This is a genomic window from Campylobacter sp. CNRCH_2015_0338h, assembly GCF_025772785.1.
Taxonomy (GTDB): domain Bacteria; phylum Campylobacterota; class Campylobacteria; order Campylobacterales; family Campylobacteraceae; genus Campylobacter_D.
In genome coordinates, this window is the sequence record NZ_JAKMST010000005.1 from 55627 (window position 1) to 112693 (window position 57067).

The window sequence follows — 57067 nt, forward strand, 5'->3', positions numbered from 1 at the left end:
CCATCGTTAGCTTTTTTAGCAGCGATGACTTTTTTCATTACATGGTCATCAACAAAAGGACCTTTTTTTAGTGACCTAGCCATCTTATTTTCCTTTTCTTCTTGAAATTATTAGCTTATCGCTAGCTTTTTTACGGCGAGTTTTAGCACCTTTAGTTGGTTTACCCCATGGAGTAACTGGATGACGGCCTGAATTTTTCTTACCTTCACCCCCACCGTGCGGGTGATCAACTGGATTCATCGCAGAACCTCTTGTTTGAGGACGAATACCTCTATGGCGATTTCTACCAGCTTTACCGATAGTCACGTTTGACCATTCTTCATTACCAACTTCACCGATACTTGCCATACATTCAGCTAAAACTTGTCTCATTTCACCGCTTGCAAGTCTTAAGATAACGTATTTTTCTTCTTTACCCATTAATTGAGCATAAGCACCCGCTGAACGGATCATTTGACCGCCTTTGCCTGGTTTTAACTCGATATTGTGTACGATAGTACCCACTGGAATATTTCTTAATTTCATTGCATTACCTGGTTTAATGTCAAGTCCACTTTCAGCAGCACAAATAACATCACCAACGCTTAAACCTTTTGGTTGTAAGATGTATCTTTTTTCACCATCTCTATAAGAGATTAATGCAATACGACAATTTCTGTATGGATCATACTCGATTGCTTCAACTTTACCTTCAATACCAAATTTTCTTCTTTTAAAATCTATAATTCTGTAAAGTTTTTTAGCACCTGCTTCTTTATGACGGCTTGTGATTCTACCATTATTGTTACGACCTGCATGAGCTGGAAGTTTTACAAGTAATGAACGTACACTAGCTTTTGCTGTGATATCATCAGAGCTTACACCTGTGATATATCTTCTACTTGGAGTATATGGTTTATAAGTTTTAATTGCCATCTTATGCCTCCGAACTTTCTAAGCTCACACCTTCTGGTAGCTTAACATAGAATTTTTTAAAGCTATTTCTTTGACCTTCACGACCTCTAAAACGCTTTACTTTTCCATCCATTTTTAAAGAATTAATTCTTACTGGAGTTACACCAAAATATTCTCTTAAAACTTCTTTTAGACCATTTTTAGTCATTTTTGGAGAAGTTTGAATAACTACAACACCTTGCTCTTGAAGGTTTAAGCTTTTTTCAGTGTAAAGTATTGTTTTTATATCAGTAATATCTGCCATTTTAACCCTCTTTTACGATAGATTCAAGCGCTGCTTTTTCAATGATAACAGCATTAAATACAGATACTAAATAAGCATTTACTTCGCTAATATCAACTACATAGCAATTTGCTAAGTTTCTAAAAGCAAGAAGTGTTTTTTCATCTAGTAAATCTTTTACAATTAAAGCATCTTTTAAACCAAGCTTTTTAATAACTGCATTTGCATCTTTTGTTTTACCGCTTTCAATGCTTAAACTATCTACTGAGAATAATGCATTGTTTTGTGCTTTATCAGCCAATGCTCTTTCAAGCGCTAAGCGTTTTTGTTTTTTATTAACTTTTTGGAAATAGTTACGATTGTTTGTAGGACCAAATGCCACAGCACCACCAACCCAAACATTCGTTCTTGTTGAACCTGCTCTTGCACCACCACGACCTTTTTGTCTCCATGGTTTTTTACCACCACCGCTTACATCGCTTCTACCTTTAGTATGAGCTGTGTTTGCTCTAAGGCTAGCAAGATAAGATTTTACATATAAATAAAGGTTGTGAGGATTAACTTCTGCATATTTTGCTGGAAGATCGAGTTCACTAGCTTTTTCAAATTTATCATTTAAAACAGTTACTTTACTCATTTTGCAATCCTTATTTTACCCATAGCACCATTAAATCCTGGTACCGCACCTTTTACTACTAAGATGCCATTTTCTTCATCAAATGAAACTACTTCATTTTTAACAGTAACTTTTACATTACCATAATGACCTGCCATTTTCATACCTGGTTGAACACGACCTGGCCATTCGCGGTTACCGATTGATCCGTGACGTCTGTGGAATCTTGAACCGTGACTTGCAGGACCTCCGGCAAATCCGTGTCTTTTAACAACCCCACTATAACCTCTACCTTTAGAATTAAAGCTTACTTTTAAAATAGAAGCTTCTTTTAAAGGATTAAGATCAATATCGCCTGCTTCTGTGTTTGCTACTTCTAAAGAAGCAAATCTATTATATTCAGCTGAAAGATTGTATTTTTTTTGCTGACCTGCAATGCATTTATTATTTGCTTTGCCTTTTACATAAGCAACCAAAGCTTTTCCATTTTCTACTTCACATACTTTAGTTTGAACAAGTTTAAGTAAGGTTACAGGAATGCTTGGTGTGCTGATTGTTCTACTCATACCAATTTTTTCTACAATGTATTCCATATTCTATCCTTATTTACCCATAGCTCTTACTTCAACATTGACCTCTGGAGCCAAGTCAAGCTTAGTGAGTGAATCTACTGTATCTGGAGTAGCTGCTACAATATCAAGCATACGAGCATGAATTCTCATCTCAAATTGTTCGCGTGAATCTTTATTGATGTGTGGAGATTTCAAAACTGTATATCTTTTGATTTTTGTAGGCATTGGCACTGGACCTCTGATGTCAGCACCCGTTCTTTTAACAGCTTCTACAATTGCTGCAACTGTGCGATCTAGAACTCTGTGGTCATAAGCTTTTAGCTTAAGCCTGATTCTTTCCATATTTTTTCCTTTGTAAAGAACTCGTTAGACCCATAAGAATCTAACCACCATATAAAATGATGTTGAGATTATATAAAAACATACTTTGCTATGTCAAGAAATTTATACATTTTTTTTAATTATTTTCCTTTTAAAAAGGATAAAAATTAAATTTTATAAAATTTATCAGATTTTTTATGCATTAAGAAAATCTAAGAAAAAATATAGTATGATTTCAAAATCTAAAGGGGCATTAGCTCAGCTGGGAGAGCACAACGCTGGCAGCGTTGGGGTCAGCGGTTCGAACCCGCTATGCTCCACCATTTAGTATAAAGAAATCTATGAAATCACTACAATTTTTTTACGATAATTACCCAAAATTTCAAAAATTTGATGAAAGAAAAATTCAAATCCAAACCCATAAAAACATCATCATAAAAGGTGGTTTTGCAAGTGGTAAGAAAAATTTGATTTTAAATTTTTTGTCTTTATATAAAGCAGAAAATATACTCTTTATTGATTGTGATGATTTAAAATTTCAAGCAAGTGCTTTAATAAATTTAAATTCGTTTTTAACTTATAATCCACAGATTAAATTTTTAGCACTTTGTAACTTTACTCATGATTTTGACTTTGCTAGTTTAAAACACCTTAATTTACAAATCATAATAAGCGTTTGTGATAGTAATTTTTGCTTAGATCAGTTTGAAGAACTTCATTTAGATTATTTAGACTTTGAAGAATTTTTAAGCCTAAACAAAAAATATGCTGATACCAAAACCATGGTAAGTTATTTTTTACACACAGGACGCAATGTGATTTTAAATCACAACTTTAACACAAACTCATCATACTTAAAAAGCTTTTATACCCCATTAGAGCTTACTATACTCAAACAAATTGCCTTAGAACTTGGGAGTGAATTTAGCGTTAATGAGTTATTAAAAACTCTAAAAAACAGTATAAAAATTTCCAAAGATACCTTATATAAAAGCATAGAAAAACTAGAATCAAACTACACTTTGTATTTTGTAAAAAATCTTGAAAAGAATTTAAAAAAAGTATATTTTTGGGACTTTTCACTAAAAAATTCTCTAAGCATACAAAAAGACTTTAGCGCTTTGTTTGAAAATTTAATTTTAAGTGAGTTGTTTAAATTTAAACAAGAAATTTTTTATACTAAGCATTTTGATTTTTACTTACCAAGTCTTAAAAATGCATTTTTATGCTCACCCTTTAAAGATAAAGATTTACTTAGCTTAAAAGTCAAAAAAATCCTTAGTAAAAATCAACTTGCACTTTCGACTATTTATATCATCACGCTTTCACAAAGAGATGAGTTTTTCGTTGAAGGGGTGCGCGTGATGATTTTACCTTTTGATGAGTGGGCTTTGGGTAATTAATCTAACTCATCAAGCTTATATTGCTCGATGATAGATAAAATAAGCTTAGTGTAATTACTTTTAATCTCTGAATATTTTTCTAAGTGGCTTGCCGCTTCTTTACCATCAAGTTTTTCATTTTGATTTATAGCATCCCACCGCCAAGCTCTAAATTCCTTATAAGCATCGTGGCGATTTAAATTAAGCAAGTACGAATCCACACTTTCTTGCAAGCTATCAAATATACGAATTTTGTGAGTTTTACCCTCGCCTCTTTCCTTTGGCACTAAACCTTTTTCACCCCAAGTCCATTCTCCAAATAAATTATTTGCCTCTTTAGCAAAACGACTTGTACCAGTTGCACTTTCAATAATAGCTTGAGCTATGGCTAAAGACTTTGGCACCTTTTGGATACGCATTTGATATTCTTTGTGATCGTATAAATTTTTAACACGGTATTTTTCCTTCAAAGACCATAGTTTTTGCACAGCATTAGTATTTAGCTTTCTAAAATTATTCTTTATAGCTTCTTTAAAGAAAAATTCTATAAATTCTTTTTCCTTTTCTATCTCTTTAAAAGAAACATCCAATAAAGCATTAATTTTTTTGATAAAAACCTCACGCTTTTCTTTTATACTTAAAGCATAATATTGCTCATCAAAACCTGCTATAAATTCAGCTTTTAAAAATAAAACACTACTAAGTAAAATTATAATCAGCTTCAAAACAGCACTTTACCTTTCCTCTAAAAAATATTTGATCCTCTTCTAATCTAAAATACAAACTTTCATTACTTTTTGGCTTTACCAAAATATCATCTTTTACCTCTTGATTTAAATACGCTAGATAAAAACAAGCCCCCATACCCGTACCACAAGCTAAAGTCTCATCTTCTACTCCACGTTCATAAGTTCTAACTCTTATAAATTCATCATCTTCTACTTTGGCAAAGTTAACATTTGCATTGTATCTTTTACGCACTTCTTTGCATAAATTTACATCAAATTCGTTTAAATCATCAACAAAGGTTACTATATGCGGAACACCAGTATTACAGCCTTGCCAAATTCTACCTTTATACTCAAAAGCTTCTTTAATATCCTTTACCCCGCTAAGTTTGATTTCAACTATATCATCATCAACAAAAGATTTTATAAGTCCTGCGCCGGTTAAGAAATTTAAATATTGAGACTTTTTTAAATAATGATGAGCAAAATGAGCTGCTGCGCGTGAGCCATTACCGCACATACTTGCCTTACTCCCATCACAATTATAAAATTCCCATTCAAAATCATATCTATCATGAGGCACAACTACTATAAGCCCATCAGCACCTATGCCTTCATAACGATTACAAAGAATTTTAGCCAATTCGCTACGATCTTTTTTTTCACTATCTGCAAACACCACAAAATCATTCCCGCTAGCACAGTACTTGTAAAATTTCATTTTTCAACCTTTAAAGTGTGTTTTAAAAAATTTAGCACATTTTTCTCAAAATTTTCATAACCTGAGGTATTTTTTATCACAAAATCTGCTTTTTTTAGTTTTTCTTCTATATCAAGTTGTAAATTAATTCTTTTTAAGGCTTCGTTTTTATCTAAATTATCTCTTTGCATTAATCTTTGAAGCAAAAGTTCTTTTGGAGCATAAATTAATATACTTTTTCCTAAATTTTGATAGTGATTATTTTCAAAAAATAAAGGCAGTTCTATAAAAAAAGCCTTGTTTTTTTTATCTAAAATTTGAGCTTTTTGTAAAATAACTTCTTTGATTTTAGGATGTAAAAAATCTTCTAGCTTTTTTTTAGCATTTAAGTCGTTAAATACAATAGTTCCAAGTTTTTTTCTATCTATTTTTCCTGCTATGATTAAATCATCGTTATCAAAAAGCTTAGCTATGGAATTTGCATTTTCATTTAAAAGCTCATGAGCTATCACATCTGCGCTTAAAGTATCAAAACCCAAATTTTGAACTATTTTTATAAAGCTTGACTTTCCACCCGCTATACTTGAAGTTACAAAATAAGCATTTTGCATAATTTAGCCTTAAAACATTTTTAGTTAAAATACCTTTTAAATTCTTAAAGGAAGATAAATGAATATAAGCTATGAAGATGCGGGCGTAAGTATAGACAATGGCAATGCTTTTGTAGAAGCAATCAAGCCTTTAGTAAAAGAAACTTTTAATGAAAATGTTTTAGGTGGCATAGGCTCTTTTTCGGGTGCTTTTGCTATGCCAAGTGGTTTTAAAAATCCTGTTATGCTAGCAGCAACTGATGGAGTGGGCACGAAGTTGCGCCTTGCTATTGATAGTCAAAAATTTGACACTATAGGTGAGGACTTAGTAGCAATGTGCGTGAATGATTTAATTTGTAATTTTGCTACGCCTTTGTTTTTTTTAGACTATTATGCAACTGCAAAATTAGATGTAGAAGTAGCTAAAAAAGTCGTAGCAGGGATTACTAATGGTTGTAAAAAAGCAAATTGTGCCTTAATAGGCGGAGAAACTGCCGAAATGCCTGGAATGTATCATAGCAATGATTTTGACTTAGCAGGTTTTTCAGTGGGTATGGCCGAAAAAGATGAAATCGATAGAAGAAATTTTGTAAAAAATGGAGATATTTTACTAGCTCTACCTAGTAGCGGGCTTCATTCTAATGGATATTCTTTAGCTAGAAAAGTATTATTTGAAGCACAAAAGCTTAAGTTTGATGATAAAATAGAGGGTAAAAATTTAATCGATATTTTACTTGAACCTACAAGAATTTACGTAAAAGACTTTTTAAAATTAAAACCATTCATCAATGCACTAGCTCATATAACAGGTGGTGGATTGGTGGAAAATTTACCTAGAGTTTTCCCAAGAGGAATAGGCGCAATCATCAAAAAACATCATCTAAAAACTCCTGAAATTTTTTACCAAATAGGCCAAAGTGTAGAAGAGGCTGAAATGTATAGAAGCTTTAATATGGGTGTGGGTTTAGTTATGGTGGTAGATCCATCTAATGTAGGAAAAGTTTTAGAAAGCTCGGACGCTTATGTAATAGGCGAAGTTGTATTAAATGAAAGGGTTGTTTTAGAGTGATAGCTTAAAAGCTATCACTCTAAATTTATGCAAAATACCAAGCTATTAGGATATTTAAAGCCATTCCTATAAGCAACATAGGAGTAGATCTTTTAACAATGGCTATAGGATCTAATTTTGCAAAGCCTGCTAAGGCTAAAATTCCACCCGATATTGGCGAGGCAGCACGCCCCAAACAAGAAGCAATCTCAAGTGGCAAAGCTAGTGAGATAGGATTAATCCCTAGTTTTTGAGCAATATCTGGAGCAAGTCTTCCAAAAGCATTAAAAGCAGCAATCCCACTACCCATAATCACACTTGCAAAATACACAATAAAGCTTAAAACTATAATAGTAAGCAACACAGCAGAAGCTCCCATAGAAGAAACTGCTAAGGCTAAATGTTCTATACCTTTTAACGCTTTAATACCTTCTGCAAAAATAGAAGCTGCAATGATAATACAAACAACACTTACAAAAATTTCTGCCATAGCTTTTAGTATCACCATCAAATCATCTGCAAGTTTTTTTGCATCTTTATGTCTAACATACTCTAAAATAAAAACCAAACTTATACTTAAAAAATTGGCACTCACCACATCTAGCTTCACTTTATATCCATATAAATTTGCAAAATAAGCACCAAATAAAAACACTATAGGAAGCCAAGGCAAGAAAATATAAAATAAAGGACAATTTGGGTTTTTTATTTCCATATGTTCGATATTATCCACAACGCCTTTTGCTAAGTCTTTTTTATCCATATAACTATAATAAAACGGAATAAGCAAAGCTATCACAACAACATAAGCTATAACAGGATAAATTTGGTATTCAAAAAACATAGCAACAACATTTTCAATGCCTACCATGTCTGCTAAATTTATAGAATTTCCATCTTTAGGACCATAATCAAGTGCAATTAATGACAAAACCGATACAGCAGTGATAGGACGAATTCCTATGGCGATTAAAACAGGATAAATCGAAGCAAGCAATAAAAGTAACAATCCTGTGTAACTTGAAATAACTATTTTTAAAGCCATACCCACTACAAAAGTTCCACTTAAAACTAGGTATTTATTTTTAATCTTGCCTAGTGGTTTATTTGCTACAAAAGCTAACTTTGCCGAAGCATTAATGTGCTTCATATAAGCTGCAAAACCTGCAACAGACATTATAATAAGCCCCACACCAGCTAAATTAGTTTTAAAAGTTTGAGTTACAAAGCCAAAGACATCAAAAACAGGATTTCCTAAGCTTTGTTTTAGCACAGACTCACCAGTTGCTAAAGAAATGATGATTAAGATAATAATACCTGAGAGAAAAAAAGTAAAGATAGGATTGTATTTTTTAAGAATAAAATAGGCTACTAAAAATACACAAAATAAAGTAGCCACGACAGAAAGAAAAACCTCCATAAAACCTCCTAATTTTTGTATTTAGTCTATTTTACGGGGTTTTTCTTAAAAAAACTTGATTATTTTACAGGGTGAAGTTCGTTTGCATAGAAGCTTACTGAGTTCATGCCTTCTTTAATAGCCCATTCATAAGCTTTTGCTACAAATTCCCAGTTAATGTGCGCGTAGAATTTTTCTAAATACGCAGGGCGCACATTGCGGTGATCTACATAGTAAGCATGCTCCCATACATCAACTACTAAAAGCGGAACTTTACCTTCAGTGATAGGTGTAGCAGCATTGCTTGTAGCTACTAGTTCTAATTTTTGATTTTGAGTGTTATAAACTAACCAAAACCAACCAGAACCAAATACCCCTGTAGCTCCTTTGATAAATTCTTCTTTTAAATTTTCCATAGAGCCAAAGTCTTTTTCAACTGCTGCTTTAAACTCAGCACTCAAAGAACAGCCACAGCCACAGCATGTTTTTGGCTTAATGCAATCAAAATAAAAGTCATGATTATACACTTGAGCAGCGTTGTTAAAAACTCCACCATTTGAATTTTGTATGATATAAACTAAATCTTTTCCTGCAAATTCAGTATCTTTGATAAGATTGTTTAGGTTATTTACATAAGTTTGGTGGTGTTTGCCATGATGAAATGCAAAAGTTTCTGCACTTAAAAAGTCTCCAAAAGCGTCTGCTTCATAAGGTAGTTTTCTTAATTCAAACATATTGTTCTCCTTTTTTAAATTTTATAACATTCTAACATAGTTAAATTAAAAAAGACTAAATGAGTCTTTATTTTTCAAAAAGTATTACTTTGCCTTGCTCTAAGCTTTTTGCTACATCGATAATGCGTTGATTTTTACTACCTTTAAATTTTAAAGATAAGTCTTTTTGCTCTAAAATAAACTTCCCATCTATCAAAACATCAGCTAAGATAAGTAATTCTTTTTTTGATTTTTCTTCTAATAGCTCTTCATAAGTAAAGCCTGTATATATGGTAAGATCAAGTCCTAAAGCCTTAATGTGTTTTGCTAGAATACTTATTTTTTTTGCTTGCATAAAAGGCTCTCCACCACTAAAAGTAACACCTTGAAGCAAAGGATTTTTACAAATCTCATTATACAAACTTGCTAAATCTTGCAAATATCCTTTGTTAAAATCGTGCGTTTGTGGGTTATGACAGCCTTTGCAATGATGAGGGCAACCTTGAGTAAAAATCACATAACGCAAACCATAGCCATCGACTATGGATTCTTTTATAACACCAGCTAATCTAAGAAAAATCGTGTTTAATTCTTGCATGAACTTCAGCTTTTTTAGCGTCATTAAAACGATCAAGCGTTCCTACTAAATAGCCTGTGATTCTTCTTATGCGTTCGAATTTAATATCATCTTCTTTTCTATGGCACTTTGGACAAAACTCATCTATCACACCACTGTAACCACACACTGGATCCCTATCTAGCGGGAAATTAATCGAGCCATAGCCTATATTGCTTTCTTTCATACATTTTATAATGCGTTCAAAACTTTCTAAATTCTTACTCACATCGCCGTTTAATTCTACATAAGTAATATGCCCGCCATTATTTAGCTCATGATATGGAGCTTCTATTTGAATTTTTTCATATATGCTAATAGGAAAATCTACAGGAATATGAAAAGAATTGGTATAAAAATCTTTATCGGTTATGCCTTTTAAAATGCCGTATTTTTTTTGATCTAGTTTTAAAAATCTTCCACTTAAACCCTCAGCTGGAGTAGCTATGAGTGAAAAATTAAGCTTATCTTTGAGTGCTTTTTCATCGACAAATTCACGCATAGAACGCACTATTTGTAAGCCAAGCTCCCTTGCTTCTTGGCTTTGTCCATGATGAGAACCTATCAAAGCTATTAAACTCTCACAAAGTCCTATATAACCTATAGCCAAAGTTCCATGTGCGATAACTTTTTCTACGCTATCATTTTCTTTTAAAGTATCTGAATCTATCCAAATTCCCTCGCCCATTAAAAATGGGAAATTTTTAACCTTTTTTAGACTTTGAATTTTATATCTATGAAGTAATTGCTCATACACAAGCTCTAATTTTTCTTTTAAAAGTGAGTAAAAAAGCTCTAAATTTCCTTTAGCTTCTATAGCTAAACGCACAAGATTTATACTGGTAAAGCTTAAATTTCCTCTGCCACTTGTGATTTCTTTACTCTCATCATAAACATTTGCCATAACCCTAGTTCTACAACCCATATAAGCTACTTCGCTGTTGTAATCACCCTTTTTATAGTATTTTGCGTTAAAACTTGCATCTAAAAAGCTAAAATTTGGAAAAAGTCTTTTAGAAGCACATTCTATGGCAAGCTTAAAAAGCTTGTAGTTTGGGTCTTTTTCATTATAGTTAATACCTTCTTTTACTTTAAAAATTTGCACAGGGAAAATTGGCGTTTCGCCATTTCCTAATCCTTTCATCGTGGCTTTGAGTAAATTTTCTATTACCATTTGCCCTTCAAAAGATGTATCGGTGCCATAATTTAGCGTGCTAAAAGGCACTTGGGCTCCTGCTCTTGAGTTCATAGTATTAAGATTATGCACTAAAGCTTCCATAGCTTGAAAAGTCGCATCTTGGGTTTGCTTTAATGCTCTTTTATAAGCATAAGCATTTGCTTGTTTTAAAAAATTCTCATCACTATTTAAATCAAGCCTTAAAAGCTCTTTGAAGCATTCTTTTTCGCTTGAAGCTTGAAAATTAGCATTTTTAAAGCATTGCTCATCTAAATTTTGTTCTAATCTTATTTCAAAAAAAGCAATTAGGGCTTTTTTATACTCTTTTTGAAAAGTCTTTGCCACACCTTTTGCCATAGCAAAATCAAAATTGGGTATAGACTGGCCTCCATGCATTTCATTTTGATTAGCCTGCAAGGCAATGCAAGCTAAAGAAGCGTAAGATCTGATATCATTTGGCTCACGCAAGCTTCCATGTCCTGTGCTAAAGCCATTTTCAAAAAGCTTTAATAAGTCTATTTGACAGCAAGTTTGTGTTAGCATATAAAAGTCTTTATCGTGTATGTGTATATCGCCGTTTTTGTGTGCATTTGCGATATGTTTTGGCAAAATACACTCATCTACATAGTATTTTGCACCTTCTGAGCCATATTTTAACATCATACCCATAGCGCTATCTGAATTAATATTTGCATTTTCTCTTTTTAAGTCAGCTTCTTTAGAATCTTTAAAAGTTAAATCATCATACAAACTTAGCAAATCATAGCTACCATTGCGAATTTGTGCTCTTTTTTGACGGTATAAAATATAAGATTTTGCAGTATTGACTAAGGCATTTTTGATTAAAACTTCTTCAACTTTATCTTGAATTTGTTCTACTTGTATGTGTTTTTCATCCAGTAAAGCTACAACCTCATCGCAAAGTTTATCTAAAAAATCATTATTTAATTTTTCATCTGTGGAATTTATATTGGCTTTAAAAATAGCATTTTTGATTTTAAAAATATCAAATGCAACTTGGCTTTTATCTCTTTTTATAATAAATTTTATTCTCATGGAAATTTTCCTAAAAAATAATCTTTAAGCACTATAAAATAGTACTTTTAAAAGATAAGTTTAGTACAAAAACTTGATGAAAAACTTAAAGAAATAAAAGAAAAATTCACACAAAAAATGTGTGAATTTGATTATTTTAACTCCACACCTTTTACAGCATAAAGTTTATCAATACCACGATTTCCAAACATTTTATCAGTATTACAATCTCTTTGGATATTCCACTCATCTAGCTCGTGGTGAAAATTTTTACAATTATGGAAAAGATAGGCCATGGTAATTACATTTTGCACATCCCAGCTTGCCACATTATGCTCATACGCATGGCAGTTTTCAAAACAATGTGCCATTCTGATTACATTAGAGGTTTTCCAGTGCAATAAAGAATGATTAAATTTAACACAATTAAAAAACATATAAGACATATCTTTTAAATTTTGTGTATTCCACTTTGATAAGTCTTTGTTGAAATTTTTGCAGTTAAAAAACATACTTGCCATATTTTCGACATTTGAAACATCCCAGCGTGATAAGTCTGCATTAAAACTTTCACAACAATAAAACATATAAGACATATCTTTAGCCTTAGATACATCCCAACGCTCAATACCCAAAAAATCTTTTCTAGTAGAACAATAAAAAACGAATGAAAAATCTTCTATCAAAGAAACATCAATATCTCTTAGAGAAATTCTTTCATTATGCACCAAATTCATCAACTCATTTTTGTTTTTAACTTTATACATTTTGTCCCTCCTTTTTGTATATTTTAAAAAACAAGTGTGAAGTCAATATAAATTTAATGAAATTAAACAAAAGATTTGGAATATTAATAATTATTAATTTAAAATTAACTTAATATAAATATATATTTACAAAATAATAAATAATTATAAATAAATAGATGAATTTTGATAAAAAATGAAAAAAATAATACTGTGGAGAAAAATATAGAGTGGTGACCCATACGAGACTCGAACTCGTGTTACCGCCGTGAAAGGGCGATGTCCTAACCGCTAGACGAATGGGCCAACTTGCAATTTGAAGACAAAATTATAGCAATTTTTACTTAATAATTATTTAAGACATCAAAAAATGCCTTAAATATCTATTTCTATCCCTACAGGAGCATGATCTGAACCAAAAATATCATCTCTTATAAAGGCATTTTTGAGCTTATCTTTTAAGCCATTAGAAATGAAAAAATAATCAATCCTCCAGCCTACATTTCTTTCTCTTGCTTTCATTCTATAGCTCCACCACGAATACTTTTCTTTAATATCACCATTTATATGTCTAAAAGTATCTATAAAGCCTAATTTTAATAAATCATCTATCCAAGCACGCTCAATCGGCAAAAAGCCTGAAGTTTTTTCATTAGCTTTTGGATGAGTTAAGTCTATCTCACGATGAGCAGTATTTACATCTCCACATATTATGATTTCTTTTCCTTCTTTTAAAAGCTTATCTAAATACACTAAAAAATCATTATAAAATTTCATTTTAAAGTTTAAACGCTCTTCATCTTTTTGACCATTTGGAAAGTAGATATTAAACAAAACTACATTTTTAAAGCTATGTTCTAAAACCCTACCCTCATCATCATCAAAAAATTCACATTTTTTGACTTCACTATCAAAATTACACAAACTCATTACACCAGAATACCCTGCTCTTTTAGCACTATTTGAATACATATGTTTAAAAGGATATTCATAAATTCTTTTTGGAAATTTATCCTCGTGTGCTTTAATTTCTTGAAAACCTATAAAATCAATTTCTTCTTTTTCAATCCAATCCAGTGCGTTTTTATCACAAATTGCCCTTAGGCCATTTACATTCCATGATAATAATTTCATAAAATACCTTTATCAATCTTCTTTTGTTGCTATTTTATATGTGATTTATTAATTTTATTCAAATAGACTAAGTTTTTATTTTATTCCAAAGGAAAAAAATGCACCTAAAACTTTCATGGACAAAATTTACCCTTCTTAATGCGGTTTTCATCATGGCGTTTAATTTCCCGTTGTTTGAGTTTGTATATGAAAAGATAGATCAAAACACTATGCTTTTTAGTGTGTTTTTTGGAATTTATTTTTTCTTGGTTTTGGGCGTTTTATCTTTGATATATTTTCCCTATATCACCAAAATTTTAAGCATATTTTTACTTAGTACTTGTGCTATTTGTAGTTATTTTGTTAGCAATTATGGGGTTTTAATCGATGATCATATGATACAAAATGTCGTTGAAACAGACAATAGGGAATTTTTTTCTTATTTTAATTTTTCCTTTGCTTTGTATATTTTAACCTTTGTGATTTTTCCTAGTTTGCTTGTGATTTTTACTAAGATTGATTATCAAAGATATTTTTTCAAAAAAAGTGTATTATTTTTAATTTCTTTGGTGTTTTGCTTTGCTTTAGTAGCTCTTAGTTCAAAAACACTTTTGCCTTTTTTAAGATCACACAATATCGTTAGAATGTATAATTTGCCATTTTATCCAATATACTCAAGCATAGAATTTACAAAGAAAAAGCTAGCAGGTAAAAAAGAACTAACTATCATTTCAAATGATGCAAGTTTAAAAGATATCAATACAACTAAGCTTATGATTTTAGTCATAGGTGAAACTGCTAGAGCGAGTAATTATTCTTTAGGTGGATATAGTACAAATGATACGAATTTTTATACCAAAAATGAGCTAAATTTAGTGTATTTTAACGATGTAAGCTCATGTGGAACGGCTACTGCAAGAAGTTTGCCTTGTATGTTTTCAAGACACAAAAGAGTAAATTTTGAAGATGGATTATACGAAGAAAATGTTTTAGATATCTTGCAAAAGGTTGGAATACAAAGTATTTGGTTTGGTAATAATTCAGGGGGTTGTAAAGGAAATTGCGATCGTATAAAACACAAACTCATTGCAAAAGACTACGATGAGAGCTTACTTGAACTTGTAAAGCAAGAACTTGAAAATGCAAATTCAAATAAAATCATCGTTGTACATTTGCAAGGCTCACATGGGCCAACTTACTATAAACGCTATCCAAATGCATTTAAAAAATTTATGCCAACATGTGATACAAACAAGCTAAATACCTGCTCACACGAACAAATCATCAACACCTATGATAATACTTTACTTTATACAGACTTTATTATAAAAAGCCTTATAGATATGCTTAAGCAAAATCCTACCAAAGAAGCTTCTTTGCTTTATTTATCAGATCATGGAGAAAGTTTAGGTGAAAATGGAATTTATCTTCATGGTATGCCTTATTTAATAGCACCAAAAGATCAAAAACATATACCGATGATATTTTGGAGCAAAGATAATAAATTAAGCCAAGATTTACAAAGCAAAAAAGACTATAAACTTTCTCAAGACAATCTTTTTTCAAGCTTACTGGGGTATTTTGGTGTAAATAGCAAAGAATATGAGGCAAATTATGATATATTTAGCAAAAATTTAAAGGAAAATCCTTAATGAAGCCGAAATATTCTTTATTTAAAAATGCAAGCTATGCCTTTAGCGGAATTAAATTTTTACTCCAAGATGAAATGGCTTTTAGGATAGAATTTGCCATTATTTTACCTTTGATTTTTGCAAGCTTATTTTTGCCTGTGAGTTTTTTAGAGCATTTTGTGCTTGTATTTGTTTTGGTGCTAATTTTAATCGTAGAAGCACTAAATTCTGCCATAGAAGCTTGTGTGGATCTTTGTACGAGCGAATTTCACATCTTAGCTAAAAAGGCAAAAGATTGTGCGAGCGCTGGGGTGTTTTTTAGCGTGGTTTTAGCTATAATTACTTGGAGTTTTATTCTTTTTGATTTGGTTAGAGAATGGATGATAAAGTAAAAATACTATGTGAAAAAATATTTGGTAAAAAACGCTTTGAAATTTTAGAATTTTTAGCCCTTCATGCTAATGAAGATGGCTTTGTCTTTGCAAACATAGAAGAACTTTCTAAACAACTAAACATCAGCAAACCAACCATCATTTCTACTTTTAAATTTTTAGAAGAAAAAGCTTTGCTTGAAAAACTCAAAAACGGCTTATATAAACTCAAATAGGAGATAAAATGACACTTAAAAACCCTTTGGATATGCATTTACATTTACGCGATGAAAGCATGCTTGAACTTGTAGCTCCATTTAGCGCAAAAGACTTTAAAGCAGGGGTTATCATGCCAAATTTAATCACCCCACTTACTGAAACAAACGCATTAAAAGCTTACAAAGAACGTATTTTAAAAGCATGCAAAAATGAAGATTTTACGCCTTTAATGACTTTATTTTTTAAAGACTATGATGAGCAATTTTTAGAAAAAATCAAAGATGAGCTTTTTGCCATAAAACTTTATCCTGCAGGTATCACTACCAACTCAGATAATGGAATTTCAAGCTTTGATATAGAAAAGTTAAAACCCACATTAAATGCTATGAGTGAGCTTGGACTGCCTTTGCTAGTGCATGGAGAAACAAATGATTTTGTAATGGATAGAGAAGCAAATTTTGCTAAAATCTATGAAAAATTAGCTAAAAACTTTCCAAAATTAAAAATCGTAATGGAGCATATTACCACTAAAGTTTTGTGTGATTTGTTAAAAGATTATGAAAATTTATACGCAACTATCACTTTACACCATTTGATGATAACGCTTGATGATGTAGTGGGTGGCAAGATGGATCCACATTTATTTTGCAAGCCTATTGCAAAACGCTATGAAGACAAAGATGCTTTATGTGAGCTTGCTTTTAGCGGTTATGAAAAGGCTATGTTTGGAAGCGATAGCGCACCTCATCCATTACACACTAAAGAATGCTGTGGGTGCGCAGCTGGAGTATTTAGTGCGCCAGTGATTTTACCTGTGTTGGCTGAACTTTTTAAAAAACACTCAAATGAAGCAAATTTACAAAAATTTATTTCAGATAATGCTTGTAAAATTCATAATCTTGAATTTGAAAAAGATAAAATCATCACTTTAGAAAAACAAGAATGGCAAGTAGCACAAAAATACGGCGATGTAGTGCCATTTATGGCAGGAAAAACTTTAAATTTCAAGGTTATTTAGCCTTGAAATTTAATTAATAATCAGAAGTTTTATCTTAGCTTCTATAATCTCTTCTACCTCATCTTTTACAAAACTTTCTAACTCTTGTTTATTTGCATTAACACCATTCATACTCAAATGCCACAAAGCATTTTCTATCGCACTTTCTTTATCTCTTTTTACCACTCTAGTTTCATTAAAAATTTCACTCTCATAAGGGATATTTTGCGCATTTAAAAAACCTTGCAAATCCTCTTCGTAAAAACCTTTAAAATGCGTGTTAAAACGCTCGAATATAGGATCTAAAAAGCTACTTTTACGCCTACTTGCCCAGCCTAAATACACTTTTTTAGAAGCTAAGCTTAAAAAAGCTTGATAGTCTTTTTCATTTTGCAAAGCAGGAGACATACTTAAAAAGACTAAGTCAAATTTTGTATTATTGTTTTTATAAAAGTTTTCAAAGTCTAAATTTAGGGTTTTTACATTTGATATGGCATGAGTTTTTGCATCTTCTTGTAAAATTTCAAGCATGGCACTAGAGCTATCTACGCCCAAAACACTTTTTGCTTTTTGTGCTAAATGCAAAGTCCAAACACCACTCCCACAGCCTATATCTACCACGCTTTTATCTTGTAAAGATCCAAGTCTTGAGAAAGTAGCTTTTTGAATTTCGTTTAAACTAGGATTATACCTTGCGTAGCTTTTTGCTTTTTTATTCCATAAATTCATCTTCACTCCTTATTTTTTCTAATATAGTATAATATTTTTTTGTTTTTAGAAAGGAAAATTATGCGTGTATTGTTTTTGTGTTTGATTTCATTTTTAAGTATATATGCCAAAGATTTGGTAAGTGTTAGTATAGCTCCACAAGCTTACTTTGTAAAGCAAATTGCCAAAGATACTTTAGATATTAATATAGTCATACCACCTAATGCAAATGAGCATACTTTCGAATTTAAACCAAGTGGTATTTTAAAACTTGAAAAAAGCGATATTTACTTCACAGCAAATTTAGAATTTGAAAAAATTTGGATTTTAAAACTTAAAGATAATCTCAAAAATACCAAAATCATCTCTACTCAAAATGGTATTGATTTTATACCTTTGCAAGAGCATGCACATGAAGGACACCATCATCATGGAGATGACCCTCACACATGGCTTGATCCACTTTTAGCAAAAACTCATGCTAAAAATATCACTTTAGCACTTATAGAACAATACCCGCAAAATAAAGCATTTTATGAGCAAAATTTAGAAAATTTCTTAAAAGAAATGGATGCATTAAATTTACAAATACAAGCTTTATTTAAAAATGCAAAAAACAAGCACTTTTTAGTCTATCATCCATCTTGGGGGTATTTTGCCAAAAGATATCATCTAAGTCAAATTCCTGTTGAAATAGAAGGCAAAGAACCTAAGCCAAAAGACTTAGCCAAGCTTGCAAAACTCATACAAAAAGAGCAAATCAAAGCTATTTTCGTGCCAAAAGGTGCTAATAACAATACCATTAAAGCTATGGCGAGTAATTATAATCTTAAAATCATAGAACTTGATCATTTGCCAAATGATTATAAAAATGAGCTTTTAAAAGATGCAAAAAATATAGCAAGCGTTTTACAATGATAAAAATCAATATTAAAAATTTAAACTTTTCATATAATCAAGATGAGGTTTTAAAAAATATCAACCTAAACTATGAAAGCAAAGACTTTTTAGCCATAGTAGGGCCAAATGGCGGGGGTAAATCTACACTTTTAAAACTCATACTAGGCTTACTAAATAGCCATAAAAACATAAACTTTGAAAACTTAAGTTTAAAAGATATAGGTTATGTCCCACAAAATACTTTAGCTAATCCAAACTTTCCAGTGCGCGTGCTAGAAGTGGTGATGATGGGAAGGGTGGATAAAAAATTCTTTGGTTTTTATACCAAAAAAGATCAAGAGCAAGCCTTGCTAGCCTTAGAAAAAGTAGGTATGAAAAATTTTTGGGATAAAAAAATCAACGAACTAAGCGGAGGTCAAAGACAAAGAGTTTACATCGCAAGAGCTCTAGCAAGTGAATGCAAGCTTTTGATCCTTGATGAGCCTACTGCAAGTATAGATACCAAAGGCTCGGTGCAGATTTTTGAGCTTTTGAAAAAATTACACGAAAATGGGGTTGGTGTGATAGTAATATGCCATGATTTAAATGTAAGCTTAGCTTATGCAAATAAAATCGCGTATTTAAATAAAGAATTATTCTTGCATGAAAACACCCCTGAAAAAAAGGCGCATTTACTAGCGCATTTAAGCCAAAATCATACGCATTTTTGTGATGTGGAGCTTAGCTTGGAGCAGTGTTGCTGCGGAGGAAAAAACCATGCTTGAACTTTTATCTAGCTCTTTTATACAAAATGCTTTTTTGGCTGCATTTTTAACTAGCATTGCTTGTGGGATTATGGGGACTTTGATCATGATCAACCGCTTAAGCTCTATGGCAGGAGGCATTACGCATGGGGCTTTTGGGGGTATAGGTATAGCATTTTATTTTGGTTTGCCAGTGCTTGTTAGCACGAGTTTATTTACTCTTTTTTTAGCCTTGCTTGTAGCATTTTTAGTGCAAAAATATCCTTTTAGAAGTGACAATATAGTCGGTGTTATATGGGCTTTTGGAATGGCTGTTGGTATCATACTCATAGACTTAACCCCTGGGTATAATGGTGATTTAATGGGGTATTTATTTGGTAGTATTTTGTCTGTACCTACGCAAGATATAGTTTTATTTGCAGTGATTGATGTGATTTTTATCATTTTAGTATTGCTTTTTTACCGCCAATTTGAAATTCTAAGTTTTGATAAAGAATTTGCAAGCTTAAGAGGGGTTAAAACCAATCTTTTTCACTATCTTTTAATCGCGATGATGGCTTTTTGTATCGTTATAAGTATCAAAGTAGTAGGACTTATACTTGTGATAGCTTTGCTTAGCATACCTGCATTTATCGCTGAGAGTTTTTCTAAAAAGCTTGGACAAATGATGATCATCTCTACGCTTTTGAGCATAAGTTTTTGCGTGATAGGGCTTTTTGTAAGTTTTTATTACAATCTTGCAAGTGGAGCTTGTATCATAGCAAGTGCTTGTATAGCTTTTGTGCTTTATCTTTGTTTTAGTGCTTTTTTAAAGAAAAGTTGAAATTTACTTTTACTTTAAAATGCTATTTTCATGTACTCTTAAAAAACTAGCAAATTTTGGCTTGCCATTTTTGTTTAAGCCATTGTATTTAAAAGTGATGATAGCACCAATTGGTGGAGGGTTTAAGCGATCGCTTTCTTTAAAACCTGAACCTATCTTAAAACTTACTTTTTTACCCTCAATCACTGCTTCACAAAGCAAAGATCCCATTTTGCCTTCAAATTTTCCCTTACCTTCAAAATGCTTTTTCACAACACATTCTGTATCATCAAAAGGTTTTAGTTTGTAAGCATTGTTTGATCTTTTCTTTTCACAAGGTGCGTTGTTTGATCTTATAATCACGCCCTCGCCTTTTTTAGAAATGATATCTTGGTAAAATTGCTTTAAATGATTTTTATCTTTAATGCGAATTTGTGGGATGATTTTTATAAAATCATTTGGATTTTTAGCCAAAAACTTTTTTAAAACTTCTAATCTTGCTTCTAAAGTACAAGGATCAAGCTTAAATTCCTCGCAAGCATTTGGCACATCAAAGACATTATAACTTACTTTTTGCCAAAGCTTTTCATCAGGATTTTCTTGGCGTATTAAAGATGAAATTTCTTCAAAAGAAGCTCTTTTTATCCAAAGTTCTCCATCTAACTCAAATTTAGGAAAATTTTTTGCGAAAAATGAAGGAAGTTTTATAACATTTCCTGCTCTTGTTCGCATAGACTTACCACTCCAAAGTCCTCTTACGCCATCGAGTTTTTCGCTCATGAGATAATGGCTTAAATTTATATCTTTAAATGATTTTTCATCATAAACTTTAAAAAGTAAAATATCTTTTGCAAAAAAAGGATTTAAAAAGAGAGTAAAGAGAAAAACAAGGCTTATAAAAAGCCTTGCAGTAAGATTAAAGTGCTTTTTTAGCAGCATCTGCTATTTTAGCAAAAGCAGCTGCGTCATTCATCGCTAAATCAGCTAAGATTTTTCTATCAAGCTCAATGCCTGCTTTTTTAAGACCATTTATAAATCTTGAATAACTAATATCATTTAGTCTGCAAGCTGCATTGATACGTACTATCCAAAGACGACGGAAATCACGTTTTTTGCGGCGTCTATCACGATACGCATAAACCAAACTTCTTTCTAATTGTTCTTTAGCTTTTCTAAAGTGTTTGCGGCGACCACTATAAAAACCACGCGCAAGTTTTAAAACTTTTTTATGTCTGCGGCGTCTTACAACACCTGTTTTTACTCTTGCCATATTTATCCTTTCACAAATTGGCGTTCGTTAAACGAATCTTGCCCTTTAAAATAAGGGGAGTTTGAATGACTTTCGTCAAAAACTAAATTTAAGCGAGCTTAAATTCCTAACATTTTCTCAACCGCTTTAACATTGGTTAAGTGAACATACTTAGAAGTGCGAAGATCACGCATTCTTTTAGCAGGTTTTTTAGTCAAAATATGGCTTCTATAAGCAGCGCCCCTTTTGATTTTATTTTTACCTACTTTGAAGCGTTTAACAGCACTTTTAACGCTTTTCATTTTTGGCATGTGTATCCTTTGGATCAATTTTTTCATAAAAGAAAGCTATCATTTTACTATAACTATGCTTTAGAAAAATTAAATTTTTATATGACACAACCTGTCACAAGGGTTAAATATAATTTATTCAATATTTCACAAATAAGGAGAAAAAATGCTACCTTTAATATTAGGTGGAGTAGCTTTAGCTGCAACTGGATATGGCATAAAAAATGGTACGATAAAGCTAAAGAGAATGATGTTTTCAAAAACAACAATAAAAGTTTTAGCATGCAAGATAATAAAAAAACATACACTGCAAGTGATTTTTACAAACCTAACTCAATATTCAACGAAAAGCAGGATACTCTAAACAATAACAAATCAAAAGAAGATGAAGAAATAGCTATGAAAATGGAAGCTGTGTTTGGAAAGCAATTTTAGTAATATACACTAAAGACTATCTATCATAGCAACAAATAATCACATTAAAAGGAGTTGTAAATGGCGGTTGTAATTGGCATTATAGTCATGATAGCTACTGCTATATGGGCTATTGTCTGCGGAGCCTTTTGGGCTTTATTTATATTTGTAGTGTGGTGCGTTATTTTACCAAGTTTATTTTTTATAGAAAAATACGAACTTATAAATGTAGTGGTTTCTTACGTGCTAATTTTAGCTGGTGTAATGATACTTACAAGGATAATTAAAAGTAAACAATACTAAAAAACCTTGACAATACGGGGGGGGGGTATTGATATAATTGACATAAAAAATAATAAGGAGGGTTAAATAATATTAAAACATAATTTTCCTTGCACTTCATGTGGAGCATGCTGTAAAAATATTAATGGCATTGAAGAGTTGAAACACTTTAATATAAATGGTGTTTGCATTAATTTACAAGAAGATAACTCTTGTAAAATTTACAACGAAAGACCCTTAGTATGCAGAGTGGAAGATTTTTACAATAAATATTTTAAAGACACTATGAGTAAAAAGGATTTTTATAACGAAAATATAAAAATATGTAATTTATTGCAAGATAAATTGAAGCTAGATAAAAAATACAAAATAAATTTAATAACAAAGGAGATTTAAAATGGCAGTTCCATTTATTTTAGGCGGAATAGCTTTAGCAACGGGTATATTTGGTGCTAAAAAAGCATACGATGGTTATCAAGATAAGTGTGCAGCAGAAGAGTTAGATAATGATGCTAAAGCTATTTTTAATTATGCAAAAGAAAATTTAGATGTAGCTAGAAAAAATGCTGAACAAGCTTTGGAAAATTTAGGGCATGCAAAGCTACATATTCATCAAAATTCTTTCAAAGAGTTTATTGATATTTTTTCTAAACTTAAAAATGTAGAAAGTAGTGATTTTTCTAAAGATGATTTAAAATTTAATATTAATGAATTTATAGAATTTACCAAAGAAAGTGTAATTGACTTTACAAAATTAGCAGCAGGTGGGATAGCATCTCTTGGTGCTGGGGCTTTAGCTGGTCTTGGAGCTTATGGTAGTGTTGGATTACTTGCAAGCGCTTCTACTGGAACTTTGATTTCTACACTAAGTGGTGCAGCAGCTACTAATGCTACTTTAGCATGGCTTGGAGGAGGTAGCCTAGCTGCAGGTGGATTTGGAATGGCTGGTGGAATGGCTGTTTTAGGTGGTATAGTAGCTGCACCTGTTTTAGCAGTTGGAGGATTTTTATATTCTAAAGTTGGAGAGCAAGCTTTGGACGAAGCAAAAAGTAATCTACATAAAGCAAAAGCAGCAGCAAGTGAAATGGATACTGCAAGAATTGCTACAACAGCAATCGGTTCTATTGTAAATGAATCTCTTATAGCTATACAAAATTTAGATGGAATTTTAATTAAAGAATTACAAACTTTTAAATTAATGATTATAAGAGAAAATGATTATTCTAAATTTACTAATGGTGAAAAAGCATATACTCAATTTATTGTCAATTTAGTGAAAGCAATTAGTGGTATTTGTAAGGTAAATGTACTAACTGAAGATGGCATAGTAAATAAAGAATTTAAAAAAGCTGTCCAAATAGCACAAAATTTAAATAAAGAAATACAAACTATTTAAAAGCGGAATTTCCGCTTTTAAAATAAGGAAGATATCATGAATACTGTATCATTGTTTGATGAATTACTAGAAGAACTAGGGACACAAAGTTTAGCAAGATTACCCATCAATATATTTAATATCAACTCATATGAAGCCTATATGGAAAGTGTAAAACTTACAACAAATATGCAAAAAGCTACGCAACAACATGGCAACAACCCAAATGGTTTTGGTCAATTTTATGAAACACTAGAAGTTGGTAAAGAAAACATCAGCAACGCATATAATAAAAATAAAAATAGAAGCTTCACAACAGATGAGCTTGCCGAAATAAGCAAAGTCTTCAAAGAGGAAAATATTGATCTATACAAAAAAGAGACAATTTTGGCAAATTATAGCGATGAAGAAATTAAAAATTTGACAAACAATGTCAATCTAGACAACTTAACCAAAACAAATCATACTATAGTAGATACCGTAACTTTAAACGAAAAAGGCGAAATAGCTAAAACAGAACAATTAAAAGCTGTTAATGATAGTATATTTGGAAAAGAATATAATAGATATTTTGAAGCGATTAAAAATGGAAATTTAGACTATATTAAAACTGATAAAGAAACTTACGAAAGGGCGCAAAAAGAGATAGAAAAATTAGAAAGCACTATAGAAAAAGCATCCGAAGAAGAAAAAGAGTCTTTAAAAAAAGAACTTGAGACAAAGAAAGAGATTTTTAATCATTTAAAGAAAAACGAACCTACAAACCATACAGACAAAGATAAGGCCTTAAAAGAAGTATATATTATTCAAGCAAAACAAGCTGCCATAAATGTTTTTCAAACTGGAGCTAGTGATGCTGGTGTTGTTGTTCTTAGTACATTTGCAAGCGGTGTTATAGCTGAACTTAAAAGCGAATTTATAAAAAAAGAACATGAGGATTTTGAAGTAAGATTTAAGCGTTTGTTATCAAGAGTAATTGAAAGCGGGAAAGATGCTTTTATAAGAGGAGCTAGCTATGGTATTATAGATGTTATTGTTGGAATTGCTTCGCAATATTTTAAAAGAATTGGTGGGCACTTAAAAGCTTTGTGGAAAAATTTAAGAAGTAGTTTAAAATCTATATGGAATGCAATATATGCTTATATAACTGGTAAAATTAAAAGTTTTGATGAACTTATAAAAGTGATATTAAAATCTTTGTTTTCAGCTATCATGACTATATTTGCAATTGCCTTAGAAGAACAAATTTGTCAAGCATTAGGTGGAAGTCAATTAGCTCAAATTTTATCCATAGGAATATCCATTCTCATTTGTTCATTAGCTGTGATTTTATTTTATAAAACTGTTGAAATAACAATAAATAGCTTTGTTGCAATTTTTGCTAAGGCGAATTTAGCTAAAGCAAGAAGAGAAGAAGTTGAAATGGTTTTTGATAAAATCATGCCTAAAATGATAGAAAACCAAGAATCTTTGGAAATTTTCATAGATGATTATATGCGTGATTTAAAAAATACTAGCAATATGAGTTTTCAAGAATTACAAACCGCCTTAAATAACAGTAACTATACACAAGCAAATCAATCTATTATAAACCTTGCAGAAAAATTTGGTGTTGATGATTTATTTAAAACACGAAAAGAATTTGATGATTTTATGTTTAGCAATGAAAATTTAAAAATATAAAAGGAATAAAATGGGATTTTTAGATACTTTAAAATCTATAGCAATTAGTGCAAAATGTAGAATTGGGTGGCACGGAGGAACTTACAGCAATGAAGAAGGAAAACCTCAATGCTATCTTTCAAAAACATGCCCTGACTGTAATGAATATATCAGTAAATACAATCACAACTTTGCAGAAAGAGTTATAACAGATCCGTACTCTTGCAGAGGTTATGAAGAATGTATTTATTGTCAGCACAGAGAATTTGGAACATATCACAAATTTGAAAAAGTAAGAAAAAATGAAAGGTGTCAGATAATAGAAAAATGCTCTCAATGTGGAAAAGAACGCTTAGGCGATATACAGCATTCTTGGGTACAAATTCCTTTTACAAATAAAGATGTTTCTATTAATGGAAAAAGAAAATGTAGAGATTGCTGATATATTGAACAATAAACCATGCTAAACAAACTGCCTCAACTTTTTTCATTGCTTTTTAGCTATAAATCAAACATCTTTGATATCATCTCAAAGCCAAAGCAAGCTTATACTTACACTAAGCTTGCTTTAGAACTAAAAGAGCTTTATGAAAAAGAAAATGACAAAACCGAAGCTGCTTTTATCATCCTAGATAGAGTACTTAAATTTAAAAAAGAAAATCCTGATGATTTTGATGATTTTTTAAAGCTTATTCAAGAGCTTTTAGCCACTTATGAAAACGATCCAAAAACAATCAAACAAAACATCAAAGATTTGCTAAAATAAATAAAATAAAAAGGTTGTATATGGAAAAAGACAAGCTTTCTACGCGTTTAGTTTCTATACTGCAGTGTTTAAACAATGGCGAGCGTTTTAGCTTAGAAGAGCTTGCGCAAGAATTTAATGTCAGTATTCGCACTATACAAAGAGACTTGCATGAACGCCTTGCTTTTATCCCTATAAAAACAGAAAATGGAAAGTATTTTTTAAAGGCTATGTTTTAGGAAAATTAAGCTTTAAAGATATACAAAATTTTGCTATTTTAAGCGGTATAGGTAGGCTTTATCCTAGTTTAGATAAAGAGTTTTTAAACGACTTGCTTAATGAAAAAATCAATAAAGCCTTTTTAGTCAAAACCCAAAGCTATGAAACACTCGATAGAGAAATTTTTGAAGAACTAAGCGTAGCTATCATAGCAAAACACTCCATTAGCTTTCACTACAAAGAAAAACACAGAAAAGCTAATCCATACAAACTCATCAATATTGACAACATATGGTATCTTTTAGCAGATGAAAACGATACTTTAAAAACCTTTACTTTTTCTAAAATCACACAACTAAGAGTGGAAAAGAAAGAAATTTTTACCCCAAAAGAAGAGTTTTTAAAACAAATTCAAAAAGATCAAAGTAATTGGATTAGCAAAGAAAACAAAGAAGCTATTTTAAAGCTTGATAAAAAAGCTAAAGAATATTTCTTAAGAAAAAATGGCCTTACTAAATACGAATTTATAGATGAGGATGAGAATTTCATTTATATCAAGGCATTTTATACCTATGATGATGAGCTTTTAAATTTAATAAGATATTGGATACCATATATTAAAATAAACAAACCTATTGCTTTAAAAGAAAAGCTTTTTGAGCAATTAAATACATACATGCAAGATTAGCGTTTTTTTAATACATAGAGTTGTTCTTGTATATGCATAGAGCGTTTAGAAAGGTTTCTACTAGCTCTAAAGGCATTATACTTTTGCTCAAGCACAAAGCATTCTCCAAGACTTTGAAGTCTTTTTATGAAATTTTCTTTTTTTACAAAACCCTCACAATTATAAGAAAGCAATACAATCTTAGCTTTTAAATCATTTATCAAATCAAACAAAGCATCTTCAGCTTTTTTCTCTTTGTTAAAAGCACTGCGGTTCCAGTCTTTTGGTATGCCAGAAACCTTTGAAATTTCCTTTGGCTTTTTATAATTAGCGATTAAATTTAACATAAAATAATTTGATCCATAAGGGTGTTGATTATAAGGTGGGTCTAAATACGCTACATCAAAGCTATCAAGCTCTTTAGCTAAAATATTTGCATCTTTTTGAAAAACCTCATATTTACAAGTAAAATTTGAAAAAATAGGCATTTTTAAAGCTATATCACCCTTTATACGACTAAGCGCATTTGCTCCATTTCCTCCAAATTTTCCCACTCCATTTTTATCTTTATAAAAGCCTTTAAAAACCCCGCTTGTATTTGCATGCACACTTGCTTCATAGATAAGCGGTGCGATGAAGTATTTTTGTATATTACTTGGCAGGCTTGAAATTTTTTCTCGCATAGAGTCTAAATACATCGCATTTTTAAGCGTGTAAAAAACTCTTTCATCTTTTTGGATATGTTCATCATCATTTGGCGCATAAAGCTTACTTATAAAGCCTTTTTTGAGTTTTAAATCAGAAATTAAAAAAGCATAATATTTTTGTAATTCTTGTAAAAAATGTGCATTTTGATTGCTTAAATAACACTCATTGATGATTTTAGAATAATCTTCCAAATCATTTGCCATGATAAAACTCGCATAAGGCCTCACAAAACGCGAAACTACACCTGAACCGCTAAATACATCACAAAAACTAAATTTATCTTTTTTAAGCTCATTTTGTGCGAATTTAAAGCCTTGATTTAAAAACTCAAGCAAGGATCTTTTATTACCAAGATAAGTTATGATTTGTTCTTTTAAAAATTGTGGATTTTCTTCTAGCATAAGTTTAAAATACAAGCCTTAGAAAGGCTTGTGATTATTTTTTCTTTTTAGGAGTTACTAGCATATTTACATAGCGTCCTTCGAGTAAAGGCTCTTTGTCTCTATCTGCTATATCTTCAACCATTTGCCAAATTTTTTCAAGCAACGCCACCCCTGCTTCAGGAGAGCCCATCTCACGACCTTTTAAAAACACTCTAAATTTAACATGCTTGCCTTGCTCTAAAAACTCACTTGCATGTTTGACCTTATAATTAATGTCATTTTGAGCGATTTTCACAGAAAGTTTGATTTCTTTTATATCAATAACTTTTTGTTTTTTCTTTGCTTCTTTTTGTTTCTTTTCTTGTTGATAACGGAATTTTCCATAATCCATTATCTTACATACAGGTGGTTTGGCTTCGGGGGCTATCATCACCAAATCAAGCCCTAGTCTATTTGCTATATCTAGCGCTTCATCACTACTAATAATGCCATAAACCTTGCCATCATCACCTATACATCTGATTTCATCTGCTTGAATTTCTTCATTTAGCAATACTTCTTTTTCTTTACTCAAAAGCGTACCTCACTTAATTTCTCCTTTGTTAGGGTTATAAATTCATCTAAAGTCATTGTTTTTTGTTCTTTTGCTCTTCTATCTCTTAAAGCCACACTTTTGTTTGCTACTTCTTCATCACCTAAAACAAGTATCATAGGCACATGTGCTTTTTCAGCGGTGCGGATTTTTTTATTTAAGCTTTCATTTTTATTATACACTTCACTATCAATGCCAAGTTCTAAAAGTTTTCTTGCTATTTCTTTTGCATAATCATGATGATTTTGTGAAATAGGCACTATAGCTACTTGAGTTGGTGCTATAAAAAATGGCAACTCACCCGCACAATGCTCTACTAAAATTCCTATAAATCTTTCAAAAGAACCCAAAATAGCACGGTGAAGCATTACAGGTTGTTTTTTCTCATTATCTGCATCTGTGTATTCGAGTTTAAAACGGCTTGGTAAGTTAAAATCTACTTGTATAGTTCCACACTGCCATTTTCTTTTTAGCGCATCGGTAATTTTAATATCGATTTTTGGACCATAGAAAGCTCCACCGCCCTCATCAATGCCATATTTTAAACCTTGCTCATCTAAAGCTTCTTTTAAAGCCTTTGTAGCTATATCCCAAATTTCATCATCGCCTATTGCTTTTGCTGGGCGTGTTGAAATTTCCATTTCATAATCAAATTCAAAAGCCTTCATCAAAGTATCAACAAAGCTTAAAATCTCTAAAACTTGTTCTTTTATCTGACTTGGCATACAAAAAATATGCGCATCATCTTGAGTGAATTCTCTTACCCTAAAAAGCCCGTGTAAAACTCCACTTTTTTCATGGCGGTGTACCACACCATATTCAAAAAATTTCAAAGGTAAATCACGATAGCTTCTAACATCACTTTGATAAATTTTAATATGCCCTACACAATTCATCGGCTTAATGCCATATTCTTGCTCATCAATTTGCGTAAAATACATATTTTCTTTATAGTTTGCATAATGCCCACTAATTTTCCACGCATCAGCTTTTAAAAGTTCAGGCCCACGTACAGGCTCATAACCTCTTAATCTATGTGCTTTATATAGCAAATGCTCTAATTTACTTCTTAATTTTGCACCATTGCTAAGCCATATAGGAAGCCCACCGCCTATTTCATCATCAAAGGCAAAAAGCTTCATTTCATTACCAAGTTTTCTATGATCTCTTTTTTTAGCTTCTTCAATGATTTTTAAGTATTCATTTAAACTTTCTTTATCTGCAAAAGCAGTACCATAAATTCTTGTGAGCATTTCTCTTTTTTCATCACCACCCAAATACGCACCAGCTACACGAGTAAGCTTGAAAAATCTTAAATATCTAGTATTTGGCACATGAGGTCCACGGCATAAATCTTCAAATTCGCCTTGCTTATAAATACTTACTTTTCCATCAGGAATTCTTAGTAAAACTTCTTGTTTTAAATCATCATTAGCAAATTTTTCTTTAACCTCAGTCTTTGAAAGTTCGTATTTTATGATGTCTAGCTTTGCTTCTGCTAGTTCTTTCATTTTCTTTTCGATTTTGCTTAAGTCTTCTTCTGAAATCTTGCTATCAACTCTAAAATCATAATAAAACCCATCTTCTATCACAGGTCCTACGAAAAATTTAGCCTCTGGATATAGACTTTTAATCGCTTGAGCCATTAAATGCGCACAAGAGTGACGGATAACTTCTAAACTTTCTTTAGAATTATCAAAATAAATCGGAGTTAAATTCGTGTCATTGTTAAAACTTTGAGTATCTACCAAAGTTTCATTATTTGCATATGCAATTATATCTTTTGTCATTTCTACCCTTAACACTCACTAACCTTGTGAGCTTAAATTAAAATATAAGACTAATTTTAGCTATGAAAAACTTAAACTTTTTTTAAATAAAGGATATTTTTATATTTCAAACACCCGTTCTTGATATATCTAAAACACCACTCATAAAAAGGTATAAAAATACAAAACCTAAAATTATCCTATAAATTCCAAAAGGTATAAAGTTTATCTTGCTAATTAATTTTAAAAATATTTTAATTACCACAAAAGCCACTATAAAAGCTGTTACAAAACCTATGGCTAAAGGAATGAAATTATTCATATTGCTTAAAACTTGTGGTTCTTTATAAATGCTATAAGCTGTTGCAATAATCATGGTAGGAATTGCAAGTAAAAATGAAAATTCAGAAGCCACTTTACGATCAAGCCCAAGCAATAAGCCACCTATAATACTTGCTCCACTTCTTGAAGTACCTGGTATGATAGCAAGAGCTTGAGTTAAACCTATCAAAAAAGCTTGTTTATAACTTACCTCATCTAAAGAATGTATATCATAGTCTTTTTTTCTATGTTTAAGCTCTATGATGATAAAAACAATCCCACCAATGATTAACATAGTAGCCACGGTATAGCCATTAAATATCTCTTTTAAAAACTTATATGCTATAAAACCCACTCCACCTGCAGGCAAAAAGCCCACAGCAAGTTTTAACCAAATATCAAGTTTTTGAGTTAGTTTATCTTTGAAAATAAAAATCACCGCTAGTATAGAACCAAGTTGAATAATGATAAAAAAACTTCTCCAGAAATCATCTATGTTTAAACCCAAAATTTCAGCACCCAAGATCATATGCCCTGTAGATGAAACAGGTAAAAATTCTGTCAAACCTTCGATAATCCCTAAAATCAAAGCATAATAATAATCTAAATTCATTTTTTAAGTACTCTTCTTGCAAAAATTAGCATAATCGCTACAAAAACTACAAAACCTATAATCCCATCGTCTTTAAATGAAGTTGCAATAGCAAGTGGATCTTCAGCCCCACCTCTACTAATAGAAAGCACAGTTAAACCAGCTATTAGCACTCCAAATAAACTCTCACCTACTATCAAACCAGAGGCAAATAAGGTTCCTTTTTGCTCATGCTCTTGAATGAGTTCTTTTTTATGTGCATTTTTAGCATATCTTTGCTCTAAACGCTTTTTGATTAAATACGCTAATAATCCACCTATAAACAAAGGCATATTAACAGCAGGTGGTAAATATATACCTATACCCACAGCTAAAGGCGGCAAAGACATGTTTTTCTTTCTTAATAAACGATCGACGATAATTATACCAACGCCCACAAAAGCTCCCGCTATAATATAACTCCAATCGATATTAGCGTTAAAAATGCCTTGTGCTATAGTACTCATCAAATTTGCTTGTGGTGCAGCAAGTGCATTTGCCTCATCCATTCCTTCTCTTGGCATTGCACCCACAAAACCATAAGCTTGGTATAATAAATTTAAAACAGGAGCGATAGCTAAAGCTCCAAACACACAACCTATAATCAAAGAAACTTGCTGCTTCCAAGGAGTTGCGCCCACTAAATAGCCAGTTTTTAAATCTTGTAAATTATCGTTAGAAATAGCAGCAGTTGCTAAAATAACACTAGTAGTAAAAATAGCAAAAGCGATGGCAAATTTAGACATTAAAGGATCGCTAAATAAATCTACTTGATAACCCAAAAGTAAAATAATCAAAGAAGAAATCATAATCCCAATAAGCCCTATACCCGAAATAGGAGAAGATGATGAACCCACCAAACCTGCCATATATCCACAAGCAGAAGCTACAAAAAAGCCTATGAAAATAGCTACTAAAGTTCCTACTAAGGCAAAAAGAATTTGATAGCCACTTGCTAAATTTGAATCAGCCACAAAAGCGTAAAATGAGACAAACAAACCTATACACATAAGTACAAATAAACCTAGCATAGCTTTTAAAGATAAATCCATATCTTTAGGATCTTGTGAAAGATTTAACGAGGTTTTTTTAAGCATATTTTTCATGCCATCATATACAGGTTTTGCAAGTTCTATTAAAGTCCATAATGCTGCTATGGCAATAGCTCCTGTGCCTATTAAACGTACTTTTTGAGCCCAAATTTGATTAGCTATATCAAGTGCACTTAAACTCGCGTCAAAACTTTCTTTAGCAGAAAAATATGGCACAAAAACCATCCAAGCAAGTACCATACCCGCAAGCAATGCAACACCTCCAGCTATACCTACTAAGTATCCAGCACCCAAAAGTGCCACTGAATAACCCATAGAAAAGCCAAAAGTCATTTTTTGCCAAATAAATGCAAAACTACTTCCACTTGAAAGTAGTTTAAAACCACTTGAAAAAAGACTTATCACAGAAGCAAGAGCCACACCGAGTGTGATTTCTTTTAAGCCTACTTTTCCTTTTTTATCGGCTTGATCTTTATTAGCTACTTTTAAAATTTCAGCAGCAGCTCTTCCTTCAGGATAAGCTAATTTACTCTCTACCACCATAGCTCTACGCAAAGGTATGGTAAAAAGCACGCCCAATCCACCCCCACAAAGACAGAGCATAAAAGTAAGCCAAAGTGGAAATTCAAACCAATATCCACACATAAAAAGACCTGGTATAACAAAAATCACAGCCGAAAGCGTACCTGCGGCTGAAACTTGAGTTTGAACCATATTATTTTCTAAAATATTAGAGTCTTTAAAGATTTTTAAAACGGCCATTGCAATCACAACAGCAGGAATAGAAGTAGAAAAAGTAAGACCAACTTTAAGCCCCAAATATACATTTGAGGCAGTAAAAATAATCGTTAAAATACTTCCTAGTATTATACCCCTAAGCGTAAGCTCCGGTAGTGAATTTTTTGTATACATTTTGCTTCTCCATTTTTATTGACAACCTTCACATTCTATAGTTCTATCAACCACATCATCATTTACTTTTTGACTATCAGGGCTTTCGCTTCTTAGATAATAAGTTGATTTAACACCTAATTCCCAAGCAAGTTGATAAATTTCATTTAAATATCCACCGCTTGCCTTATCTAAAGAAACAAAGATATTTAATGATTGACCTTGATCAATCCATTTACCACGAATCGCTGCTGCTTTTACTAAGATTTTTTGATCAAGCTCATAAGCAGGAGTATAATACTGCCAAGTATTAGCACTTAGATTTGGCACCACGGTTGGTATCATACCGCTTAAGTTTTGCTCAAACCATTTTCTTTTATATACAGGTTCAATTGTTTGAGTAGTACCTACTAAAATAGAAATAGAAGAAGTTGGTGCTATAGCCATTAAATAACCATTTCTTATACCATCTCTTTTTAGTTTTTCTCTTAATTTTTCCCAATCACACTCGCTTTGATCAAACAAACCTTCACTTGCGGTAAGTTTTTTAGCATTTTCGTTTGCTACATCAATTGGCACTATACCTTTACTCCAGTTTGATCCTTCAAAGTCAGGATAACTTCCTTTTTCTAAAGCTAAATTTGAGCTAGCTAAAATCGCCTCATAGCTAATCATCTCCATAATACGATCAATTTTTTCAAAATGCTCATTAGAACCCCAATAAATTTGAGCTTCAGCCACCATTTGCGCTTCACCCATTACACCAAGTCCTATAGCACGTGATTTTAAGTTGGTATTTTTAACCTTTACATGAGGATAAAAATTTAAATCAATCACATTATCAAGCATTCTTATCGCCGTTGGTACTACTCTTTGGATATCTTCTTTGGTGTTGATTTTACTTAAATTTATACTTGCAAGATTACAAACTGCAGTTTTTCCTTCGTTTTTGTATTTTTCTACTATATAGACTTTTTTACCATTAATACTATCTAAAGTAGAAACTTTTTTAGCAAGCTTTTTATATCCTCCATCTATTGTAAGCTCTTCATCCTCATCTAAATGAAGTTCTGTTTTATCATCAAATACGATTTTGATTTGATAATAATTTGGTTCTGTATTTTGAAAAATTTCTGTACATAAATTTGAACTTCTTATAATTCCTGCATGGGAATTTGGATTTGTTCTATTTGCACTATCTTTAAAACATAAAAACGGCAAGCCACTTTCAAAATAAGATAAAAGTATTTTTTTCCAAAGCTCTTTAGCATCAACAATTTCTTTGACTATGCTTTCATCTTTTTCAAATTCTTCATATTTTTTCTCAAATTCTTCACCGTATAAATCACACAAACTTGCTGTATCAGCAGGATCAAAAAGCGTCCATTTGTCATTTGCTCTTACTCTTTTCATGAACAAATCATTAATCCACAAAGCAGGGAAAAGCTCATGCGCTCTTCTTCTTTCTTCGCCTGAGTTTTTACGCAAATCTAAAAAGTCATTAATATCCATATGCCAAGGTTCAATATATACAGCAATTGCACCTTTTCTAGTACCAAGTTGATCAACAGCTACTGCTATATCATTGGTGATTTTTAAAAATGGTATGATCCCACCTGCTGCATTTTTATGCCCATCTATACTTCCACCCATAGCACGCACCTTAGACCAATCCCAGCCTATACCACCACCAAATTTAGATAAAAGTGCCATTTCTTGATAAGAATCAAAAATCCCTTCTATATTATCAGGTGTGCTTCCTATATAACATGAACTTAATTGATGTCTTGTGGTTCTTGCATTTGAAAGGGTTGGGGTTGCAAGCATTACTTCAAAAGTTGAGATTAAATCATAAAATTTCTTAGCCCAAGTTTGAGAATCTAACTCATTTTGCGCTAAAAACATCGCAATAGCCATAAACATTTGCTGTGGTAATTCTATAGGCATGCCTTTAGAATCTTTAATCAAATATCTATCATACAAAGTTTTTATACCAAGATAAGTAAATTGTAAATCGCGCTCTGGCTTGATATAAGCATTAAGATCATCTAAATCATATTTTTCTTTTAAACCAATTAAAATCCTACCTTCTTTTTCACCTTTTTCAAGGTATTCTCTTAAATGTTTATAACCACTATAACCACTTACTTTTTTATACAAATCATATAAAAATAATCTTGCAGCAACAAAGGTCCAATTAGGTCTATCAATATCTATTTTATCTACTGCTGTTTTTATAAGAGTTTGTTGGATTTCTTCTGTTGTTATGCCATCACGAAATTGAATTTTTGCATCTACTTCAAGCTCACTTTGGCTAACATTTTCTAAATTTGCCACCGCATCGGTGGTATATTTTTTAATCTTAGAAACATCTAATTCTTCAGTTCTACCATTTCTTTTTAATACTTTCACTCACAACCCCTAGTTTATTATTTAAAAGTTCTTGCAAATATTTTGTCTACATTTTTTGTGTAGTAGTTATAGTCAAAGCAATTTCTAATATCTGCTTCACTTAAAGACTTTTTCAAATCCTCATCAGCTAATAAAGCTAGCAAAAACAAACTCTCACCTTTTTCATTTAACGCAGGCTTGCCATTTTGTAAATCAGCCCAAACTTTCATAGCATTTCTTTGAACGATCTTGTAAGCTTCTTCTCTACTTATACCTTTAAATGGAAGTTCAAGCAACACTCTTTGAGAAAATACAAGCCCTCCGGTTAAATTTAAATTTTTCATCATATTTTCTGGATACACCAAAAGCTTTTCTATCACACCGCATAATCTTGAAAGCATAAAATCAGTCGTGATAAAAGCATCAGGTAATATAAATCTTTCTACACTAGAATGTGATATATCTCTTTCGTGCCACAATGCTACATTTTCTAAAGCAGGTGTTACATAAGCTCTTATCATCCTGCAAAGACCGGTGATATTTTCACTCAAAACAGGATTTCTTTTATGAGGCATAGCTGAGCTTCCTTTTTGCCCTTGAGAAAAATATTCTTCAGCTTCATATACTTCTGTTCTTTGAAAATGGCGGATAGCAACAGCGATTTGCTCACAACTTGAAGCTAAAATAGCTAAAGCCGAGATAACCTGTGCGTAACGATCTCTTTGTATAACTTGGTTTGAAACTGGCGCTGGCTTAAGATCTAAATTTTTACAAACTTCTTCTTCAAATTCAAGCGGAGCATGAGCAAAATTTCCCATGGCACCGCTAATTTTTCCATAGCTAATCACTTCTTTTGCATGAATGATTAAATCTTTTGCATGAACTAGCGAATCATACCAAATAGCCAAAACTAAGCCAAAAGTTATAGGCTCTCCATGAATTCCATGACTTCTTCCTACCATTAAGGTGTTTTTATGCTCATACGCTCTTGTTTTAATCGCTGCTAAAACTTGATCTAAATCTTGCAAGATTAGTTCTAAACTATCTTTAATCTGCAAAGCAACTGCAGTATCAATACAATCTGAACTTGTCATCGCATAATGCACAAAACGACTTTCCTCGCCTAAACTTTCACTTACACTAGTTAAAAAAGCGATAACATCATGTTTGGTAGTTTTTTCTATCTCATCTATTCTTGCTATATCAAATTTTGCATTTTTTATAATTTTTTCACAATCATCATCTTTAATAAGACCAAGTTTATTCCATGCTTTCACAGCAGCTAATTCTACTTTTAACCATGCGTCATATTTTGCTTGCATGTCCCATTTTTTAGCCATGATTTCTCTACTATATCTTTCAACCATTTTCAAGACCTTTTTTTATATAATTTTTTATGAAAAAATAGCTTGAATTTTATTATAAATTACCTAAGAAAGTTATTAAATGGCATACATAAAAAAGAAACTATCAAATAATGGAAAAAAGGCATTTAGACTACTTATGGATGAGTTAAAAATCTCTATGCGTGAAGCACAAAAACTCATTGATAAAAAAAGACTATTTTGTAATGGAAATTTGGTAGAAGAAAAAAACAAATTTTTAGATGGCTTAGTGGAATTAATCGTATATGAAAATAACCCTAAAGGATTGGAAATAGTTTTTGAAAATGGTGATTTTGCCATCGTAGAAAAACCAAGTGGGGTGCTAACTCATCCTAATGGACGCAATTGTGCTTATAGTCTTTGTGATGAAATTTGGCATTTATGGGGTGAAAAAGCTTGCGTGGCTCATAGATTAGATAAAGAAACAAGCGGACTTTTACTCATAGCTAAACATAAAAATGCACAAATTGAGTTAAAAACCATGTTTGAAAAAAGATTAGTTCAAAAAAGCTATCTTGTGCTAGTAAAAGGAAAAACTAAAAAAGAGTTTATAGTAGATAAAAGCATGGATTTAGCTAAAGACTATGATGCAGTCAAAACTAGGATGCATATTTGTGAAAATGGCAAAGAAGCTTTAACACAATTTTACACTTTAGAATATTTTGAAAATTTAGATGCTAGTTTAGTTTTAGCTAAACCTCTAACAGGCAGACAACATCAAATAAGACTACATTTGTTTCATGTGAAACATAAAATTTTAGGTGAACCTTTATATAGTTTAGAAAAAACACAAATAGAGCAAATATTAGATGGAAAAATGAGCGATATCGAAAGAGCTCACATCACAGGTGCTAAAAGACTGCTTTTACACTCTTTTAGCTTAGAATTTACATATAAAAATCAAAAATTTTTGATACAATCTCAAAAAGATATAAAAGGTGAATTTTTGAAAGAAATTATAGTTTAAAATTCTCTATATCATTAAAGATAACCTATTCATAATGATATAGATAAAATTATAGTAAACAATATGATATATCAATCATTTATCTTCATTTTTTAATACATAAATAATTCCACCAAGTCCTATGATCACTACTATACTTATAAAAATAAGCTGAGCTATATCTAAAAAAGTCATTGTTTACTCTGCCTTTCTTTAAGCTGTCCGCATGCAGCTGAAATATCAAGTCCTTTACTTTCTCTTATCGTACAAGTAACACCTTTTACACTTAAATAATCTTGAAATTTAACCGCATTTTCAACACTTGGTCTTTTATATAAACTTCCTTCGTGTGGATTAAAAAGTATTAAATTCACTTTAGCTTTTATATCATTTAAGAGCTTGACTAGTTCTTTTGCATGTTCTATTTTATCATTTATCCCATCAATTAAAAGGTATTCAAACATCACTCTTTTACGCTGATCTATAGGAAAATTTCTCACCGCTTCCATAATGCTTGCTATATTATAAGCTTTATTAATAGGCATTAATTCACTTCTAAGCTCATCATTTACAGCATGAAGTGAAATAGCCAAAAGTACACCTAAATTCATTTCTCCAAGCTCTTTAATTTGCTTTGCCAAACCACTTGTACTTATAGTTTGTCTTCTAGGGCTTATCGCTAAGGCATCATTATCGGCTAAAATTTTAACTGCCTTAGAAACATTTTTAAGATTATCCAAAGGCTCTCCCATACCCATATAGACTATATTAACCCTTCTTTCATAAGGTATGTTGTTGTGTTTTTTAATCCATAAAATTTGTCCTACTATTTCTCCTGCAGTCAAATTTCTTTTCAAACCACCTTTAGCAGTAAGACAAAAACTACACCCACTTTTACATCCCACTTGAGAGGAAACACAAATAGTATATCTTGCATGTTTGATGATTTTTCCATTTTCATCTACAAGTTCTTCTTTCATTGGTAGCAAAACAGCTTCTATTTTTTTACCATCTAAAAGCTCAAAAAGATATTTTATACTACCATCTTTGCTTTTTTCATCTTTCACACATTTTAGAGGTGAAAAATGAAAATTTTCTTGCAAGTACACTCTAAAATCTTTTGGCAAAGACGACATTTGTAAAAAATCATCTGCATATTTTTTATATACCCATTCAAAAATTTGCTTTGCTCTAAATTTTGGTTGGACTAAATTTTCTAATTCTTCTTTAGTAAAATCTAATATATTTTTTAATTCACTCAATTTTTTTCCTATATAAGTTTTTTATCTAACAAAAAATCTTTTAATAATTCTTTTGCATTTTGATGGTTTTTTAAAAAATCCTCATGTGCAAATTCATTACAAAAATTTGTCGCACATAAATAACAAATTCCTTCTATCTCTTGCATTTTTGCACAAGAAAGCACTGCGTATGCTTCCATATTTTCTATATGTACACCCCTTTTAAAAAATTCTTGGGCGATATTTTCATCTTTACAAATATAATTTGAAGAATTAATCATAGTTTCATGTGAAACATTTAATCTAATCTCATTTGCTATAGGCGTATAAAAACTATCAAATAAATCTGCGTATTCTAAATTCGCTGCGTTAGAACTTTCATAAATATCTAAAATTTTTCCTTCTTGGTAAATTCCACATGTACCTATAAAAATCACTCTATCTACTTTTACTTGACTTAAAATTTTACCTAAAGAAAAAGCAGAATTAACCAAACCTATGCCAATACTTTGTGCAAATTTAAAATCCTCATTTCCTCCTGCACATACTATAAGATTTTTCAAAAATTAACCTTTATAAAAAAATAATTCAAATTTTATCTAATTAGCGCTTAAAATAATGCTATAATTAATATTTTTTAGATAAAATAAATTTATGATAAAAGCAAAAAAACATTTTGGGCAAAATTTTTTATGTGATAAAAGCGTGGTAGATAAAATCATCCAAGCCATACCCAAAGATACTAAAAATATAGTTGAGATTGGGCCTGGCTTAGGTGATTTAACGCAAGAACTTTTGAAAATCCCACAAGCTCATATTAGAGCTTATGAGATTGATAAAGATTTGATTCCTATTTTAAATAAAAAATTTCAAAATGAGATTGAAGGTGGAAATTTTGAGCTTATCCATCAAAATGCAAGTGATGCTTTTGATCAAGGAAGTTTAAGCGATAAAGAGTACTTTTTGGTAGCAAATTTACCATATTATATTGCTACAAATTTGATTTTAAAAGCCCTAGAAGATCAAAATTGTCTTGGGCTTATAGTAATGGTGCAAAAAGAAGTGGCACAGAAATTTTGTGCAAATGAAAAAGAAAGTAATTTTTCGGCTTTAGGGGTGCTTTGTGCATTGATATGCCAAAGACAAATGCTTTTTGATATACAACCACAAAGCTTTAATCCTCCACCAAAAGTTACTTCAGCTGTAATGAAGTTAATAAAAACTACTCATTATCAGCAAAAATGTGAAAATATAGAAGCTTTTAAAGAATTTCTTAGAGCTTGTTTTCAAAATCCTAGAAAACAACTCTTATCTAATTTTAAAAATAAAAAAGAAAAAATTTTAAAAGCATTTGAAGCACTAAATCTCTCTTCTACCTCAAGAGCTCATGAAATTAGCGTTGATTCATACCTTAAAATTTATGACTATTTAAAGGATGACTATGAGCGAAGAAAACAAAACTCAAGAGCAAAACAAAACTAAGAGATTTAATAAATTTAGAAACAAAAGAAAAAAAGATTCACAAAATCAAGATCAAAATAGCGAAAATAAAAACGGAACAAAAGTAGAAAATACTCAAACTGAAGCTAGCGAAGAAAAAAAGAAAAAGAAAAAAAATAGAAATTTACCTTCTAAATTAAGTGGTAATGAAGAATGGCAAATAGAACTTGCTAAAAGCATAGAAGCTAATAAAATCATGCACGAGCTAAGACTTCACCCTTTAAAACACAACAACTCAAGCGAACATAAAATTCGTATTACACCTTTGGGTGGACTTGGAGAAATCGGTGGAAATATCACTGTCTTTGAAACCAACAACGATGCGATTATCGTTGATATAGGTATGAGTTTTCCAGATGGAACCATGCATGGAGTAGATATTATCATACCTGATTTTGACTATGTAAGAAAAATTAAAAATAAAATTCGCGCTATCATCATCACTCATGCCCATGAAGATCACATTGGTGCTGTGCCGTATTTTTTCAAAGAATTTCAATTTCCTATCTACGCAACACCTTTAGCACTAGGTATGATTTCAAATAAATTTGAAGAACATGGTTTAAAAGCTGAGCGTAAATGGTTTAGACCTATAACAAAAAGACAAATTTATGAAATAGGTGAATTTAACTTAGAATGGATTCACATAACCCACTCTATCATCGACGCTTGTGCTTTGGCTATTAAAACTAAAGCAGGAACCATCATACACACTGGCGATTTTAAAATAGATCAAACACCAATTGATGGCTATCCAACGGATTTAAGTCGTTTAGCTCAATATGGCGAAGAAGGCGTGCTTTGTCTTTTAAGTGATAGCACAAATTCATATAAAGAGGGTTATACAAAAAGTGAAAGCTCCGTAGGACCTACTTTTGATCAAATTTTTGCCAAAACTAAAGGCAGAGTAATCATGAGCACCTTTAGCTCTAATATCCACCGTGTATATCAAGCTATTAGTTATGGTTTAAAATACGGTAGAAAAGTGTGCGTTATAGGGCGTTCTATGGAAAGAAATCTCTATACCACTATGGAACTTGGCTATATCAAACTTGATAGAAAAATTTTCATTGACGCTGATGAAGTAAGCAAATACAAAGACAACGAAGTGCTAATTGTTACCACAGGAAGTCAAGGTGAGACCATGAGTGCTTTATATAGAATGGCTACAGATGAGCATAAATTTATCAAAATCAAACCTAGCGATCAAGTTATCATTTCAGCTAAAGCAATACCAGGCAATGAAGCAAATGTTTCTGCTGTGCTTGATTTTCTTTTAAAAGCAGGGGCCAAAGTAGCCTATCAAGAATTTAGCGAAATCCATGTAAGCGGACATGCTAGTATAGAAGAGCAAAAACTCATGCTAACTTTGGTAAAACCTAAATTTTTCTTACCAGTGCATGGAGAGTATAATCATATCAATAAACACAAAGAAACTGCTCTAAAATGTGGTATACCTGAAAGAAACATCTACTTAATGAGCGATGGGGATCAAGTAGAGCTTTGTCAAAAATACATCAAACGCGTTAAAACAGTTAAAACAGGAAAAGTCTTTGTAGATAATCAAATCAACAAACAAATCGCAGATGATGTGGTAATTGATAGACAAAAACTAGCAGATAGCGGTATAGTTGTCATCATCGCCCAGCTTGATAAAGCAAGCAAAACACTGATTAATAAACCAAGAGTATTTAGTTATGGCTTGGTAGCTGATAAACAAGACGGAGCATTCTCAAAAGAAATGAGTGATGTTTTAAGTCAATTTTTCCCAAATGTAAAAGATGAAATTTTAGATAATCCAAAAGTTTTAGAAGCTCAAATTAGACAAGTACTAAGAAAACATATTTTTAGAAAAATCAAAAAATATCCAACCATAGTACCAACTATTTTTGTGATGTAAAGAAAAATTATGAGAATTAATAAATTCATCTCACATAATAGCAAATACTCTCGCCGTGAGGCTGATGAGCTAATCAAGCAAGGCTTAGTAAAAATCAATAAAAAAACAGCCTTACTAAGTGATAGTGTAAATGCTGAAGATAAAGTTTTTATCAATGGTAAAAAACTCCATAAAAAAACACAATTTTCAGTCATCATTTATCATAAACAAAAAGGTGAAATAGTTAGTAAAAAAGATGATAGAGGTAGAAAAACCATCTATCATACCCTGCCAAAACAATTTAGCACTTGGCTTAGCGTGGGAAGGCTTGACTTTGCAAGCGAGGGATTGCTTTTGTTAACTGATTCACCTGTGATAGCAGATGCGCTTATGCATAGTGATTTAGAAAGAGAATATTACCTAAAAGTAAAAGGTAATATAGATAAAAATGTCATCGAAGCAATGCAAAATGGCTTAGAAATTCAAAATGAAAAAAAAGGAGCTCATGCTAAAACCAAAATAACCTCAATGAGTTTTGCTCCATTTTTAGGCTTTGAAATTTTTGGCTCAAGTGGTGGCTATACAAAGCTAAAAGTAATCATTAATGAAGGTAAAAATAGAGAACTAAGACGCTTTTTTGGGCATTTTGATTTGGAAGTGATGGATCTTAAAAGAGTAGCTTTTGGAGCATTAGATCTTGGTATGTTAAAAGCAGGAAAATATCGTTATTTGGAAAATGGCGAGTACGAAAAACTGCGCGATTTTTTAAAGACAAATAATATAAAATATTAAATTCACATTATTTCCACAAAGAATTTTTATAATTTTTCAAAATATTTAAAAAAGGAAAAATTAATGAAAATTCTAACTACTCTTTTTAGTGTAATTATGGTTTTTATTGCAGTCACACATGAAGAAACTCTTGCGGAAAAATTAGAAAATCAATGTCAAGATCAAAAATCTTGCATAGTAAAAGCCATGAATATGATTAATTGATACTTTAAAATTACTTAAATTAATTAAATTTTAATTTTAATCTTGTATAATTAGCAATTTAATTTATATAAAAAAGGAAAATTATGGCAAACCATAAATCTGCTGAAAAAAGAGCAAGACAAACTATCAAAAGAACTGAAAGAAATAGATTTTATAGAACAAGATTAAAAAACATTACAAAAGCGGTTCGCGAAGCAGCAGCAAACAATGACAAAGAAGCTGCACAAAATGCACTAAAAGTAGCTAATAAAAGCATTCACGCTATGGTAAGCCGTGGATTTTTGAAAAAACAAACTGCATCACGCCGTGTGAGTAGATTAGCATTATTGGTAAATAAATTAGCATAATTTTTAATGTTAGCTGATAAACTCAAACCTTTTTTAACACGCTTTGATGAGCTAAATACTCTTCTTAGCGATGTTAATATCTCTAATGATATTTCTAAAATGACAGCTCTATCTAAAGAGCAAAAGAATTTAGAACCCATAGTAGAAAAAGCAAAAGAATACCTTAAAACTTTAGATGAAATCGAAGAAAATAAAATTCTTTTATCTGATGCAGAACTAGGGGAGCTTGCAAAAGAAGAGCTTAAAAATCTCGAAGTCTTAAAGCCACAACTTGAAGAAGAATTAAAAATTCTTTTATTGCCTAAAGATCCAAACGATGATAAAAATATATTTTTAGAAATTCGTGCTGGAACAGGAGGAGATGAAGCTTCTTTATTTGTTGGAGACTTAGTAAAAGCCTACATACGCTATGCTGAAAATCGTGATTACAAATACGAAATCGTAAGTTCTAGCGAGGGTAGTGTAGGGGGATTTAAAGAAATTATCATTCTCATCAAAGGAAATGGAGTTTATTCAAGGCTAAAATACGAAGGTGGAACGCACAGAGTTCAAAGAGTACCTGAAACAGAATCTCAAGGTAGAGTTCATACTTCAGCTATTACAGTGGCTATTATGCCAGAAGTTGATGATGTTGAAATTCAAATCAATCCAAATGATTTAAAAATCGATGTAATGCGTAGTAGCGGTCATGGTGGACAAAGTGTTAATACCACAGATAGTGCTGTAAGAATTACTCATATTCCAACAGGTATAGTTGTGGTAAATCAAGATGGCAAAAGCCAGCATAAAAACAAAGAAAGTGCTATGAAAGTCTTAAAAGCAAGACTTTTTGAAATGCAAGAACAAGAACGCTTAGCAAAAGAAAGCCAGGCAAGAAAATCTCAAGTTGGAAGCGGTGATAGAAGCGAACGCATACGCACTTATAATTTCCCTCAAAATAGAATTAGCGATCATAGAATAAATCTTACTTTATATAGACTTGATGCGATTTTGGAAGGTGGTCTTTTTGATGAGATCATCGAGCCATTAATCGCTTATTACCAAGCAGAAGCTTTAAAACAAGAAAATTTATAATTTCTTGTTTTAATTATTACTTGCTAATAAAATTCTATATTGTTTTTTATCCACATTTATCAAAAGAGAAGCAAGTTTAAAAGCTCTGAATTTTTCCATTATAAAAAGATCTTTACTATCTTTTAAAACTATAGCAACTAAATTTTTCATCACTTTATCAAGCCAAATATTTTTATATTTATCATTTGCTGAATGATACCTTCCAATAGCATTCCAACTAAAGCCATGTTTTTGTATAATCTCATGAAGTAATCTCGCTGCTATGTCAATATTTACACTAGCTTTTACAATCTCACTCTCACTAATCCCATAGCGTTTTAAATGAATGCTATTGATTTGCATTAAGCCATAATCTCTTGTTTGATTTTTATTTTTGCTAGTGATATTATGCTTATAAGCTGCATTTTCTGTTAAAGCTATGGCTTTGAGTAAAGCCGTCGGTATATTGTACTTTCTAGCTGCAGTTTTAAAGTCTTTATCGTACTTATAAAAATCTTCAGGTATATAAGTATCGCCTATAAAAATTTTTGTATCAAAAGCAAAAGTAAAATTAAAAAATACTACTAATAATAAAAAATTTTTTAACATTTTACTCCTTTATATTACTTATACTATAGCAAATTTATAAATAAAAACTATGTAGCTAAGTTAATGAATTATCTAAGAATTTCTTTTATAGTAAGTTGTGGGGTGATTAATCCTCTAAAATTATTTTTAGAAACACTAGCTATAAGATCAATGCTTTCTCCAAGCTCTGGCTCATAGTCAAAATTAAAAAATAAAGCTTCTAGAGTTTTATTTCCTTGAGTTAAAATAAGCTTCATATGATTTTCATCTTTACCTAGCTTTCTTTTATTTTTTACAAAAAGCTTATCAAATTTAAAATATGGCCTTGGATTTTTATGCCCAAAAGGCTCAAAAAATTCTAATATCTCTAAAAGTTCAAAATCAACTTCATTTGGATCAATACTACCTAAAACCTCATCAGCATTATAAAAGTCATCTTTAGGGATATTTTGACAAATTTCATAAAGCCTGCTTTTAAAAACACCAAATTTTTCAAGCTCTACTAAAACTCCAGCTGCACCTTTATGCCCGCCATAGCTTAAAACAAATTCTTTAGCTTGTTCTATAACATTTAAAATATCTATCCTACCCACGCTTCTAACGCTAGCTTTAGCCTTTTGCTCACATTCTGAAAAAACAAAGGCAGGCTTGTTAAAATGCTTTGCTAAACGACTTGCAACTATACCCAAAACACCCTCATGCCAATTTTGGCCATTGACAATAATCACAGGATCATTTTCATCAACTTGTTCTAAACACTGCTTAAAAAGCTCACGTTCTTCATCTTTACGGCTATTATTATAAGTAATGATTTGTTCTAAATAACCCATAACCTCATCAATATTTTTAGAATGTAAAAATTTATAAGAAATAATCGCATCATCCATTCTTCCTGCACTATTAATCAAAGGTGCAATTAAAAAACTAATATTATCAAGCTCAAATTTATCCTTACCAAAATACTGCTTGATAGCTTTAAATGCAACTCGTTTTGAATCATTAATACATTCTATGCCTTTTCTGACTAAGGCTCTATTTAAATCTCTAAGCTCCATCATATCTGCGATAATTGCGATAGATAAAAGCTCTATAAATTTACACATATTATAATTAATTTTACATACTTCTTTTATAGCAGCAACTAAATACCAAGCCACTTGAGCACCACAAATTTCAATATCAGGAAATTCACAATCTTGTTGTTTAGGATTAATAATCGCATAAGCTTTTGGTAAAGTAGCTGGAGGTATATGATGATCGGTAATGATTAAATCAATTCCTTTTTGCAAACAAAGCTCTGCTGCATCAAAAGCTGCTATACCATTATCTACAGTGATGATTAAATCTACCCCATTAAGTTCATTGATGATTTCTTCATTTAGACCATATCCATCTTTAAAACGATTTGGAATTTTTACCACATAGTCATATCCGATATCATCAAAAAATTCAGATAAAATCACACAAGAAATCACCCCGTCTACATCATAATCTCCAACAATAGCAAGCTTTTGATTTTTTTCAATCGCTTCTTTAATACGTAAAGCACCCTTATAGACATCTTTTAAACAAGATGGCATAGGTAAATCACAAAGCTTTACATGTGTATCATTGATAAAACGCTGGTGTAAAATTTCTTTTATTTTGGCTTTATTTAGCATGATTTGTTAAAGATGCCTTGATAAAAGAAAAAATAGCCGGATTAACCCTAACTAAGCGTGAAGTAAATTCAGGGTGAAACTGCACTGCTAAGAAAAATGGATGATCTTTAAGTTCCACAGCCTCAACTAAACCTTCATTTTCCCCACTTATAATAAGCCCATTTTTCTCAAACATTTCTTTGTATTTTGGATTGGCTTCATAACGGTGGCGGTGGCGTTCTTTTACGCTTTTTTGATTATCATAAACCTTACTTAAAAGTGTATTTGGCTTGATATGACACTCATAAGCCCCAAGACGCATAGTTCCACCAAGTGGAGTTTTACTTGTTCTAATTTGCTTTTCCCCACTTGCGTCAATAAATTCATCAATCAAAAAGATGATAGGATTTTTACAATTTGGATTAAACTCATGAGAATTTGCATCTTCTAGTTTTAAAACATTGCGTGCAAATTCCACTAAAGAAAGTTGCATACCCAAACAAATTCCTAAAAATGGAATTTTATTTTCTCTTGCATATTGTATGGCTTTGATTTTTCCTTCTACCCCGCGGTAACCAAAACCACCTGCTACTAAAATCCCACTTACATCTTTAAAACTTTCTTCGATATTTGCATTTTCTAATTTTTCACTATCGATCCATTTTAAATTTACTCTCGCATCAAGTGCTGCACCTGCATGGATAATGGCTTCTGTTAAACTTTTATAGCTTTCTTTTAAATCTACATATTTTCCTACAAAAGCAATGCTAAGTTCATTACTTGGAGCGATGACTCTTTTTACTAAAGAATCCCATTCATTCATATTTGGCTTTAAATTTTGAAGATCTAATAAACTTGCAATAGAATTTAAAATATCTTGTTTTAAGAAATTTAGTGGAATTTGATAAATACTAGCTGCGTCCACACTTTCTATAACACAGTTTTTTTCAACCCCACATGAAATTGCTATTTTGTCTTTTAACTCTCTATCTAAAGATTTTTCACTTCTACAAATGATCATATCAGGGCTTATACCTATACGGCGTAATTCTCCCACGCTATGTTGAGTTGGTTTTGTTTTAAGTTCTCCTGCTGCTTTGATAAATGGCACTAAAGTTAAGTGAATATTAATAGCGTTATATTTACCCACTTCAAGCTTTAAAGCTCTAATAGCTTCTAAAAATGGTAAGCCTTCTATATCTCCTACTGTGCCACCTATTTCAACGATTAAAATATCTTTATCAACTCCGGCTTTTTTAATGCGATCTTTTATCTCATCAACTATATGAGGGATTACTTGTATGGTTTTTCCTAAGTAATCTCCTCTTCTTTCTTTTTCTATAACACTTTGATAAACTCTACCTGTTGTGAAGTTATTATCTTGAGATAAGCTCTCATTTAAAAATCTCTCATAATGTCCTAAGTCTAAATCTGTCTCAGCTCCATCATCTGTAACAAATACTTCTCCATGCTCTAAAGGACTCATAGTACCAGGATCTACGTTGATATAAGGATCTGCTTTTAAAATACTTACTTTTAAACCTGAATTTTTTAAAATCGTAGCTATAGAAGCTGCTGCTATACCTTTTCCTAATGAGCTTAAAACACCACCGGTTACAAAAATATACTTAGTTTGTTTTAATTTCATAAAATAACCTTAATTTCTTTTTTTGAAATTATAACGAATAAAAAATTTTATTTTTATAAACATTTGTGTAAAATTCAATTATTTTTGAAGGAATTTTTCGATGAAAATCACATTATTAAACCATACTCCACTTTCTGTATGCTCTCATGCGACAAGAACATGTTGGCAAAGTTTTGACAAAGGCGATTGTGGTGGTGAAAAAGATAAAGAATTAATAGATCGTGTGGGAAATAAATTCAAACATGCTTCAACCTTAGAGCATTTAAACTATACTTTTTATATACAAGGTATTTCAAGAGCATGCTTACAAGAAGTTGCAAGACACCGCCACACTAGTCCTAGTGTAAAAAGCACAAGATATACTTTAAAAGAACTAAGAAATGAAAGTGAATTTAAAGAAAATGACTTTGAAAATGCTAAAAGATACTTGGTATTAACTGGAAATGAAGTAGTAGATAATGCAAGTATTAAAGCTTTAGAAAATTTGCGTTTGATTTTGCAAAATAGCATTAGTTTAGACATAGCAAAATACTGCTTACCAGAAAGCTATAAAACAGAATTAACTTTAACGATTAATGCAAGAAGTTTGCAAAATTTTATTACTCTAAGAAGCTCAAAATCAGCTCTTTGGGAGATAAGACAACTCGCAAATGCTTTATTTGAAAATTTGCCTGAGGAACATCAATTTATTTTTAAACATTGTGTTTATCAAGAAGAAAATTCCCAAGATTGATTGGGAATTTTTACTATATTTTTTTAAGAAATTCAGTTTTTAAAACAATCACACCAAATTTATCTACTTTAGCTTCAATTTCAGTGTCTTTGTTTGTAAGTTTAATATTTTTTATAGTCGTGCCACGCTTTAAAGTAGTGCTTGCACCTTTAACCTTTAAATCTTTCACAACACTTACACTATCACCTGCATTAAGCTCGGTTCCATTTGCATCTTTTGGCATGAATTCTCCTTAAAATTTATAAGTATATCCTAGATATAAACCATAATTTGTTTGTTTAGGATCGTAAAAGTTTGAACCTACCATATTTTGATAAAAATTTCTTGTATTGTAATGAGTTTGCTCGGCTTTAAAACCAAACTCAATTTCATTTGCTTGATTTAACTCATATAAAGCACCGATTTTTGCCCCATACGTATAACCATCAAAGTCTTGAGATAAAGATAAAAAGCTTGTTTTTAAAGTCATATCCGTTCTTGCATAACCACCATATACACCTAAAACTGCTCTTGTTTTTTCAAAAATTTTTGGAGTAAAATCATAACCAAGTAAAAACTTATGTGTGGTAAATTCTCCATCAATTTTTAATCTTGTAGTATTGATTACATCACTAAATTCACTTGAGTAATTATAAGCACCATAAAGTCTATGATTTTCACTAAAACGATAACCAACTCTTAAACCAAAAACAGGAACATCACCTTCTAAATCACCGTTATATTTAATATTTTTTGTTTTACTATGATCAAGATCAGATTTTACCTTAGTATGAAACCATCCCGCATCAATACCTAAAAGTAAACCTGAATTTTCATCTGCTAAAGCTAAATTTGAAACCAAAGCAACACTTGCAACTAGACTAAATAATTTTAATTTCATATTTTCCTCCTTTAAAATAAGACTTAATATATCTTTTTATTTTTAATAAAAATTTAATTTTGTGGCACTACTAAATCAGATCTGCATTCAATCACAGTATGCACATTACCACGAGGGTTAAAATCACCTACTACTTTTATCCATTTTGGATCAAGTTTATCTTTTAAAGTATTGTAAATTTCATTAATACTTGCTTCATGTGAAACATTTCTATACATAAAGGTATTGATATAAAGTTTGATTGCTTTAAGTTCTACTACTAATTTATTTGGAATATATTCTAAGTAAATAGTAGCAAAATCAGGATACCCGCTACGTGGACAACAACACATAAATTCAGGCAAAGTGATTTTAATCACATAATCATTTTTAGCATCATTTGGCCAAACTTCCATATTTTCTACACTAAATTCTTTGATTTCTTTTTCACCATATCTCATTTTTTATCCTTATAAATTAATTTTGTTCTTTTATTAAATTTTTAATTTTTTCTTTCTCTGTTTTTTGTAAAAAAGAAGCATTTACAGCATTAATACAAAGTTTTTTAACCTCATCTTTACTAAGCTTAAAAGTTTCATCTAAGGCTATAAAATTTTCTAAGATATATCCACCAAAATACGCAGGATCATCTGAATTTACACAAACACAAAGATTTTGTTTTAAAAGTTTTAAAATATTATGTTCTTGCATATTTTGAAAAACTTTTAATTTTATATTTGATAAAGGACACATTGTTAGTGGAATTTGACTTTTTGCTAATTGTTTTACAAGCTCTAAATCTTCTTCACATCTTACACCATGATCTATTCTACTTACACCAAGCTCTAAAGCTTGCTTGATATACTCACTACTTCCTTCTTCACCCGCATGCATAACTAACAAAAAACCTTCTTCTTTAGCTTTTTGAAATAAATTTTTAAATTTAAAAGGAGGATTATTGATTTCAGAACTATCAAGTCCTATGGCTTTGATTTTATCTTTATATAAACAAAGCTCATCTAAAGTTTTTAAACCCTCATCCTCACTTAAATGCCTTAAAATACAAGCAATTAAAAAACTTGAAATTCCAAATTCTTCTTTTGCTTTTTGTAAAGCTTGCCAAATTCCTTCTATAACATCTTTTAAAGGTATATTTCTAGTAGTATGAGTTTGAGGATCAAAGAAAATTTCAGTATGAACTACATTTTGTTCTTTACACTTTTTCATATAAGCAAAGGTTAAATCATAAAAATCTTGCTTGGTTTGTAAGACATTTGCACCTTGATAATATATATCTAAAAAATCTTGTAAATTTGAAAAATCATAAGCTTTTTTTATCTCATCTTCGCTTTTATATTTTAAAACAATGTTATTTCTTTTAGCTAATTCAAACATCATTTTAGGCTCTAATGAGCCTTCAATGTGTAAGTGTAATTCTACTTTTGGGACATTTTGTAAAAAAGTTTTCATTTTAAAAATCAAACATCTAAATGTTTAACATCTTTAGCATGAGCTTGTATGTACTCACGGCGTGGTTCTACATCATCACCCATGAAAAGGTTGAAAGTATCATTTGCTCTTTGAGCATCTTCTATGGTAATTTTTAATAAACGACGATTACTTGGATCCATAGTTGTTTCCCAAAGTTGTTCAGGATTCATCTCACCAAGACCTTTATAGCGTTGTATATAAGCACCTTTTTTAGCATTTTTTTCAACTTCATCTAAAATTTCTAAAATGTCTTTATCAAATTTTAAATCTCTATCTTTGATTTTTTGATAAATATAATTTGCCTCTTCATATAAAGGATTAGCAAATAAATCATCATTGATGATAAGCTCTTCTAAACCATTTTCAGTTTGTACATATACACGAATTTCATTTTCATTGATGTATGAATTTAAGATATTGTGATTTTGTTTTTCTAAAAATTCTTTTATGACTTTAAATAATTCTTCATTAGAAGCTTTTATTAAATCAGGATTTTCTATCAAATACCTAATCACTGAAATTACATTAAATCTTTTTTCTAATTCTTTTAAAACACTTCTATAAGCTGCAACGATTTTTAGAAAATCTTTTAAATCATTTAATCCTATGCCCTCATAAGTAGAACTTTCTATACCTGTTTCGATCAAATAATCATTTAAAGCTTTTTCATCTTTTAGATAAATTTCTTTTTTCTGGCCTTTTTTATAGCGGTATAAAGGTGGTTGAGCTAAATAAATATGTCCATTTGTTACAAGATCATTCATAAAGCGGAAGAAAAATGTCAAAAGTAAAGTTTGTATGTGAGAACCATCCACATCAGCATCGGTCATGATAATGATTTTATGATATCTTAGTTTTTCTATATCAAACTCATCACCGATCCCACAACCAAAAGCTGTGATCATATTTTGAATTTGTTCACTTTTTAAAATTTTATCAAGTCTTGCTTTTTCAACATTGAGTATTTTACCTCTTAAAGGTAAAATCGCCTGGAAAGTTCTTTCTCTACCTTGTTTTGCAGAACCTCCCGCACTATCACCCTCAACCAAATAAATTTCACTTTCACTTGGATCTTTACTTTGACAATCAGCTAATTTTCCTGGTAAAGTCCCTACACTTAAACTTTCTTTTTTTCGGGTTAATTCTCTAGCTTTTTTAGCTGCTTCTCTACCACGAGCTGCCATTAAAGCTTTATTCATGATAGCTTTTGCTTCGATAGGATTTTCTTCAAAGTATTTTGTCAAATACTCAAAAGAAGCCTTAGAAACTATAGGTCTAACATAGCTTGAACCTAATTTTCCTTTAGTTTGTCCTTCAAATTGCGGTTCAGGTACTTTAACACTTACTACTGCTATCAAACCTTCTCTTACATCATCACCTGTGATTTTAGAATCTTTTTCTCTAGCACTAGCATTTGCTTCAATGTAATTACTTATAACACGAGTTAAGCCCATTCTAAAACCTGCTTCGTGCGTTCCACCATCTGGAGTTTTAATATTATTTACAAAAGAAAGTAAATTTTCACTGTAACTATCATTATAAAGCAATGCTACTTCGACATTTACATCTTCTTCATCTACATTGAAAAATATGGCTTTAGTTAAAGCTTGTTTTTTATTTAAATCTGTAACAAACTGACTTATACCACCTTCAAAATGAAAACTTTCTGCTTTTCCTACGCGGTTATCTTTAAAATTTATAGTAATTTTTGGATTTAAATATGCAAGTTCACGAAATCTTTTAGCTAAAATTTCATAATCAAAATCAGTCACTTCGAAAATTTGATCATCTGGCCAAAATTCTATGATTGTCCCTGTTTTTTTACTTTTACCTATGGTTTCAAAATTACTTGTGACTTTACCTTCTGAAAATTCTTGTCTGTAAATTTCTCCATCTCTATGTACTGTAGCAACTAATTTTTTTGATAAAGCATTTACAACGCTTACACCAACCCCGTGTAAACCACCTGAAACTTTATAAGTATCTTTATCAAATTTTCCACCTGCATGAAGTACGGTTAAAACTACAGTTAAAGTAGGTATATTTTCAGTAGGGTGAATTCCCACAGGAATTCCTCTACCATTATCACTTACTATACAAGAGCCTTCTGTAGTAATTTCTACATTGATTGTATCACAAAAACCTGCCATAGCTTCATCGATAGAATTATCTACTACTTCATAAATCATATGATGAAGACCGCCTATGTTGGTATCACCTATATACATACCAGGGCGTTTTCTAACAGCTTCTAAGCCTTTTAAAACTTTAATATTTCCTGCGCCGTAATTTTGATTTTCTTGCATTTATTTTCCTTATAAAATAACTGGCATAATTACAGTTTGTAATTCTTCACTTGAAACTAAAAATGCCATATGAGGTTCATTTATGCTAAGTTTAAATGTTTCACTTTCAATAGAATTTAAAAAGTCAGTGATGAATTTATTTTTAATGCAAAGATTAAATTCCTCATCTATATTAAGTTCCATTTCAAGTTCAGTTTTTGCTTCCATATTATCTAAACTAATACCTTCAAATACAAGTTTATCTTTATGGAAATTTAATTTCATTTTTTCAGTAATTACATTGATTTTTTTCAATGCATCCATAAATTCTTCAGTTTTAAAAATAAATTCCTTTGTAATATTTTTTGGAATTACTCTTTCATAATCAGGGAATTTATCATTGATAAGTTTTGTAAAAAACTCAAAATTATCATTTTTTGCAATCAATATATTTTCATCATAATAAATTTCAATTTTTTCAAAAAAGATTTTTTGCATTTCTAAAATAGCTTTTTTGGGAATACAAAGGTTAAATTCTTTTTCATTTGTTTTATTAAGTGTGAAAACTGCTAAGCGTTTTGTATCTGTTCCTACGAAGCTAATGTGAGTAGTTTTTATATCAAGTAAAGCACCATTTAAAGAATACTTTGGATTATTTGTATCAACTGCAGGTAGGATTTTTTTCAAAGATCTACTTAAACCACTTGAATCAATATCAAATTTATCTTTTCCTTCTGTGCTTGGGAAATTTGGAAAATCTTCATAATTAAACATAGGAAGTTTATATTTAGTTCCTTTTTGTCTAATAAAAAGGAAATTTTCTATGGTTTCTAAGACTACATCTTCGTTATTTAAACTTTTTATAATATCTAAAATACTTTTAGCATTAGCAGTTGCAAAACCTGCACTTTCAACTTTGATTTTTTTGATTTTATAATTAATACCTATTTCATAATCACTTGCTCTTATGATTAATTTATCTTCAACCACTTCAAAAAGTAAGTGAGAAGCGATATTGCTTGAGTCTTTTTTATCTACATAAGAATTAGTTAAAACTATGGCAGATTCTAAAGTGTTTTTGTTAATGCTAATTTTCATTTTTACTTCCTTTATTTTTTAAATTTATTTTATCATAATAATAAGCAATGTGAAAATGTGAAATGCTTTTTAAAAGTCTTTTTTTATAGAAATTTTACTTATAGAATAAAATTTTTTGTTTTTCACTTTTATTCACAGGGTGCTTTTTATTTTTGTCAAAATTTTATTTCTTAATTCTTCTACTATGGCTTTTAAGTTTTCATTTTCACTCATTAGTTCTTGAATTTTTTTAATATTATGTGAAATGGCGGTGTGATCTTTCATATTAAAAAATCTAGCAAGTTGAGGCATAGACATAGTCGTAAGTTCTCTTGCTAAAAATATCACAACCCTTCTTGCCATAACGATATTTTGTGTTTTTTTATTTGATTTTATATCATTAGGTTTAAGATTATAACTTTTTGAAACATCAGCAAGTATGTCTTCAACACTAATATTTTCTTTTGTTTCTTTAATATGATCTTTCATAAAGCTTTTAACGATTTCTAAAGTGATTTCTTGGTTAAAAAGTCTTGCTTGGGCATTTAAATTTGTAATCATGCCTTCTATTTCTCGGATATTATCTCCCATTGAAGTAGCGATGTAGCTTATGACTTCAGGTTTGAGATAAATAGCATTAAATTCGCATTTTTTCTTGATAATTGCGATTTTTGTATCAAGTTGAGGTGGAGTGATATCTGCAATGATCCCATTTGCAAAACGACTTTTTAAGCGTTCTGTTATGCCCTTTAGCATATTTGGAGGATTGTCACTTGTCATGATGATTTGTCCAAATTTTTCTTTGATTTCATTAAAAGTGAAGAAAAATTCCTCTTGAATTTTGTCAGTTTTACCTAAAAACTGCACATCATCGATGAGTAAAACATCGCAATTTTTGTATTTTTCATGGAATTTACTCATGGTTTTGTTATTTAAATGCATAGTAAAATCATTGATAAAATTATCACTTGTAGCATAAATAACCTTATATCCATTATCCAAACACACATTTCCGACAGCTTGAAGCAAGTGAGTTTTTCCAAGTCCTGTAGGGCCATAGATAAAGATAGGGTTGTATAATTTTCCAAGTTTACTTTTATCGGTAATAGCTTTGCAAGTTGCATAGGCAAATTGATTAGAATCTCCTACAACAAAACTTTCAAAAGTAAAAGAAGGATTTAAAATAGTGCTTTGAAATTTAATCTGTGAAATATCTGTAGAAAAATGTTTTTTCTCTACCTTTTGATCATTTGTGATGATTTTAACTTGAGGGTTAATCCCTGTTTTTACTTCATAAAAATAAGCTAGTTTTTGTGCGTATTTTGTTTGTATAAATTTAGCCAAAAAATGATTTGGTGCTATAAATACTAAGATATTATTTTTACTTAATTTTTCACTAAATTGTAAGTGAGAAATGTAAGTATTGTATTCGTTATTGCTAATTTCAGTTTTAA

63 protein-coding genes, 2 tRNA genes and 1 pseudogene (2 of these 66 running past the window's edge) are annotated in these 57067 nt (G+C 31.0%); 26 read left to right on the forward strand and 40 right to left on the reverse strand.

All coding sequences use genetic code 11. From position 1 onward, the window contains the following. The 6 genes in view from rpsS to rpsJ are tightly spaced (at most 9 nt apart) and all read right to left on the reverse strand, a layout consistent with a single transcriptional unit that may run on beyond the window. Positions 1 to 83, reverse strand: the 5' end (the start) of a protein-coding gene (gene rpsS / locus L8X30_RS04665; protein ID WP_039617142.1) for a 30S ribosomal protein S19. It extends 199 nt beyond the left edge of the window; the window shows 83 of its 282 coding nt (coding positions 1-83); it begins with the start codon at positions 81 to 83; its stop codon lies off the left edge, out of view. A 1-nt stretch (position 84) separates the two neighbouring features. Continuing rightward, the gene (rplB, locus tag L8X30_RS04670; RefSeq protein ID WP_039625087.1) at positions 85 to 915 is read right to left on the reverse strand and encodes a 50S ribosomal protein L2; all 831 of its coding nucleotides are present in this window, start codon (positions 913 to 915) and stop codon (positions 85 to 87) included. A gap of 1 nt (position 916) precedes the next feature. Then, on the reverse strand, positions 917 to 1198 hold the full coding sequence (locus tag L8X30_RS04675) for a 50S ribosomal protein L23 (RefSeq protein WP_039617139.1): 282 nt from the start codon (positions 1196 to 1198) through the stop codon (positions 917 to 919). Position 1199: 1 nt separating this feature from the next. Next, positions 1200 to 1814 (reverse strand): 50S ribosomal protein L4, encoded by a 615-nt coding sequence (gene rplD / locus L8X30_RS04680; protein WP_039617137.1) that lies wholly within the window; start codon positions 1812 to 1814, stop codon positions 1200 to 1202. After that, on the reverse strand, positions 1811 to 2386 hold the full coding sequence (gene rplC, locus L8X30_RS04685) for a 50S ribosomal protein L3 (RefSeq protein WP_012660811.1): 576 nt from the start codon (positions 2384 to 2386) through the stop codon (positions 1811 to 1813). Before rplC ends, rplD begins: the two co-directional genes overlap by 4 nt. Positions 2387 to 2395: 9 nt before the next feature. Continuing rightward, positions 2396 to 2707: a 30S ribosomal protein S10 gene (rpsJ, locus tag L8X30_RS04690; protein ID WP_012660810.1), complete on the reverse strand. Its 312-nt coding sequence runs from the start codon at positions 2705 to 2707 to the stop codon at positions 2396 to 2398. Between the two features lie 226 nt (positions 2708 to 2933). On the opposite strand from rpsJ, the gene L8X30_RS04695 reads away from it, so the two are divergent. Further along, positions 2934 to 3009, forward strand: a tRNA-Ala gene (locus tag L8X30_RS04695). 18 nt (positions 3010 to 3027) lie between these two features. Further along, positions 3028 to 4089, forward strand: coding sequence for an ATP-binding protein (locus tag L8X30_RS04700; RefSeq protein ID WP_263679248.1), 1062 nt, complete (start codon positions 3028 to 3030; stop codon positions 4087 to 4089). Here L8X30_RS04700 and L8X30_RS04705 read toward each other — a convergent pair. Genes L8X30_RS04705 through coaE form a run of 3 tightly spaced genes read right to left on the reverse strand, consistent with a single transcriptional unit; the run spans position 4086 to position 6107 of the window. Further along, positions 4086 to 4793, reverse strand: coding sequence for a glucosaminidase domain-containing protein (locus L8X30_RS04705; RefSeq protein WP_263679250.1), 708 nt, complete (start codon positions 4791 to 4793; stop codon positions 4086 to 4088). The genes L8X30_RS04700 and L8X30_RS04705 overlap by 4 nt on opposite strands. After that, the gene (gene dapF / locus L8X30_RS04710) at positions 4768 to 5517 is read right to left on the reverse strand and encodes a diaminopimelate epimerase (RefSeq protein ID WP_263679251.1); all 750 of its coding nucleotides are present in this window, start codon (positions 5515 to 5517) and stop codon (positions 4768 to 4770) included. Before dapF ends, L8X30_RS04705 begins: the two co-directional genes overlap by 26 nt. Next, positions 5514 to 6107: a dephospho-CoA kinase gene (coaE, locus tag L8X30_RS04715; RefSeq protein WP_263679253.1), complete on the reverse strand. Its 594-nt coding sequence runs from the start codon at positions 6105 to 6107 to the stop codon at positions 5514 to 5516. The genes dapF and coaE overlap by 4 nt, the downstream gene beginning before the upstream one ends. A gap of 58 nt (positions 6108 to 6165) precedes the next feature. Between coaE and purM the strand changes: the two genes are divergently transcribed. Next, positions 6166 to 7155 (forward strand): phosphoribosylformylglycinamidine cyclo-ligase, encoded by a 990-nt coding sequence (gene purM, locus L8X30_RS04720; RefSeq protein ID WP_263679254.1) that lies wholly within the window; start codon positions 6166 to 6168, stop codon positions 7153 to 7155. A gap of 25 nt (positions 7156 to 7180) precedes the next feature. On the opposite strand, the gene dcuC is transcribed toward purM, so the two are convergent. From dcuC to L8X30_RS04755, 7 genes are all read right to left on the reverse strand, one after another. Beyond that, positions 7181 to 8554, reverse strand: coding sequence for a C4-dicarboxylate transporter DcuC (gene dcuC, locus L8X30_RS04725; RefSeq protein ID WP_263679255.1), 1374 nt, complete (start codon positions 8552 to 8554; stop codon positions 7181 to 7183). Positions 8555 to 8613: 59 nt separating this feature from the next. Next, on the reverse strand, positions 8614 to 9267 hold the full coding sequence (sodB, locus tag L8X30_RS04730) for a superoxide dismutase [Fe] (RefSeq protein WP_263679257.1): 654 nt from the start codon (positions 9265 to 9267) through the stop codon (positions 8614 to 8616). Between the two features lie 67 nt (positions 9268 to 9334). Further along, positions 9335 to 9844 (reverse strand): anaerobic ribonucleoside-triphosphate reductase activating protein, encoded by a 510-nt coding sequence (gene nrdG, locus L8X30_RS04735; protein ID WP_263679258.1) that lies wholly within the window; start codon positions 9842 to 9844, stop codon positions 9335 to 9337. After that, complete coding sequence (locus L8X30_RS04740; RefSeq protein ID WP_263679259.1) at positions 9816 to 12095, reverse strand: anaerobic ribonucleoside triphosphate reductase; 2280 nt, start codon at positions 12093 to 12095, stop codon at positions 9816 to 9818. Before L8X30_RS04740 ends, nrdG begins: the two co-directional genes overlap by 29 nt. 131 nt (positions 12096 to 12226) lie before the next feature. Further along, positions 12227 to 12841 (reverse strand): BspA family leucine-rich repeat surface protein, encoded by a 615-nt coding sequence (locus tag L8X30_RS04745; protein WP_263663709.1) that lies wholly within the window; start codon positions 12839 to 12841, stop codon positions 12227 to 12229. A gap of 210 nt (positions 12842 to 13051) precedes the next feature. Beyond that, positions 13052 to 13126, reverse strand: a tRNA-Glu gene (locus L8X30_RS04750). Between the two features lie 69 nt (positions 13127 to 13195). Beyond that, positions 13196 to 13954 (reverse strand): exodeoxyribonuclease III, encoded by a 759-nt coding sequence (locus tag L8X30_RS04755; RefSeq protein ID WP_039640473.1) that lies wholly within the window; start codon positions 13952 to 13954, stop codon positions 13196 to 13198. 98 nt (positions 13955 to 14052) lie between these two features. On the opposite strand from L8X30_RS04755, the gene L8X30_RS04760 reads away from it, so the two are divergent. The 4 genes from L8X30_RS04760 to pyrC are packed head-to-tail and all read left to right on the forward strand — an operon-like array spanning position 14053 to position 17172. Then, positions 14053 to 15585, forward strand: coding sequence for a phosphoethanolamine transferase (locus L8X30_RS04760; protein ID WP_263679261.1), 1533 nt, complete (start codon positions 14053 to 14055; stop codon positions 15583 to 15585). Then, complete coding sequence (locus tag L8X30_RS04765; protein ID WP_087699066.1) at positions 15585 to 15956, forward strand: diacylglycerol kinase; 372 nt, start codon at positions 15585 to 15587, stop codon at positions 15954 to 15956. The genes L8X30_RS04760 and L8X30_RS04765 overlap by 1 nt, the downstream gene beginning before the upstream one ends. After that, a complete protein-coding gene (locus L8X30_RS04770) occupies positions 15941 to 16171 on the forward strand; it encodes a helix-turn-helix domain-containing protein (protein ID WP_263679262.1) in 231 nt (76 codons plus the stop codon). The genes L8X30_RS04765 and L8X30_RS04770 overlap by 16 nt, the downstream gene beginning before the upstream one ends. Positions 16172 to 16179: 8 nt before the next feature. Further along, positions 16180 to 17172: a dihydroorotase gene (gene pyrC / locus L8X30_RS04775; protein ID WP_263679263.1), complete on the forward strand. Its 993-nt coding sequence runs from the start codon at positions 16180 to 16182 to the stop codon at positions 17170 to 17172. Positions 17173 to 17181: 9 nt separating this feature from the next. On the opposite strand, the gene L8X30_RS04780 is transcribed toward pyrC, so the two are convergent. Next, positions 17182 to 17880 carry a class I SAM-dependent methyltransferase gene (locus L8X30_RS04780; protein ID WP_263679264.1) on the reverse strand — a complete coding sequence of 233 codons (699 nt, stop codon included), beginning with the start codon at positions 17878 to 17880 and terminating at the stop codon, positions 17182 to 17184. 60 nt (positions 17881 to 17940) lie between these two features. Here L8X30_RS04780 and L8X30_RS04785 point away from each other — a divergent pair, with 60 nt between their 5' ends. The 3 genes from L8X30_RS04785 to L8X30_RS04795 are packed head-to-tail and all read left to right on the forward strand — an operon-like array spanning position 17941 to position 20325. Next, a complete protein-coding gene (locus tag L8X30_RS04785) occupies positions 17941 to 18777 on the forward strand; it encodes a metal ABC transporter solute-binding protein, Zn/Mn family (protein WP_257396477.1) in 837 nt (278 codons plus the stop codon). Then, positions 18774 to 19523, forward strand: a complete 750-nt coding sequence (locus L8X30_RS04790; protein WP_263679266.1) for a metal ABC transporter ATP-binding protein — start codon at positions 18774 to 18776, stop codon at positions 19521 to 19523. Before L8X30_RS04785 ends, L8X30_RS04790 begins: the two co-directional genes overlap by 4 nt. Then, on the forward strand, positions 19516 to 20325 hold the full coding sequence (locus L8X30_RS04795) for a zinc ABC transporter, integral membrane protein (protein WP_039625059.1): 810 nt from the start codon (positions 19516 to 19518) through the stop codon (positions 20323 to 20325). The genes L8X30_RS04790 and L8X30_RS04795 overlap by 8 nt, the downstream gene beginning before the upstream one ends. 9 nt (positions 20326 to 20334) lie before the next feature. Here L8X30_RS04795 and L8X30_RS04800 read toward each other — a convergent pair whose 3' ends face one another. The 3 genes from L8X30_RS04800 to rpmI form a co-directional block, all read right to left on the reverse strand. After that, entirely contained in the window at positions 20335 to 21243 is a 909-nt protein-coding gene (locus tag L8X30_RS04800; RefSeq protein ID WP_263679269.1) for a DNA ligase, read from the reverse strand. Then, a complete protein-coding gene (gene rplT, locus L8X30_RS04805; protein ID WP_039617097.1) occupies positions 21221 to 21574 on the reverse strand; it encodes a 50S ribosomal protein L20 in 354 nt (117 codons plus the stop codon). The genes L8X30_RS04800 and rplT overlap by 23 nt, the downstream gene beginning before the upstream one ends. Positions 21575 to 21672: 98 nt before the next feature. Then, positions 21673 to 21864: a 50S ribosomal protein L35 gene (rpmI, locus tag L8X30_RS04810; protein WP_263679270.1), complete on the reverse strand. Its 192-nt coding sequence runs from the start codon at positions 21862 to 21864 to the stop codon at positions 21673 to 21675. A gap of 145 nt (positions 21865 to 22009) precedes the next feature. Here rpmI and L8X30_RS04815 point away from each other — a divergent pair, with 145 nt between their 5' ends. The 8 genes and pseudogenes from L8X30_RS04815 to L8X30_RS04850 all read left to right on the forward strand — a co-directional run bounded on the left by L8X30_RS04815 (position 22010) and on the right by L8X30_RS04850 (position 27228). Further along, entirely contained in the window at positions 22010 to 22207 is a 198-nt protein-coding gene (locus L8X30_RS04815; protein WP_263679271.1) for a hypothetical protein, read from the forward strand. Between the two features lie 131 nt (positions 22208 to 22338). Continuing rightward, positions 22339 to 22560, forward strand: coding sequence for a hypothetical protein (locus tag L8X30_RS04820; protein ID WP_263679273.1), 222 nt, complete (start codon positions 22339 to 22341; stop codon positions 22558 to 22560). Between the two features lie 69 nt (positions 22561 to 22629). Continuing rightward, positions 22630 to 22935, forward strand: coding sequence for a YkgJ family cysteine cluster protein (locus L8X30_RS04825; RefSeq protein ID WP_139471045.1), 306 nt, complete (start codon positions 22630 to 22632; stop codon positions 22933 to 22935). Between the two features lies 1 nt (position 22936). After that, on the forward strand, positions 22937 to 23935 hold the full coding sequence (locus tag L8X30_RS04830; RefSeq protein WP_263679275.1) for a hypothetical protein: 999 nt from the start codon (positions 22937 to 22939) through the stop codon (positions 23933 to 23935). Positions 23936 to 23971: 36 nt separating this feature from the next. Next, positions 23972 to 25597: a hypothetical protein gene (locus tag L8X30_RS04835; protein ID WP_263679276.1), complete on the forward strand. Its 1626-nt coding sequence runs from the start codon at positions 23972 to 23974 to the stop codon at positions 25595 to 25597. 10 nt (positions 25598 to 25607) lie between these two features. Beyond that, entirely contained in the window at positions 25608 to 26018 is a 411-nt protein-coding gene (locus tag L8X30_RS04840; protein ID WP_263679278.1) for a hypothetical protein, read from the forward strand. An 18-nt stretch (positions 26019 to 26036) separates the two neighbouring features. Beyond that, positions 26037 to 26342 carry a hypothetical protein gene (locus L8X30_RS04845; RefSeq protein WP_263679280.1) on the forward strand — a complete coding sequence of 102 codons (306 nt, stop codon included), beginning with the start codon at positions 26037 to 26039 and terminating at the stop codon, positions 26340 to 26342. 20 nt (positions 26343 to 26362) lie between these two features. Next, positions 26363 to 27228: pseudogene (locus L8X30_RS04850) on the forward strand (helix-turn-helix transcriptional regulator). Here L8X30_RS04850 and L8X30_RS04855 read toward each other — a convergent pair. The 7 genes from L8X30_RS04855 to purB all read right to left on the reverse strand — a co-directional run bounded on the left by L8X30_RS04855 (position 27225) and on the right by purB (position 37312). Then, positions 27225 to 28316, reverse strand: a complete 1092-nt coding sequence (locus L8X30_RS04855; RefSeq protein ID WP_263679282.1) for a DNA adenine methylase — start codon at positions 28314 to 28316, stop codon at positions 27225 to 27227. The pseudogene L8X30_RS04850 and the gene L8X30_RS04855 overlap by 4 nt on opposite strands. Before the next feature lie 34 nt (positions 28317 to 28350). Beyond that, positions 28351 to 28872, reverse strand: coding sequence for a translation initiation factor IF-3 (gene infC, locus L8X30_RS04860; protein WP_039617082.1), 522 nt, complete (start codon positions 28870 to 28872; stop codon positions 28351 to 28353). Then, entirely contained in the window at positions 28869 to 30680 is a 1812-nt protein-coding gene (gene thrS / locus L8X30_RS04865; RefSeq protein WP_263679283.1) for a threonine--tRNA ligase, read from the reverse strand. Before thrS ends, infC begins: the two co-directional genes overlap by 4 nt. Positions 30681 to 30786: 106 nt before the next feature. Beyond that, positions 30787 to 31593 (reverse strand): undecaprenyl-diphosphate phosphatase, encoded by an 807-nt coding sequence (locus L8X30_RS04870; RefSeq protein ID WP_263663693.1) that lies wholly within the window; start codon positions 31591 to 31593, stop codon positions 30787 to 30789. Beyond that, complete coding sequence (locus tag L8X30_RS04875) at positions 31590 to 33575, reverse strand: OPT family oligopeptide transporter (RefSeq protein ID WP_263679284.1); 1986 nt, start codon at positions 33573 to 33575, stop codon at positions 31590 to 31592. The genes L8X30_RS04870 and L8X30_RS04875 overlap by 4 nt, the downstream gene beginning before the upstream one ends. A gap of 15 nt (positions 33576 to 33590) precedes the next feature. After that, positions 33591 to 35966 carry a ribonucleoside-diphosphate reductase subunit alpha gene (locus tag L8X30_RS04880; protein ID WP_263679285.1) on the reverse strand — a complete coding sequence of 792 codons (2376 nt, stop codon included), beginning with the start codon at positions 35964 to 35966 and terminating at the stop codon, positions 33591 to 33593. Between the two features lie 17 nt (positions 35967 to 35983). Next, positions 35984 to 37312: an adenylosuccinate lyase gene (purB, locus tag L8X30_RS04885; RefSeq protein WP_263679287.1), complete on the reverse strand. Its 1329-nt coding sequence runs from the start codon at positions 37310 to 37312 to the stop codon at positions 35984 to 35986. A 79-nt stretch (positions 37313 to 37391) separates the two neighbouring features. Here purB and L8X30_RS04890 point away from each other — a divergent pair, with 79 nt between their 5' ends. Further along, positions 37392 to 38297, forward strand: a complete 906-nt coding sequence (locus tag L8X30_RS04890; RefSeq protein ID WP_263679288.1) for an RluA family pseudouridine synthase — start codon at positions 37392 to 37394, stop codon at positions 38295 to 38297. A 75-nt stretch (positions 38298 to 38372) separates the two neighbouring features. On the opposite strand, the gene L8X30_RS04895 is transcribed toward L8X30_RS04890, so the two are convergent. The 3 genes from L8X30_RS04895 to L8X30_RS04905 are packed head-to-tail and all read right to left on the reverse strand — an operon-like array spanning position 38373 to position 40080. Next, complete coding sequence (locus tag L8X30_RS04895; protein WP_087685297.1) at positions 38373 to 38471, reverse strand: hypothetical protein; 99 nt, start codon at positions 38469 to 38471, stop codon at positions 38373 to 38375. Then, the gene (gene rlmN / locus L8X30_RS04900) at positions 38468 to 39538 is read right to left on the reverse strand and encodes a 23S rRNA (adenine(2503)-C(2))-methyltransferase RlmN (protein WP_263679289.1); all 1071 of its coding nucleotides are present in this window, start codon (positions 39536 to 39538) and stop codon (positions 38468 to 38470) included. Before rlmN ends, L8X30_RS04895 begins: the two co-directional genes overlap by 4 nt. 8 nt (positions 39539 to 39546) lie before the next feature. Beyond that, positions 39547 to 40080: a purine-nucleoside phosphorylase gene (locus L8X30_RS04905; RefSeq protein ID WP_263679291.1), complete on the reverse strand. Its 534-nt coding sequence runs from the start codon at positions 40078 to 40080 to the stop codon at positions 39547 to 39549. Positions 40081 to 40171: 91 nt separating this feature from the next. On the opposite strand from L8X30_RS04905, the gene rsmA reads away from it, so the two are divergent. From rsmA to prfA, 6 genes are all read left to right on the forward strand, one after another. Beyond that, positions 40172 to 40999 carry a 16S rRNA (adenine(1518)-N(6)/adenine(1519)-N(6))-dimethyltransferase RsmA gene (gene rsmA, locus L8X30_RS04910; protein ID WP_263679292.1) on the forward strand — a complete coding sequence of 276 codons (828 nt, stop codon included), beginning with the start codon at positions 40172 to 40174 and terminating at the stop codon, positions 40997 to 40999. After that, positions 40959 to 42917: a ribonuclease J gene (locus L8X30_RS04915; RefSeq protein ID WP_412175502.1), complete on the forward strand. Its 1959-nt coding sequence runs from the start codon at positions 40959 to 40961 to the stop codon at positions 42915 to 42917. The genes rsmA and L8X30_RS04915 overlap by 41 nt, the downstream gene beginning before the upstream one ends. Positions 42918 to 42926: 9 nt before the next feature. After that, positions 42927 to 43688 carry a pseudouridine synthase gene (locus L8X30_RS04920; RefSeq protein WP_263679295.1) on the forward strand — a complete coding sequence of 254 codons (762 nt, stop codon included), beginning with the start codon at positions 42927 to 42929 and terminating at the stop codon, positions 43686 to 43688. A gap of 63 nt (positions 43689 to 43751) precedes the next feature. Continuing rightward, the gene (locus L8X30_RS04925; protein ID WP_257396458.1) at positions 43752 to 43892 is read left to right on the forward strand and encodes a hypothetical protein; all 141 of its coding nucleotides are present in this window, start codon (positions 43752 to 43754) and stop codon (positions 43890 to 43892) included. 83 nt (positions 43893 to 43975) lie between these two features. After that, positions 43976 to 44239, forward strand: coding sequence for a 30S ribosomal protein S20 (gene rpsT, locus L8X30_RS04930; protein ID WP_039617063.1), 264 nt, complete (start codon positions 43976 to 43978; stop codon positions 44237 to 44239). Between the two features lie 6 nt (positions 44240 to 44245). Beyond that, on the forward strand, positions 44246 to 45313 hold the full coding sequence (gene prfA, locus L8X30_RS04935) for a peptide chain release factor 1 (protein WP_263679296.1): 1068 nt from the start codon (positions 44246 to 44248) through the stop codon (positions 45311 to 45313). A gap of 9 nt (positions 45314 to 45322) precedes the next feature. Here the strand turns inward: prfA and L8X30_RS04940 are convergent, their stop codons facing one another. The 3 genes from L8X30_RS04940 to L8X30_RS04950 form a co-directional block, all read right to left on the reverse strand. Next, positions 45323 to 45901 (reverse strand): lytic transglycosylase domain-containing protein, encoded by a 579-nt coding sequence (locus L8X30_RS04940; RefSeq protein ID WP_263679297.1) that lies wholly within the window; start codon positions 45899 to 45901, stop codon positions 45323 to 45325. Between the two features lie 68 nt (positions 45902 to 45969). Further along, positions 45970 to 47541, reverse strand: a complete 1572-nt coding sequence (recJ, locus tag L8X30_RS04945; protein ID WP_263679299.1) for a single-stranded-DNA-specific exonuclease RecJ — start codon at positions 47539 to 47541, stop codon at positions 45970 to 45972. Then, complete coding sequence (locus L8X30_RS04950; RefSeq protein WP_087699096.1) at positions 47531 to 49168, reverse strand: CTP synthase; 1638 nt, start codon at positions 49166 to 49168, stop codon at positions 47531 to 47533. Before L8X30_RS04950 ends, recJ begins: the two co-directional genes overlap by 11 nt. Positions 49169 to 49268: 100 nt before the next feature. On the opposite strand from L8X30_RS04950, the gene thyX reads away from it, so the two are divergent. Continuing rightward, positions 49269 to 49901 (forward strand): FAD-dependent thymidylate synthase, encoded by a 633-nt coding sequence (gene thyX, locus L8X30_RS04955; RefSeq protein ID WP_039617054.1) that lies wholly within the window; start codon positions 49269 to 49271, stop codon positions 49899 to 49901. Between the two features lie 13 nt (positions 49902 to 49914). Here thyX and L8X30_RS04960 read toward each other — a convergent pair whose 3' ends face one another. From L8X30_RS04960 to dnaA, 7 genes are all read right to left on the reverse strand, one after another. Next, entirely contained in the window at positions 49915 to 50124 is a 210-nt protein-coding gene (locus L8X30_RS04960) for an alkylphosphonate utilization protein (RefSeq protein WP_039617052.1), read from the reverse strand. Positions 50125 to 50133: 9 nt separating this feature from the next. Beyond that, positions 50134 to 50781, reverse strand: a complete 648-nt coding sequence (locus tag L8X30_RS04965) for a porin family protein (protein ID WP_263679300.1) — start codon at positions 50779 to 50781, stop codon at positions 50134 to 50136. Positions 50782 to 50834: 53 nt separating this feature from the next. Further along, complete coding sequence (queF, locus tag L8X30_RS04970; RefSeq protein WP_263663678.1) at positions 50835 to 51221, reverse strand: preQ(1) synthase; 387 nt, start codon at positions 51219 to 51221, stop codon at positions 50835 to 50837. A gap of 16 nt (positions 51222 to 51237) precedes the next feature. Further along, positions 51238 to 52230, reverse strand: a complete 993-nt coding sequence (locus tag L8X30_RS04975) for an adenosine deaminase (RefSeq protein WP_263679302.1) — start codon at positions 52228 to 52230, stop codon at positions 51238 to 51240. Between the two features lie 8 nt (positions 52231 to 52238). Beyond that, complete coding sequence (gyrB, locus tag L8X30_RS04980) at positions 52239 to 54557, reverse strand: DNA topoisomerase (ATP-hydrolyzing) subunit B (RefSeq protein ID WP_263679304.1); 2319 nt, start codon at positions 54555 to 54557, stop codon at positions 52239 to 52241. Between the two features lie 9 nt (positions 54558 to 54566). Then, positions 54567 to 55634: a DNA polymerase III subunit beta gene (gene dnaN, locus L8X30_RS04985; protein ID WP_263679305.1), complete on the reverse strand. Its 1068-nt coding sequence runs from the start codon at positions 55632 to 55634 to the stop codon at positions 54567 to 54569. A gap of 132 nt (positions 55635 to 55766) precedes the next feature. Continuing rightward, positions 55767 to 57067, reverse strand: the 3' portion of a protein-coding gene (gene dnaA / locus L8X30_RS04990) for a chromosomal replication initiator protein DnaA (protein WP_263679306.1). 28 nt of this gene lie beyond the right edge of the window; 1301 of the gene's 1329 nt are visible here — the last part of the coding sequence; its start codon lies off the right edge, out of view; the stop codon is at positions 55767 to 55769.

Coding starts and splice junctions, on each gene's coding strand:
- rplB (WP_039625087.1), bottom strand. CDS start 915: ATGGCAATTAAAACTTATAAACCATATACTCCAAGTAGAAGATATATC.
- L8X30_RS04675 (WP_039617139.1), bottom strand. CDS start 1,198: ATGGCAGATATTACTGATATAAAAACAATACTTTACACTGAAAAAAGC.
- rplD (WP_039617137.1), bottom strand. CDS start 1,814: ATGAGTAAAGTAACTGTTTTAAATGATAAATTTGAAAAAGCTAGTGAA.
- rplC (WP_012660811.1), bottom strand. CDS start 2,386: ATGGAATACATTGTAGAAAAAATTGGTATGAGTAGAACAATCAGCACA.
- rpsJ (WP_012660810.1), bottom strand. CDS start 2,707: ATGGAAAGAATCAGGCTTAAGCTAAAAGCTTATGACCACAGAGTTCTA.
- L8X30_RS04700 (WP_263679248.1), top strand. CDS start 3,028: ATGAAATCACTACAATTTTTTTACGATAATTACCCAAAATTTCAAAAA.
- dapF (WP_263679251.1), bottom strand. CDS start 5,517: ATGAAATTTTACAAGTACTGTGCTAGCGGGAATGATTTTGTGGTGTTT.
- coaE (WP_263679253.1), bottom strand. CDS start 6,107: ATGCAAAATGCTTATTTTGTAACTTCAAGTATAGCGGGTGGAAAGTCA.
- purM (WP_263679254.1), top strand. CDS start 6,166: ATGAATATAAGCTATGAAGATGCGGGCGTAAGTATAGACAATGGCAAT.
- dcuC (WP_263679255.1), bottom strand. CDS start 8,554: ATGGAGGTTTTTCTTTCTGTCGTGGCTACTTTATTTTGTGTATTTTTA.
- sodB (WP_263679257.1), bottom strand. CDS start 9,267: ATGTTTGAATTAAGAAAACTACCTTATGAAGCAGACGCTTTTGGAGAC.
- nrdG (WP_263679258.1), bottom strand. CDS start 9,844: ATGCAAGAATTAAACACGATTTTTCTTAGATTAGCTGGTGTTATAAAA.
- L8X30_RS04740 (WP_263679259.1), bottom strand. CDS start 12,095: ATGAGAATAAAATTTATTATAAAAAGAGATAAAAGCCAAGTTGCATTT.
- L8X30_RS04745 (WP_263663709.1), bottom strand. CDS start 12,841: ATGTATAAAGTTAAAAACAAAAATGAGTTGATGAATTTGGTGCATAAT.
- L8X30_RS04755 (WP_039640473.1), bottom strand. CDS start 13,954: ATGAAATTATTATCATGGAATGTAAATGGCCTAAGGGCAATTTGTGAT.
- L8X30_RS04760 (WP_263679261.1), top strand. CDS start 14,053: ATGCACCTAAAACTTTCATGGACAAAATTTACCCTTCTTAATGCGGTT.
- L8X30_RS04765 (WP_087699066.1), top strand. CDS start 15,585: ATGAAGCCGAAATATTCTTTATTTAAAAATGCAAGCTATGCCTTTAGC.
- L8X30_RS04770 (WP_263679262.1), top strand. CDS start 15,941: ATGGATGATAAAGTAAAAATACTATGTGAAAAAATATTTGGTAAAAAA.
- pyrC (WP_263679263.1), top strand. CDS start 16,180: ATGACACTTAAAAACCCTTTGGATATGCATTTACATTTACGCGATGAA.
- L8X30_RS04780 (WP_263679264.1), bottom strand. CDS start 17,880: ATGAATTTATGGAATAAAAAAGCAAAAAGCTACGCAAGGTATAATCCT.
- L8X30_RS04785 (WP_257396477.1), top strand. CDS start 17,941: ATGCGTGTATTGTTTTTGTGTTTGATTTCATTTTTAAGTATATATGCC.
- L8X30_RS04790 (WP_263679266.1), top strand. CDS start 18,774: ATGATAAAAATCAATATTAAAAATTTAAACTTTTCATATAATCAAGAT.
- L8X30_RS04795 (WP_039625059.1), top strand. CDS start 19,516: ATGCTTGAACTTTTATCTAGCTCTTTTATACAAAATGCTTTTTTGGCT.
- L8X30_RS04800 (WP_263679269.1), bottom strand. CDS start 21,243: ATGCTGCTAAAAAAGCACTTTAATCTTACTGCAAGGCTTTTTATAAGC.
- rplT (WP_039617097.1), bottom strand. CDS start 21,574: ATGGCAAGAGTAAAAACAGGTGTTGTAAGACGCCGCAGACATAAAAAA.
- rpmI (WP_263679270.1), bottom strand. CDS start 21,864: ATGCCAAAAATGAAAAGCGTTAAAAGTGCTGTTAAACGCTTCAAAGTA.
- L8X30_RS04815 (WP_263679271.1), top strand. CDS start 22,010: ATGCTACCTTTAATATTAGGTGGAGTAGCTTTAGCTGCAACTGGATAT.
- L8X30_RS04820 (WP_263679273.1), top strand. CDS start 22,339: ATGGCGGTTGTAATTGGCATTATAGTCATGATAGCTACTGCTATATGG.
- L8X30_RS04830 (WP_263679275.1), top strand. CDS start 22,937: ATGGCAGTTCCATTTATTTTAGGCGGAATAGCTTTAGCAACGGGTATA.
- L8X30_RS04835 (WP_263679276.1), top strand. CDS start 23,972: ATGAATACTGTATCATTGTTTGATGAATTACTAGAAGAACTAGGGACA.
- L8X30_RS04840 (WP_263679278.1), top strand. CDS start 25,608: ATGGGATTTTTAGATACTTTAAAATCTATAGCAATTAGTGCAAAATGT.
- L8X30_RS04845 (WP_263679280.1), top strand. CDS start 26,037: ATGCTAAACAAACTGCCTCAACTTTTTTCATTGCTTTTTAGCTATAAA.
- L8X30_RS04855 (WP_263679282.1), bottom strand. CDS start 28,316: ATGCTAGAAGAAAATCCACAATTTTTAAAAGAACAAATCATAACTTAT.
- thrS (WP_263679283.1), bottom strand. CDS start 30,680: ATGACAAAAGATATAATTGCATATGCAAATAATGAAACTTTGGTAGAT.
- L8X30_RS04870 (WP_263663693.1), bottom strand. CDS start 31,593: ATGAATTTAGATTATTATTATGCTTTGATTTTAGGGATTATCGAAGGT.
- L8X30_RS04875 (WP_263679284.1), bottom strand. CDS start 33,575: ATGTATACAAAAAATTCACTACCGGAGCTTACGCTTAGGGGTATAATA.
- purB (WP_263679287.1), bottom strand. CDS start 37,312: ATGGTTGAAAGATATAGTAGAGAAATCATGGCTAAAAAATGGGACATG.
- L8X30_RS04890 (WP_263679288.1), top strand. CDS start 37,392: ATGGCATACATAAAAAAGAAACTATCAAATAATGGAAAAAAGGCATTT.
- L8X30_RS04895 (WP_087685297.1), bottom strand. CDS start 38,471: ATGACTTTTTTAGATATAGCTCAGCTTATTTTTATAAGTATAGTAGTG.
- rsmA (WP_263679292.1), top strand. CDS start 40,172: ATGATAAAAGCAAAAAAACATTTTGGGCAAAATTTTTTATGTGATAAA.
- L8X30_RS04915 (WP_412175502.1), top strand. CDS start 40,959: ATGAGCGAAGAAAACAAAACTCAAGAGCAAAACAAAACTAAGAGATTT.
- L8X30_RS04920 (WP_263679295.1), top strand. CDS start 42,927: ATGAGAATTAATAAATTCATCTCACATAATAGCAAATACTCTCGCCGT.
- L8X30_RS04925 (WP_257396458.1), top strand. CDS start 43,752: ATGAAAATTCTAACTACTCTTTTTAGTGTAATTATGGTTTTTATTGCA.
- rpsT (WP_039617063.1), top strand. CDS start 43,976: ATGGCAAACCATAAATCTGCTGAAAAAAGAGCAAGACAAACTATCAAA.
- prfA (WP_263679296.1), top strand. CDS start 44,246: ATGTTAGCTGATAAACTCAAACCTTTTTTAACACGCTTTGATGAGCTA.
- L8X30_RS04940 (WP_263679297.1), bottom strand. CDS start 45,901: ATGTTAAAAAATTTTTTATTATTAGTAGTATTTTTTAATTTTACTTTT.
- recJ (WP_263679299.1), bottom strand. CDS start 47,541: ATGCTAAATAAAGCCAAAATAAAAGAAATTTTACACCAGCGTTTTATC.
- L8X30_RS04950 (WP_087699096.1), bottom strand. CDS start 49,168: ATGAAATTAAAACAAACTAAGTATATTTTTGTAACCGGTGGTGTTTTA.
- thyX (WP_039617054.1), top strand. CDS start 49,269: ATGAAAATCACATTATTAAACCATACTCCACTTTCTGTATGCTCTCAT.
- L8X30_RS04960 (WP_039617052.1), bottom strand. CDS start 50,124: ATGCCAAAAGATGCAAATGGAACCGAGCTTAATGCAGGTGATAGTGTA.
- L8X30_RS04965 (WP_263679300.1), bottom strand. CDS start 50,781: ATGAAATTAAAATTATTTAGTCTAGTTGCAAGTGTTGCTTTGGTTTCA.
- queF (WP_263663678.1), bottom strand. CDS start 51,221: ATGAGATATGGTGAAAAAGAAATCAAAGAATTTAGTGTAGAAAATATG.
- L8X30_RS04975 (WP_263679302.1), bottom strand. CDS start 52,230: ATGAAAACTTTTTTACAAAATGTCCCAAAAGTAGAATTACACTTACAC.
- gyrB (WP_263679304.1), bottom strand. CDS start 54,557: ATGCAAGAAAATCAAAATTACGGCGCAGGAAATATTAAAGTTTTAAAA.
- dnaN (WP_263679305.1), bottom strand. CDS start 55,634: ATGAAAATTAGCATTAACAAAAACACTTTAGAATCTGCCATAGTTTTA.